We start from the raw sequence: 57,671 nt of genomic DNA, 5'->3' as shown, positions 1-57,671 counted from the left end.
GGCGGGCGGTATCCGGCCTAGGTGTGGCGGATTCGGGGCATTGCAGACATCCAACTGCGTTAGGTGAGGCATCGATCCGGCGAGACCCCGGGTATCGGCCGCGGAATACCGCCGTCGATACCCGGGGTCTTCGCGACGGAGTGCCTCACGTAGTGGAGATGGGTGTCTGCGATGCCCCGAATCCGCTGCACATAATGCAGAAGCCCTATCTGCGCGGTGCCGTCGCCAGCAGCGCGCTGACGCGCTGCGGCGAAATGCCGATGATGCTGGCGACGTCGCGCACGGTCAGCCCCTCGCCGCGCAACGCGGCTATGGCGTTGCGCGTCATGGTCGAGGCGGCGTCCTGCAGTCGCAGCGCGCGTTGCCGCGTCGCGAGCAGTTCGTCGATCATCGCTTGGTCATGCGCGGAGAGCCTGGGCGAGACGGCGATTGCGCCGACGTTGCGCCCCATGGCGGTTGCGGCGTCGCGAACCATGGTGTCGACCTGGTCGAGGCGGCGCACCTGGGTGAACAGCCCGGGCATTTCCGGCACCTCGATGGCCCACCAGTCCCCGCTGCGTTCCGCGATGGCGGTGACGTCGATCGTATTCATCACAGGTTCCCTTCGATCTAACGGATGATGTGCCGTGCGGTGACTTCGTTGATTTCCGAATGTCGTGGCACGGAGGTCTGCGCGGAGCCGATGGTGACGACGGTGTGGCTGCCGCCCTCCCTGATGTGGATCGGCATGTGGCGCGACTTGGCGATGTCGCGTAGTCGGCGTAGGAGTTGCTTGCGTTTCACCAATGTAGTCCTTGCCTGTTGACTTATCAAGTCAATGAATATTGACTTGATAAGGTCCGGTGTGGCCGAACCGGTCGCCTGTCCTCCTGCGCCTCGCCGCCAAACGACAGTGAGTCACCACACTGGCGGATTGCGCGCCGCGCTTCGCGTGGCTGCGGGGAATTGTGGATAACCGCTTGTCCCATCGCGCGAATACCTTGGGACGCATGAGTTCCAAAGCACTTCGTATGTCCACGCTGTTCCTGCGCACCCTGCGCGAGGACCCCGCCGATGCCGACGTCGATTCGGCCAAACTGCTGCAGCGCGCCGGGTTCGTGCGCAAGGCGGCTCCGGGCATCTGGACGTGGCTGCCCCTGGGCCTGCGCGTCCTGAACAAGATCGAGAACGTCGTCCGCGAGGAGATGGACGGCATCGGCGCGCAGGAGGTGCACTTCCCTGCGCTGCTGCCGCGTGAGCCGTACGAGGCCACCCACCGCTGGGAGGAGTACGGCGAGAACCTGTTCCGCCTCAAGGACCGCCACCGGGCCGACTACCTGCTGGCCCCGACCCACGAGGAGATGTTCACGCTGCTGGTCAAGGACCTGTACTCCTCGTACAAGGACCTGCCGGTCACGCTCTACCAGATCCAGACCAAGTACCGCGACGAGTTCCGCCCGCGCGCCGGCCTGATCCGCGGCCGCGAGTTCGTGATGAAGGACGCCTACTCGTTCACGATCGACGAGGAGGGCATGAAGCAGGCGTACCAGGACGAGCGCGGCGCCTACGAGCGCGTGTTCACCCGTCTGGACCTCAAGTACGTGCCCGTGTTCGCGATGTCCGGCCCGATGGGCGGCTCCGCGTCCGAGGAGTTCCTGGCCCCGATGCCGATCGGCGAGGACACCTTCGCGCTCGCCCCCTCCGGCAAGGCGTGGAACGTCGAGGCGCTGACCACCCCCGAGGTGCCCGCCGTCGACTGCTCCGCCACCCCGGCCATGCAGAAGCGCGACACCCCGGACTCCAAGACCATCGACGCGCTGGTCGAGACCGCCAACCGGCTGTACCCGCGCGAGGACGGCCGCGCATGGACCGCCGCCGACGCGCTGAAGACGGTCGCCGTGACCGTGCTGCACGCCGAGGACGAGGACCATGACAAGCCGTGGCGCGAGGTGATCGCCGTGGCCGTGCCGGGCGACCGCCAGGTGGACATGAAGCGCCTCGAGGCGCAGTTCGCCCCCTCGGAGCTCGAGGAGTCGACCGAGGACGACCTCAAGGCGCATCCCGAGATGGTCGCCGGCTACATGGGCCCGATGGTGTTCGGCAAGCAGGGCGAGGCCGCCGGCGTGGCCGACCCGGTGCGGTTCTTCGTCGACGCGCACGTCGCGCAGGGCTCCGAGTGGATCATCGGCGGCGACGAGCCGGGCAAGCACGCCTTCCACGCCGTGTACGGCCGCGACTTCGAGGCCGACGGCACGGTCGAGGCGGTGGAGGTGCGCCACGGCGACATGAGCCCCGACGGCTCCGGCCCGCTGAGCTTCGAGCGCGGCGTCGAGATCGGCCAGGTGTTCCAGCTGGGCCTGAAGTACTCGAAGGCCCTCGACCTCAAGGTGCTCGACCAGAACGGCAAGACCGTGCCGGTGTGGATGGGCTGCTACGGCATCGGCGTGAGCCGTGTGCTCGCCTGCATCGCGGAGACCCACCACGACGAGAAGGGCCTGGTCTGGCCGGCGGTCGTCGCCCCCGCGCAGGTGCATGTCATGGCCACCGGCAAGGACGCGGCCGCGTTCGACGCCGCCGAGAAGCTGGTCGCCGAGCTCGAGGAGCGCGGCATCGAGGTGCTGTACGACGACCGCCGGAAGGTCTCGCCGGGCGTCAAGTTCAAGGACGCCGAGCTGATCGGCGTGCCGCTGATCGCCGTGGCCGGCCGCGACACCGTGAACAACGGCACGATCGAGATCCGCGGCCGCGCCGCCGGCGATTCGGTGGCCGTGCCGGCCGCCGACGCCGCGCAGACGCTCGCCGATCGTCTCGCCGAGCTGCTGTAGATCGACGGACGCCGGGGCAGTCCCGGCGTGTGAACGAACGGACCGCCGGTCCGCTGGCCTGTGCGCCGGCGGCCGGCGGTTTTGCATGGTGCGGCGGTTGCGCATGACGCGGCGGTTTTGCATGGTGCAGCGGTTGCGCATGACGCGACGGTTTCGCGCGGCGGGGTGGTTCGCGCGGCGGGGTGGTTCGTATGGCGGGGCGGTTTCGCGCGGCGTGGGCGCATCCGCCGAGGGGGGCAACGCCGCATGGCGTGGCGCATATGCCCGGCGCGAGGGGCGCCGCATGGCGGCGGATGCGCGCCGGGCGCGGTCGGCGGCTCGTCCGCGGGATGTCCGGGTTATCCACAACACGCCGAAAAACGTTTCTCTGCGTCCACAACGCCGCCGCCGGTGGCATGGGGCGCCTCGGCCGCGCGATAGTGGTGTCACCGGCGGACGCGGCACGGATGCGCTGGAACGCAGCATCCTCTCCAACCTCGCTCCACCTAAGGCGCCACGCATGCGCGCCGCGTCCTCCGGCCTTTCGCAGGCGCGTTCGATCAAGGGGGACATCATGGCGCAGCAGGGTATGGTCACGATCACCGGGTACGCGGGCAACAACCCGGTCGAGTTCGGCAGGCAGGGCGGCCCGGCCGCCTGCACGTTCCGGCTCGGGTGCACGCGGGGGTACTACGACGCCAACCGCGTGTGGCATAACCATCCGACGACGTGGATCACGGTCAAGGCGTTCCGGCGCCTGGCCGAGCATGTGGGGCTGTCGATCCGCAAGGGCGACGCGGTCATCGTCGTAGGGCTGCTCAACACCGAGACGTGGACGCAGCAGGGCGAGGAGCGCAGCCGCATCGTCATCGACGCGACCAGCGTCGGCCCCGACCTCAACGGCGGCGTCGCCACGCTGCGCAAACTGCAGAAGCCGGCGGGCGACGTTCGTTCCGCAACGGGCGCGGGCCCGGACCCGTTCGCCGCCGACGGGCCCGTCGGGCGGCTGTCCGATGCGTTCGGTGACTCGGGCGGTCCGCCGGCGGGGCCGGTCGAGGTGATCGGTGCGGTTGGAGGGGCCGTCGGCCGATCGGGCGTCGACGATGGATCGGGTGGTTCGGCGGGGCGGCCGGATGGCGGGATCGGTGATGTGGCCGGATTCGCGGCGCGGCCGGTCGGCGTGAGCGGCGGCGCGGAACCGGACGATGGTTCCGCGCAGGGCGGCATTGGTGCCGGCGAGGGATTCGGCATGGGAGACGTTGGCGTCGGCGGCATCGCAGTGGGCGGCGGCGTCGCATCGAGCGTCGCTGGTGGATCGGGTGGCACGGGCGGATCGGGCGCCGCGGCCGGACTGGGCAGCGCGGCTGGACTGGGCGGTGCGGCCGGACTGGGCGGTGCAAATGAATCGGATGTCGCTGACGGACCGGGCGGTGCAGGCGGACCGGGCGGTGCAGGCGGACCGGGCGTCGCGGCCGGGCTGGGCGGTGCCGACGGGGCCGCAACGCAACGGGCCGGCGAACCCGCCCGGGGCGATGACCCGGATGAGTTCGCCGGCCCGGAGTTCTAGGCCTGGCGGGGCGTCACCAGATGCGCACGCGCTGGTCGGGGTCGAGCCACAGCGGGTCGCCCGGCCGCACGTCGAAGGCGCTCGAGAACAGGTCGACGTTGCGCACGATGCCGTTGGTGCGGAACTCGGCGGGGGAGTGCGGGTCGATCTGCAGGTACTGCTCGGTCAGCTCGTCGCGCTGCTTGGTGCGCCAGATCGAGGCGTAGCTCAGGAAGAAGCGCTGCAGGCCGGTGAAGCCGTCCATCTCCGGGGCGTCCTGCAGCGAGGCGGCGATGGCCTGGGCCGAGCCGTCGGTCTCGCGGCCGGCCGCCTTGTCGAGGGCGAAGGCGTAGGCCTTGAGCGCGATGTTCACGCCGCCGAGGTCGCCGATGTTCTCGCCGATGGTCAGCGCGCCGTTGACGTGCGGGGCCTTGTCGGGCTCGTCGGCGTACTTGTCCTGCAGCTGGGAGGGCACGAACGCGTTGTACTGCTCGATCAGCGCCTTGGTGCGCGCCTCGAAGTTCGCGCGGTCCTCGTCCGTCCACCAGTTGTTGAGCTTGCCGTCGCCGTCGAACTGGCTGCCCTGGTCGTCGAAGCCGTGGCCGATCTCGTGGCCGATCACCGCGCCGATGCCGCCGTAGTTGGCGGCGTCCTCGGCCTCGGGGTTGAAGAACGGCGGCTGCAGGATCGCGGCGGGGAAGACGATGACGTTCATCGTCGGCTCGTAGTAGGCGTTGACCGTCTGCGGGTTCATCAGCCATTCCTCGCGGTCGACCGGCTTGCCGGCCTTGGCCAGCTGGTAGCCCGTCTCGTACAGGTTGGCCGCGCGCATGTTCTCGACCAGCCCGGCGTCGGCGCGCACGTCGAGCGCCGCGTAGTCGCGCCAGTGGTTCGTGTAGCCGATCATCGGCTTGAACTTGGAGAGCTTCTCCAGCGCCTTGGCCTTGGTCCGCTCGCCCAGCCAGTCGCTGTTGGAGATCGAGACGCGGTACGCGTCGATCAGGTTGGCGACCAGCTCCTCCATGCGGCGCTTCGAGCTTTCGGGGAAGTGCCGGCGCACGTACTCGCGGCCGACGTCCTCGCCGCTGATGCCGTTGACCAGCGAGACGGCGCGCTTCCAGCGGTCGCGCTGCTTCTTGGCGCCCGACAGGGTCCTGCCGTAGAACTCGAAGTTGGCCTCGTCGAAGTCGTGGCCGAGCATGCCGGCCCAGCCGCTGATCACGTGGACGCGGGCCCACAGCTTCAGGTCGTCGAGCTCGGCGTCGTCCCACAGGGCGTCCAGGCCGGTGAAGAAGCTCGGCTCGCACACGTTCACGCGGGCGAGGGCGTCGGACAGGCGCACCGGCTGGGCCGCGGCCGCCGGGGTCGCGTCGTAGGCGGCCTGCCAGGCCTCGGCCCAGGCGCGCACGTCGAAGCGGGCGAGCATGCCGCACAGCTCGTCGAAGGAGGTCATGTTGTAGGTCTTCTGCGGGTCGCGCACGGCCACGTTGTCCCAGTGGTTCGCGGCGATGCGGGTCTCGACCCCGAGGAACCGGCGGGCCATGGCGTCGGCGTCGTCGTGGTGCTCGGCGTAGCCGGCCAGGCGCAGCAGCCTGGAGACCATCGCCACGTAGGCCTCGCGGATCGGCTCGTAGCGGTCCTCACGGTAGTAGGCCTCGTCGGGCAGGCCCAGGCCGCCCTGGCCCAGGTGCACGATGTTGTTGTCCGGGTCGCCGGGGTCGCCGAACACCTCGCAGGCGAACAGGTCGGGGCCGCCGGCGGGGTTGAGCGCGCCGAGCGCGCGCGTCAGCGCGGCCTTGTCGGCGGCGCCGTCGATCGCGGCGAGGTCGCCGCGGATGGGGTCCATGCCGGCGGCCTCGATGGCGTCGGTGTCGAGGAAGGAGCGGTAGATCGCCTGGGACTTGGCGGCCGGGCAGTCCTCGTCCTCGAGGATGTCGCGGACCTGGCGCTCGGCGTCCTCGGCGAGCTTGTCGAACGAGCCGTAGCGCGAGCGGTCGTCGGGCAGGCGGTAGGTGTCGATCCACGGCCCGTTGACGTAGCGGAACAGGTCGTGGGACGGTTTGATGACGGAGGAGAACGATGCCGGATCGATGCCGGACTTCAGTGCTGTGGTCATGGCTCCACCCTAACGGCGCAAGATGACATTTCCGCGTCGGTCCGCCCCGACACACCCGCTTCGCCCACGGGCGTAAAAATTAGGCAACGTGCCTAAAATGGTGGATGTGCGCGGGACTCCGCGCACCGATATCTCACGAAGGAGCAATCATGACGGATCCGAACACCAACGGCCAGGATCCGTACGGGCAGAACCCGTACGGCCAGCGTCCCGAGGGGCAGCCGCAGTACGGGGCGTACGGCCCCTACGCCGGGAATCCGCAATCCGATCCGCAGCCCGGCCAGCGGCCCGGCGGCGACCCGTACGGCGCGAACGCCGGCGGCCAGAACGGACCGCAGGGCGGCGGCCAGTATTACGCGTACACCCAATACACCCGGTACACGGCGCCGGGCGCGCCCGGCGGCCAGCCGGACCCCAGGCACCCGTACGACCCGTTCAAGCTGTTCGAGGAGATGTTGCCGCAGCCGGCGAAGAAGGCCATCCGCGGCCTGTACGGCATCATCGGCGTGGTCGCGGTGGTCCTCGGCCTGGCGCTGCTGTTCTGGCCCGGCCGCACGCTGGCGGTCGCGGCGGTGCTGCTCGGCGTCTACTTCGTGGTCTCGGGCGTCATCCGCGTCGTCTCCGCGATCGTCGAGGTCGGCCTGCCCGCGGGCTGGCGCGTCCTGGACGTGTTCGTCGGCATCCTGCTGGCGATCGGCGGCGTGGCCGTCGTGAAGAACGCCTCGCTGTCCGGCACCACGCTGCTGGTCATGGTCACGATGGTCGTCGGCATCGGCTGGATCATGGAGGGCGTCATGGCGCTGCTGGAGTCCTGGAAGCTGCCGAAGTCCGGCTGGGCCATCGCCTACGCGGTCATCTCGGTCATCGCGGGCCTCATCGTGCTGTTCTCCCCGCTCAGCTCGGCGTTCTGGCTGATGGTGGTCGCCGGCGTCGCCCTGATCGTGATGGGCGTCTCCGCGGTCGTGCGCGCATTCACCTTCGGCCGCGGCTCCGGCGCGAAGTGACGTGACCGGCGGGCGGCCGCCGACGAAGGCCGCGGCCCCGGTGCGCGGCGCGGGCGGGAGACCGGCCGTCGGCCGGTCTCCCGCCCGCGCGATCCTTCGCCCCAATGTTTGGCGCAGGAAGTAGGGTAGAAGCCATGATCGAACTGAAAACCCCATCGGAAATCGAAGCAATGAAGCCGGCCGGCCGCTTCGTCGCCGGCATCCTGTCCGACCTCAGGGCGCAGACCAAGGTCGGCACCAACCTGCTGGAGATCGACGATTTCGTGCGTCGCCGCATCGAGAGCCGCAAGGGGGCGGAATCCTGCTACGTGGACTACGCGCCCGACTTCGGCACCGGTCCGTTCGCGCACTACATCTGCACCTCGGTCAACGACGCGGTGCTGCACGGCGTGCCGTTCGATTACGCGCTCAAGGACGGCGACCTGCTCAGCCTCGATCTGGCGATCAGCGTGGACGGCTGGGTCGCCGACTCGGCGATCAGCTTCGTCGTGGGCGAGCACCAGGACCCCGAGGACCTGCGGCTGATCCGTTGCACCGAGGAGGCGCTCGCCGCCGCCATCGACGCGGCGCAGTCCGGCAACCGCCTGGGCGACGTCTCCGGCGCGGTCGGCGACGTGGCCCGCTCCTACGGCTATCCGATCAACCTGGAGTTCGGCGGGCACGGCGTCGGCCACATCATGCACGGCGACCCGCATGTGCCCAACGACGGCAAGGCCCACCACGGCTACAAGCTGCGCCCGGGCCTGGTCATCGCCATCGAGCCGTGGTTCCTCAAGAGCACCGACGAGATCTACCAGGACCCCAAGGACGGCTGGACGCTCAGGTCCTCCGACGGCTCGCGCGGCGCCCACAGCGAGCACACCATCGCCATCACCGACAACGGTCCGGTCATCCTGACCGCCCGCGACGAGTAAGGCCACCTATCAAGACGTCGCAAGCCGGGGCGCGCCCGGGTCTGTTACCATGGGCGCACTCCGGCTTTCGCATATCGAGCACGACCCCGGACGGGCGGGCATCGGCTGGCGGGGCCGGAACGGACCCGGCGTACAGGGACAGGCGCGCGGCGGCCGGGGCCGCGACCCGATGGACGAGAGCGGGTGGGAACGCGACGGGCGGCTGCGACCCGTCGGATGCGACGGACGATCACGGAAAGGCGAGCACATGGCAACAGCACAGCTTGAGGTGGATGCGAACAGGTTCACGCTGCCGGTCGTGAAGGCCACGGCCGGCCCCGACGGCATCGTGGTCTCGAAACTGCGCAACGACGGCTGGGTGACGCTCGACCCGGGGTTCCTGACCACCGCGCAGTGCGAGTCGAGGATCACGTTCATCGACGGCAACAACTCGATCCTGCGTTACCGCGGCTACCCGATCGAGCAGCTGTGCGAGAGCTCCGACTTCCTGGAGGTCGCGTGGCTGCTGGAGAAGGGCGAGCTGCCGAGCCGCGCGGAGTACGACCGCTTCTGCGCCAAGATCAACCACCGCACGATGGTCGGCGAGGACTTCCGCACCTTCATGGGATCGTTCCCGCGCTCGGCGCACCCGATGAGCGTGCTCGCCTCCGCGATCAACGCGCTGGCGACGTTCCACCCCGAGACCTGCGACATCGCCGACCCCGAGCAGCTCGGCGAGGCGGCCGTCAACATCATGGCCAAGGCCCGCACGATCGTCAGCTACATCTTCCGGCGCCGCCACGACGAGCCGATGCTGTACCCCGACTACGCGCGCGGCTACGTCGACGACTTCCTGCGCATGTGCTTCGCCGTGCCGTACGAGCCGTTCGAGTCCGACCCGCTGTACGTGCACGCGCTCGGCCGCCTGCTCATCATCCACGCCGACCACGAGCAGAACTGCTCGACGTCGGTGGTGCGCATCGCCGGCTCCGCGCACGCGAACCTGTACTCCGCCGTGGCAGCCGGCATCAACGCGCTGTCCGGGCCGCTGCACGGCGGCGCGAACGAGGCGGTGCTGCGCCAGCTGGAGGCGATCCGCGACTCGGGCAAGACGGTCCGCGAGTTCGTGGAGTGGAGCAAGCAGAGCGGGCACCGCATCTCCGGTCTGGGGCACCGCGTGTACAAGTCGTACGACCCGCGCGCGGCCATCGCCCGCGAGTATCTGGAGAAGATCATGGCGCGCGAGGACACGCTGGACCTGCCGGCGGGCGAGCGCGCGCTGTTCGACGTGGCCACCGAGCTGGAGGAGATCGCGCTGAGCGACGAGTATTTCGTCTCGCGCCACCTGTACCCGAACGTCGACTTCTACACCGGGCTGATCTACCGGGCGATCGGCTTCGACCCGGCCATGTTCACCACGCTGTTCGCGCTCGGGCGCATCCCCGGGTGGATCGCCCAGTACCGCGAGATGCTCGCCGACCCGAACACGAAGATCGGCCGGCCGCGCCAGGTGTACACCGGCGAGGCGCAGCGCGACTATGTGCCGATGGGCGAGCGCTGATGGCCGGGGCGTCGGAGGCCGGCGGGAGGCCCCGCGCCCGGGTACACAAAAGAGGCATGCCCGGCGTCGCGCGCCCGCCGCGCGGCGTCTACCATGGCCGGTACCGAGGCGACGGGGCCTCGGCATCGCATCGGGAAGGGGCCGGTTATGGTGGCGGGATCGAAGGGCGATGTTCGGCGCGGGCATCTGGCGCGTCTATGGTGCGGGACGGTCTGCGCGGTCGTGCTGGTGCTGTCCGGGTGCGCTTCATCGGTTGATCCGTCCGATGAGGCGGCCAACGCACCGTCTGAGGCCACGGGGCAGCCGTCGAAGGCTAACCGATTGGCCGACTCGCTGCAGGCGTACATCGACCAAACCTTGGAACGTGAAGAAAAGGGGGCTGCGCAAGGAGACCCCTTTGCTTCGTCACCGGAGGCATTGGAGATGTTGCGTCAGGCCCAAGCTGAAGGGGCAGTATCGTTGACGAACTACGAGCGCGCATGGTCGAACTACCGTCAATGCGTGGTCGATAAGGGGCAACCCGAACCCATGCTGATCCGCTATGCCAACGGCCTGTACACCAAGGCCGGTATCGGCGGCGGGACACGGGAACAGATCGATGCGTTCCTGCAGGCCACTGATGAATGCGAGTACCGTGAGGTGTTGTCGGTACAGCATATCTATGCCGTGCAGACCGATAACCCGAATCTGTACTCCGACCCCAGCGTAGGTATTGTGGACTGCCTGCACCGCTACGGGGTCGTGCCGGACGACTACACGGCCGTCCAGTTCATGAAGGAGGATTCGGCGTTCGAATACTCGTTCGACGATTCCGATCCGGACGTGCGGTCGTGTTATGCGGCGAACAACCGGTTGCAAGTGAATTGCAATGAGCCCGGTGACTGCCAGGATCTGAGTCAGTAACCGGTAAACCCTCCGGGTTGTGCCGACTGCCATGCACAAGCGGTCGGCACATGCCGGCGCTGTTCACGGTGCGCGGCTGGCTGCGGCCGCTATGCACAGGCGGCCGGCACACCCACGTCATGCCGCGACCGGAACGACGGCGTACACCGTCCAGTCCTCGCCGTCGCGGCGCGCGGTCATGGACCCGTGCGCCTGCTCGATGCGCCGGCGCAGCATCGTCAGGCCGTGGCCCGATCGCAGGGTCGTGTCATCGTCGCCGATCCGGTTGATCTGCGTGATCTGCACGCCGTCGCCGTCGATCATGACCGACAGGCTGTACGGGGCGTCCGGGCATGCGTGGCGCAGGATGTTGGCGTACAGCTCGCGTACGGTGTCGGTGACGAGCGTCTGCGCCGCGTCGTCCAGCGGCGCATGGGCCAGGACCTGGATCGTACCGTGCCCGCGCAGCCCCAAGGCCTGCGCGCTCTGGTCGCCCCTGGCGACGGCGGCGTGCAGCGACCCGACGAACCCGTCCTGTGTCGGGTCGCCGCGTTGCGGTTGCTCGGACTCGTCAAGCGAATCGATGACCCGATAGGTGCGCTGCAGCGCCGTCGTCGCGGCCGCGTTGACGCTCGACCACGCCTCGGCGTCGGACGGCGTGCCCGACGCCGCCAGGCGCTGACGCGACAGTCGCGCGATGAACGACAGGTCCCCGGTCACCGAATCGTGGATGGACTGGGCCAGACGCGTGTTGCGCCGCAGCGCCTCGAGCTGCGCGCGGGTGCGTTCGGCGCGCAGACGCTCCCGCATCAGCCGGTCATGCGTGCGCAGCGAGCCGCCGATCAGCGCGGCGGCGAGAAACATGGCCGCGAACGACGGGACGTCGAGCAAGGACAGGTCGTGTTCGCCGGGCGCCAGCGCGGCGCATACCTGCAATGCCGTGGAGGCCAGCACGTACCCGGTGGCGACCGGCAGCGGATGGCGGTACGCGATGAGGCCCAGCGCGAACAGCATCGGGACGAGGGTCGAGGGGACGGGACCGCAGTGCTGCGCCGCGCACACCGCGACGGCATCACTGACCTGGAATACCAGCCACGCCGCCCGCGGGGCCGGCGGCACCAGCAGCGTCGCCACCACGCCGGTTGCGGCCACGGCGGCGCCCAGGCCGGTCGTCGGCGTCCGGTAGGGCAGCTCCCACAGGTACACCAGCAGCGTCAGCACGCCGCCCGTGATCAGGAAGACGTTGCGCGCGCATAGGCGGGCCGCGGCCGTGGCCCGCGTGGCGAACAGGCGCGGCGGTCTCATTGTTCGCCGTGCCTCGTGAGCCACAGCGACACGGCCTGCCGCGAGGTCCGTGCGCCGAGTTTGGCGAGGATGTGCTGCATGTGCTTGCGCACGGTCGCCGCGGAGATCCCCAGATGGCCGGCAATGTCGTCGTCGAGCAGCCCCTCCGTGGCGCACAGGCTGATGATCTCGTGCTCACGTGGGCTGAGCGCGGCGCCGTTCGCGTCCGCCCGGTTCAGCCGGATGTAGGCGGTCTTCGGGTCGTCGAAGCCCGGAACCGCCCGGTCGGCCATGATGGCGCGGATCGCCGCGGCGAGGTCGTCGTCGCTGCTCTTGTCCGCCAGGCCCTGCGCCCCGGCCCTGACCGCCGTGTTGCGGTAGTGGTTGAGGGAGAAGCTGGTCATCGCGAGTATGCGGATGTCGCAGTCGGCCATCCTGATGCGCCGGCACGTCTCCGCCCCCTGCATCCCCTCCATGGACATGTCGAGCAGCAACAGGTCGGGTTTCGGCCCGTCCCCTTCGCAGCGCAGCACGGCCTCGTACCCGCTGGAGCAACGCCACAGCAGCCGGGACGACGGGAAGCACTCGGTGAGGAACACGGCAAGCGAATCCGCGGCGCGCCGGTCGTTGTCGACGACGGCGACGTGCATGCGCGGATGCGGACCCTCCCAAACCCCCTGGAAGGTCGCGGATGACGTTGCAGACCCCATGGCATCAGAATGTAGCGCGTTCCGGGCCGTGTCGCAAAGCCGGCGCGACACCGACATACACAAATCGGGTAGCGGTGCGCTGTCGCCTCCGGCCGTCCGCCCGTATCGTTGGCGTATGGCGCGGGGGCCGTGCCGCCTGCGCTCGTGGCGGCATGGCCGCCATGCAACGGTGCGTGGCGAAACGGGGGGATAATGAGGCGTTCATACCATGGCATGGTGCGTATCGCCGCCGTCCTCGTGGCGGCGTGGTTGCTGGTCTGGTGCGTCGCGGCGTGTGCGCCGGGTTCGCCGGGCGAGACTCCGTCCGGCGGCGCGGAGGGCGAGGCCGCCCAGTCGGTCGGCGACGGGCAGAAGATCGCCGGCTCGATGGGCGAGTACATCGACCAGGTGCTGTCCTGGGGAGATCTGACGGACAAGGAACGGACCATGCTGGAACGTGCGCGGCAGGACGGGGCGCTGTCGGTGTCGGACTACGAGCAGGCCTGGTCGGACTTCAGAGCCTGCATGACCGACCGCGGCTACCCGCCCTTCGAGCTGGCGAACTACAACGGTGTCTACGCGATGCCGCCGCTGGACTTCACCGGCACGCCGGATGAGTGGGACCGGTACAAGAACGACTACGACGCCTGCTACGGCCAGATCGACGCCATCGACGTCGTCTACGCCATGCAGGTCGGCAATCCCGGCCTGTATACGGACATGTACGAGGCGGTGGCCGACTGCCTGCGCCGCGAGGAGGCGGTGCCCGCGGACTACACGGCCGACGACCTGCGCCGGGAGTCCGGCGACGACAGTGGGTCGGGCGACGATCCGTACGCGTACTTCGACCGGCAGGATCCTGTGTTCCGCGGCTGCAAGGCGGCCAACGGATGGACGTCCGCCTATGCGGACGACCAGCGGGTGGACCTGTGGCACGGCACCGGCGGGGCCTCGCCGGGGCAGTGACGCCGGCACGGCCTGGCCGCGGAATCGGCGGCCGAATGATCGGTGAGACGACGACGGACATCGGGAAGGGGAATCCATGAACGGAACACCGCAGGCGGCGGGCACCGGCCCGCAGCGGCGGCGCGGCGCGCGCGACCGCCGCCGCGTGTCTCTCACCTGGCTGCTGCTGGCGGTGGTGACGGCGGTCGCGCTCGCCGTGGGCGCCTGCGCGCTGCTGCTGCCGGACAGGCCGCCGGAGCTGCTGTCGCCGGCGCGGCAGGTGACCGGCGCGCCGGTCGGCACCCAGGAATACACGGGCTCGCAGCAGGTCACGGTCGTGCCCACGGTCTCGGACTCGCGCCGGCTGCTGGGCAACGCGTCCGGCACCGTGACCGCGGACTGGTCCGGCTCCGGTCTGGTCTCGGGCCGCGCCGCCTACCGGGTCAACGAGCGCGCGGTCGTGGCGCTGAACACCGCGACCCCGCTGTACCGCGACCTGCATCCGGGTGACGTGGGGCAGGACGCGCTGGCGGTCAACAACGAGCTCAACCGCCTGGGCTATTCCTCGTCGCCGGATTCGACCACGTTCACCTGGTACACGCAGATGGGCTGGCGGCAGCTGATGATCGACCGGGGCAACGAGTCGGACGGCACGCTGCTGCTCGCGGACACGCTGTGGATCCCCGCCGGGTCGGTCACGGTCTCGAACTGGGAGGCGGTCGTCGGCGCCGTGGTCGCGGCCGGCTCGCCGGTCGGCGAGGTCCCGGGCGCGATCACCCGGCTCGACATCAAGAACGGGCAGCCGGCGGCGCAGGACCGCACGCTCACCGTGTTCGGCCAGAGCGTCACGCTGCCGGCGGGTACGACCGGCGTGGACGACGCCGCGTTTTGCGCGCAGGTCACCGCCACCTCCGAGTTCCAGACGATGCTGCAGGGCAGCGTGAGCGGCACCGTCGACCTGACCGCGGGCCTGGACGCCTCGCTGGCGCTGGTCACGCCGATCACCGCGCTGCGCGTGCCCGCCGCGGCCGTGGTCGGGGCCGGTGACGGCGCCGGGGGCTGCATCGTGGCGCAGGACGGGCGCGTCGTGCCCGTCGCCATTGTGGGCGCCGAGCTCGGCGTCAGCCTGGTCCGGCCGACCGACGGCACCGACCCCGCCGCGATCGGCACGGTGGCGCTGGGCCCGGCGATCGCGGGGGCGTCATGTTCGTGAGCGTGCACGGGCTGGCCCACCGCTTCCCGGGCACCGACACCCTGTTCGAGGGCCTCGACTTCACGATCGGGCCGGGGCATACGGTCGCGATCTGCGGGCCGTCGGGGTGCGGCAAGTCCACGCTGCTGTCGATCCTGGCCGGCTGGGAGCGGCCCGCCGAGGGCGGTGTCGAGCGCGAGGGGGTCGAGCGGATCGGCTGGGTGTTCCAGAACCCGTACGGCGTGCCGGAGCGCACGGCCCTCGACCACGTCGTCTTCCCGCTGCTGGCCAAGGGGCTGCGGCGGCGGGACGCCGAACCCGAGGCGCTGGAGGCGATGGGCCTGTTCGACCTTAAGTACGCGGCGGGCCGCAGGTTCGCGGACCTGTCCGGCGGCGAGGCGCAGCGGCTCATGCTCGCCCGCGCCGTGTGCTCGAAACCCGACCTGCTGCTGGTGGACGAGCCGACCGCCCAGCTGGACACGCGCACCGCGCATTCGGTCAGCCATGTGCTGGGCAACCTGGCCGGCCAGGGCATGATCGTGGTCGTCGCCACGCACGACCCGGACACGCGCGACGCGTGCGAGCGGGTCGTCGACTTGGCCGACTACGCGCCCCAGAGCCGCGGGAACACGCCCGATGATGGGCGGGAGGCGTCGTGATGCGGCTGGGATCGGTGCTTTCGGAGGCGATGCGCAACATCGGCGCGGGCACGGCGCGCGCGTTCCTCATGTTCCTGGCCGTGCTGCTGACCGGCGGACTGATGGGCGGATACGAGGCGCTGACCGTCGTCGCGCTGGAGGGCGAGGCCGCGACCCGTATCCGCGCGGACGCCGACGTCAGGGGCATGGTCGGCGGCCCGGTCGACGGGCTGGCCTGCGACCGGTTGGTCGAGGCCGACGGCGGGCCCACGGCGTCCGGGGCGCTGCGGGCCGGGCCGCAGATCACCCCGGCGGCCACGCCCGGCAGGAGCCTGTCCTCGTACGAGGTCACGCCCGGCATGCTGGCGCTGATCGTCGCGGGGGAGGGCCGGTCCGCGCCCGCGGCCGATCCGACCGGCGTATGGGTGCCCGCCACGCTGGCCGACGACTTCGGGCTGTCCGTGGGCAGCCGGCTCGACACCGACCAGGGGCCGAGCACGGTGGCCGGCGTCTTCGAATGGCCCAACGACGGGCGCGACACCCGCTTCGCCTACGCCGTGCTCGTTCCGGTCGCCGCCGACGGCCGCGTGTTCGAGGAGTGCTGGGCCAAGCAGTGGCCGCCGAGCGAGGAGACCGACGGCCTGCTGTACTCCACGGCGGTCGTCGCCGACCGGACCGGGCAGGGCGGCGTCGGCGCGGCGCCGATCAACAAGGGCTTCGACTCGCATTACGACGCGACCGGCGCGTACCGCACGCGCATGACCCGGTGGATGCCCTTGCTCGGCCTGCTGGTCGGGCTGCTGCTGGGCGCGCTGTCGGTGCGCCGGCGCCGGCTCGAATACGCGGGCGCGCTGCACTCCGGGCAGTCCAAGGGCGCGCAGCTGTGCGGCATCGCGGCGGAGACGGCGCTCTGGGCGGGGCTGGGCACGCTCGCCTCGTGCGGGCTGCTCGTGGCGCTGTGCATGCGCCTGGCCGCCTCCGACCCGTGGACGGTGCTGGCGGCCGCCGTGCGCACGCCGCTGGCGCTGGCGTCCGGCGCGGTGCTCGCCGCGCTGCTGGCCGGTCTGGCGATCCGCGAGTCGCAGCTGTTCCGCTACTTCAAGAACCGGTGACGCCGCCTGCGGGCGGGAGACGGCTCCGGCTATGCTGGGTAGCGACAACGACTGGTCCATGATGAAGGAGTGACGATGAGCGAATCGCGTACGGCATGGGGCTGGGGACTGGCCAGCGTGGACGAGGCCGGCGCCGTCCTGGACGTCTGGTATCCGAAGCTGACGGTCGGCGAGGCGCCGGCCGAGGGCTCGCGGCCGAACCACGGCTTCGACGCGATGGCGCATGCGGAGGCCGACGCGCGCGGCGTGCGCCGCCTGCCGGTGTTCACGGTGAGCCGGCTGGACGACCCCATCGAGGACGCCGCCGACGCCTACCTGCGCCTGCACCTGATGAGCATGCGCCTGGCCAAGCCGAACACGCTGAACCTGGACGGCATCTTCGCCAAGCTCGCCACCGTGGTGTGGACCAACTACGGCCCGTTCGCCACCGAGACCTTCGCGCTGCGCAAGATGGACGTGGAGGCCGAGCGCATGCGCACCACGCCGGGCATGCCCCACGCCGGCGTGACCGTGATCTCGCTGGACAAGATCCCGCGCATGCTCGACTACGTGATCCCCTCCGGCGTGCGCGTGGCCGACGGCGGCCGCGCCCGCCTGGGCGCCTACCTGAGCGAGGGCACGACCGTCATGCACGCGGGCTTCGTGAACTTCAACGCCGGCACGCTCGGCGTCTCGATGGTCGAGGGGCGCATCTCGCAGGGCGTGGTCGTGGGCGACGGCTCCGACATCGGCGGCGGCGCCTCGATCATGGGCACGCTGTCGGGCGGCGGCAAGCACCGCGTCTCGATCGGCGAGCACAGCCTGCTCGGCGCGAACGCGGGCATCGGCATCTCGCTGGGCGACAACTGCGTGGTCGAGGCGGGCCTGTACGTCACGGCTGGCACCAAGGTCACCGTCATCGACAAGGCCCGGCAGGCCGCCGGCGAGCCGTTCGAGGTGGTCAAGGGCGCCGACCTGAGCGGCCGGGACAACATCCTGTTCCTGCGCAACTCGCTGACCGGCGCCATCGAGGCGCGCTACCGCAGGACCGGCATCGAGCTGAACGCCGACCTGCACAAGCACAACTGAGCCCTTCCGGCTGCGAGGCGGCCCTTTCCGGACACCGGGAAGGGCCGTTTTGCGCTCTGGGGGCAACGCGGCAGACAAGGGGTCGGGGTACCATGGCGTGGTTATCCCGATAGGCCGCGGACAGACATTCCAAGGGTTTTCACAACTTGACATGTATGGTGGTGAACGATGGCAGAATTTGATTTCTCACAGGCGATAGGCGAGGCGCGCGCCAAGTACGGGTCGATCGCGGCGGCGCTGGACATCGACCGGCTCAAGGCCCAGATCGCCGACCTCGAGGTCCAGGCCTCCGCGCCCGGACTCTGGGACGATCCGGAGAACGCGCAGAAGGTGACGAGCCGCCTGTCGGCCGCCCAGTCGCAGCTCAAGCGCCTGGACTCCGCGAACCAGCGCATCGACGACGTCGAGACGCTCGTCGAGCTGGGCCGCGAGGAGGACGACGCCGACACGCTCGCCGAGGCGCAGGCCGAGATCGGCGCGATCCAGAAGGATCTGGACGACATGGAGATCCAGACCCTGCTCGACGGCGAATACGACGAGCGCTCCGCCGTCGTGACGATCCGCTCCGGCGCCGGCGGCGTCGACGCGGCCGACTTCGCGCAGATGCTGCTGCGCATGTACCTGCGCTGGGCCGAGCGCAACGGCTTCAAGGCCAAGGTGATGGACACCTCGTACGCCGAGGAGGCGGGCATCAAGTCCGCGACCTTCCAGATCGACGCGCCGTACGCCTACGGCCGCCTGTCGGTCGAGGGCGGCACCCACCGCCTGGTGCGCATCTCGCCGTTCGACAACCAGGGCCGCCGCCAGACCAGCTTCGCCGCCGTCGAGGTGGTGCCGCTCGTCGAGGCGACCGACCACATCGACATCCCCGACACCGACATCCGCGTCGACACGTACTGCTCGTCCGGCCCCGGCGGCCAGGGCGTGAACACCACGTACTCCGCGGTGCGCATCACCCACCTGCCCACCGGCATCGTCGTGACGATGCAGGACGAGCGCTCGCAGATCCAGAACCGCGCCGCCGCCATGGCCGTGCTGCAGTCGCGACTGCTCGTGCTGCGCCACGAGGAGGAGGCGAAGAAGAAGAAGGAGCTCGCCGGCGACATCAAGGCCAGCTGGGGCGACCAGATGCGCTCCTACGTGCTGCACCCGTACCAGATGGTCAAGGACCTGCGCACCGGCTACGAGACCTCGCAGACCCAGGCCGTGTTCGACGGCGACATCAACGCGTTCATCGACGCCGGCATCCGCTGGCGCCACGAGCAGCGCCGCGCCGCCGCCGAGGAGGCGCAGGACTAAGGCGGGCGCGTCGGTCGGCCGGCCGGCGCGCCGGCCGGCCCCGCCCGCCCGGTCGGCCGGACCCGCCGCCAGGGCGCGCCGCACAAGGTCCCGGAAGGGACGCCAGACAAGACAAGGATCGGACATGGCACTCATCTCGTTGGAACATGTCAGCAAAATCTATCCGAAGGGCACCAGGCCGGCGCTGGACGACGTCAGCCTCGGCATCGAGCGCGGCGACTTCGTGTTCCTGGTCGGCGCCTCGGGCTCGGGCAAGACCACGCTGCTCAGCCTGCTGCTGCGCGAGGAGGAGGCGACGGACGGCGAGATCCGCGTGGCCGGCAACGACCTGCGCCGCCTGACGAACCGCCAGGTGCCGCAGTACCGCCGTTCGATCGGCTTCGTGTTCCAGGACTACAAGCTGCTCAACAACAAGACCGTATGGCAGAACGTCGCGTTCGCGCTCGAGGTGATCGGCACCAGCCGCTCGGCCATCAGGTCGATGGTCCCGAAGGTGCTGGAGACCGTGGGCCTGACCGGCAAGGAGCGCAACTACCCGCACGAGCTGTCCGGCGGCGAGCAGCAGCGCGTGGCGATCGCCCGCGCGTACGTGAACCATCCGCAGATCCTGCTGGCCGACGAGCCCACCGGCAACTTGGACCCGACCACCTCGCTGGGCATCATGGAGGTGCTCGACGCGATCAACCGCACCGGCACCACGATCGTGATGGCCACGCACAACGAGGAGATCGTCAACTCGATGCGCAAGCGCGTCGTCGAGCTGCACAACGGCAAGATCGTGCGCGACGAGGCGCAGGGGTCGTACGACTCCGCGCTGTACTTCCCCGACGCCGAGGTCGAGTCCAAGGCCCACCGTTCGATCGGCGCGGCGGACGCCGACGCGCGCTTCCGCCCGGAGCACGCCGCCGAAGTCGCGGCCCCGGCGCCGACCGGCGACCGCGGCGAGGACGCGGCGCAGGCCGTCGACATGGTCGCGCAGGCGATGACCAACGGTTCCGGCGACGAGGGCATCGCCCGGCTGGCGCAGTCCGTGCACTCGGGCCGCACCGGGCGGTACGGCGAGGCGTTCGTGCCGGTGGAGGACACGCTGACCTGGGGCCGGGGGCTGAGCCTGGAGGAGATGGCCCGCCGCGAGCGGGACGAGGAGGCCGACGGCGGGCAGTCCGATGCGGCGGCCGGGCAGGAGCCCGAGGCAGGGTCGGACGCCGCCGGGTCGGGCGTTTCCGATCACGTTGCCGCCGATCGCGCCGCCGCGGATCACGACTCCGCCGGGGCCGATGCCGCCGGGCGGGACGCGGCCGGTTCCGGCGCAGAGTCCCACGCCGCCGGGGATGCGGGCGACCGCGCCGCCGGGCTTGCCGCCGTCGATACGGCGCCGTCCATGCTCTCCGCCGTGCCCGCGCCTTCCGTGCCCTCGCTGTTCCATGCCTCCGCAACCGATGCCGCGGCCTCCGGCGCATCCCATGACGCCGTGTCCTCCGGCGCCGCTTCCGGAGCCGCCGCTTCCGGAGCCGCCGTCGACGCGACGGCCGACGCGCCGAGCGGCGTCATCGACGCCGTCGCGACGCCAGTCGACGCCGTGACGCCCGGGGCCACGCTCGCGCCGCCCGCGCCGCCGGCGCCCCCCGCCCCGCCGGCCTTCCGCCGCCGCGGCGACCACACGAACGACGACCACGCCAACGAAGGGGAGAACCGATGAGACCGGGATTCATACTGTCCGAGACCTGGACGAGCCTGCGCCGCAACGTCTCGATGATCCTGTCGGTGATGCTGGTCACCTTCATCTCGTTCCTGTTCATCGGCGCGTCGGTGCTGCTGCAGGCGCAGATCACCCGCGCGAAGGGCGACTGGTACGACCAGGTCGAGGTCGTGGTGTGGCTGTGCCCGGACGGCACCAGCCAGGCCGCCTCCTGCGCGGCCGGCGTGGCGCCCACCGACGACGAGATCGTGCAGATCGAGGACCTGATCACCGAGGAGCTCGGCGACGACGTGGCCAACATCACCTACGTGAGCCGCGAGGACTTCTACAACGACACCTTCCTGCAGCAGTACCCGGACGGCGTGTACCAGGGGCGCACCCTGACCGCCGCCGACATGCAGGACTCGCTGCGGCTCAAGCTCAACGACCCGACGAAGTACCAGGTCGTCTCCGAGGTGCTCACCGGGCGGACCGGCGTCGAGGAGGTCGTCGACCAGCGGCAGATCTTCGACCCGATCTTCTCGGTGCTCAACCGCGCGACGGTGGTCACGCTCGTGCTCGCCGCGGTGATGGTCGTGGTGGCCATCCTGCTCACCGGCACGACGATCCGCATGAGCGCGGCCTCGCGCAAGAACGAGACCGAGATCATGCGCCTGGTCGGCGCCTCGAACTGGACGATCCGGCTGCCGTTCATCCTGGAGGGCGTGTTCGCCTCGTTCCTCGGCTCGCTGCTGGCGGCGGGCGCGCTGAGCGCGGTGGTCAAGGTGTTCATCACCGACTGGCTGGCGCAGAGCGTGCAGTGGATGCCGTTCATCGACCAGGGCACCGTGTGGCTGACGGCGCCGCTGCTGATCGTGGGCGCGATGCTGCTGTCGGTCGTCGCGTCGGCGGTCTCGCTGCACCGCTACCTCAAGGCGTGACGCCTCGGGGCGGGCGTTCCGGGTGGCCGGGGCCGCGGCGCCGCGCACCATGCAGGACGTGGCCGAAGTTCTGACGTCTCGGGCGGCCGGGGCATGGCGTTCCGGGCGGAGTCCCGGCTGACCGGATGCCGCGCTCGACGCGGCCGGGGCGTGATCGGGAACCGGGCCGTCCGGCGAAGGCCCAGGCCGTTCCCCGACGACGTCCGGTGGTCGTTCCCAGAAATATTCTGTACAATCCTTCACAGTCCCGTGATGCAGTTGGGAGGTCGCATTCGATGAGTCTGGTACGACGGGCCAAGGCGCTGTCCGGTCTGATGGTGTCGGCGGCCACGCTGCTGGCGTTCTGCGCGGTCGGCGCCACGGCGCCGCAGGCCGAGGCCGTGACCGTGGGGGAGTACCAGCAGGCGGTGCAGGAGCACGCCGACCTCAAGGAGCAGCTCGCCGGCGTGAACTCCCAGCTCGCCGACCTCATCGTGCAGCTCGACGACCTGACCTCGAACCAGATCCCCGCGGCCCAGGAGGCCGCGAACTCGGCGAACGACGCGGCCGAGCAGGCGCAGAGCCTGGCCGACGCGACGGCCGAACGCCTGTCCGCCGCGCAGAAGGACCTCGCCGACCTGCAGGCCAGCATCGAGCAGACCGGCGCCGACTACGACGACGCGCAGGCCGCGGTGGCCCAGCTGGCGCGCCAGAGCTTCCACGGCTCCGAGGCCTCCGACCTGATGGACGTGGTCACGAACGCCACGACGACCGAGGAGTTCGTCGACCGCATGCAGTCCGAGGCCGCCGTCACCCGCAGCGAGGCGAACGCCGCGGCCGACGCGGCGGGGCAGCTGGGCGTCTCGATGACCCGCCAGGAACGCCTGGAGGCCATCGAGGACCAGATCGCCCAGCTCAAGACCCAGGCCGACGAGCAGGCCGCCGCCGCGGTGCAGGCCGCCGCCGACGCGCAGTCGGCCGCCGACGACCTGCAGGCGCTGCGCGACCAGGGCACGGCGATGCGCGAGCAGCTGGAGGCGCAATCCAGCCAGCTGACCACGCAGGAGGCCCAGGAGGCCGCGCAGATCGTGGCGATGAAGTCGGAGATCGACTCGTGGTCGCAGAACACGGGCAACAGCGGCGCCTCGAATCCGAGCTCCGGCGGCTCCCAGCAGATCGGCGGCGGTTCGTCCGGCTCGACCGGCGGTTCGGGCTCGTCGGGCGGATCGGGGTCGGGCGGCTCCGGTTCCTCGGGCGGCTCGTCCGGTTCGTCCGGCGGCGCCAGCGGCATGGACTACGCGGTGCCGGGCAGCTGCGCCGAGGGGTCCTCGTACTGTTACGGGCACCCGACCGGCAATTCGGTCGGCGGGTCCGCGTACCCGGCGCGCCAGTGCACCCTGTGGGCGTACATCCGCCGTTCGCAGCTGAGCCTGCCGGTCGGCTCCTACATGGGCAACGGCGAGCAGTGGGACAACACCGCGCGCAGCCTGGGCTACCTGGTCAACAACACGCCGCATGTGGGCGCGGTCATGGTGTTCGAGCGCGGCCAGTACGTCAACGGCTGGTACGCCAGCTCCGCCTACGGCCACGTGGCGGTCGTCGAGCGCGTGAACGCCGACGGCTCGGTGCTGATCTCCGAGGGCGGCACCGGCTTCGCCACGTTCCCCGCGTGGGAGACCGTGTACAACGCCGGCAACTACACGTACATCCACTACTGAGACCGCGGTTGGGCGGCGCGGGCCCAATGGCCGCGCGCTCATATATGAGGTTTCCCTGCATCCCATATGCGTTCCCCGCGCCCGTTGCTGTTCCCGCGCGCCATATAATTCCGCGCGCGCCTTATTGCATTTCCCTGTGTGCCTTATCGCTTTTCTCCCCGTGCGTCTTATTGTTTCCCGTGCGCCTCATCGCTTTTCCCACGCGCACAATGTGCAGAATGTTACGCTCAGAGCCCCGTACACCCCCTGTTTTGGGCACCCCAATGCACACATTGTGCGCAGGGATGAAGGGTCTCGCCCTGGTCGCATTCCGGACGAACGGGCGCACATTGTGCGCGTCGGGATGATCCGGCATCGGTCTTTCGCCGCGGTCGAACCACGGGGTCCGAACACCGCCCGCCGAGGCGATTCGGCGTATGCGGCCGGCGTTTCCATCCGCCGTCCGGTCGGCGTCCCCATCCGCCGCCCGGCCGGCGTGTGATATCCTCATATGTTGCGACAATCGGGAGCATATGAGGAAAGGAGGTCCCGATGGCCAAGAAGCAGGAGAAGGCGTCGCCGGTCGTGCAGAACCGCCGCGCGCGGCATGACTACGCCATCGAGGACCGGTACGAGGCCGGCCTCGTGCTCACCGGCACCGAAGTCAAGTCGCTGCGCGAGGGGCGCGCCTCGCTCGCCGAGTCGTTCGTGTCGATCGACCGCCGCGGCGAGATCTGGCTGGAGGGCGCGAACATCCCCGAGTATCTCAACGGCACGTGGAACAACCATGCGCCCAAGCGCAAGCGCAAGCTGCTGCTGCACGCCGCGCAGATCGCCAAGCTCAGCCGCCAGATCGAGGCCAAGGGGTACACGATCGTGCCGCTGAGCCTGTACTTCAACGATGACGGCCGGGTCAAGGCGGAGATCGCGCTGGCCCGGGGCAAGAAGGAATACGACAAGCGCCAGGCCCTGCGCGAGGAGCAGGACAAGCGCGAGGCGCTGCGCATCATGCGCTACCGCAACATGCGCCAGCACCAGTAGCGACTCCGGACGCGGCTGACCGCGCTCGCCCGAGAGCGGCAGTGCGACGGGGCCTAGAACAGCGAGACGGATGGAACCGGGGGCAGCCCGCCCACTCGGAACGCTGCAATCGGGGATGTCCGCGCGGCGCCCGCGGAGGCCTTCCACCCGTGTCGCGCATTACCGACGTAACCAACCTATCGGCACACGACGGCCAGCGCCTTCATGCTTGTTGCACCAGGCGGGGTGCCGGATGCGATCGGGGATGCAACGCCAATGGCGACCTCATTCATGGTCCCGGCATCGGATCATTCCAGGGTGCGCCGTACCGTGCCCCGTAGTGTGAGGCATTCTCTCGGACCATCCCAGGACACACCGTACCGTCCCTCGTGGTACGGTGCTTTCCCGAGCCGTTCTGGATCGCACAGTACCGTACCGTGGTACGGTACGGAATCCAAACCCTTGGAATTCCGCCGTTTTCACAGGTCTACCGTACCGTACCATGGTACGGTGCCCTATGGGGGCATCCTGGGGCGCACAGTACCGTACCACGCGGCGTGTGGCCTTTCGAATCATTGCGGATCGTTTCGGAGTGCAGCGGAGCGTCGTCGTCCCTCGCGGTACGGTGCCTTCCCGGGGTATCCAGGACGCACCATGGTCGGCGATATCGCATCCGGTGGGTATCAGTGTCCTCCGAGCCGTTCCGGATCGCACAGTACCGTACCGTGGTACGGTACGGAATCCAAACCCTTGGAATTCCGCCGTTTTCACAGGTCTACCGTACCGTACCATGGTACGGTGCCCTATGGGGGCATCCTGGGGCGCACGGTACCGTACCCCATCCCATGCCGCCACGCGGCCATGGCCCAGCCTCCCGGGGCGGGGTTCGTGGAGACGGCGGTTCGCGCGGGGCGTTCGTGACATCCACCCCGTAGACTGGAGAACCATGTGTGGAATTGTTGGATATGTCGGATCGTCGACCGCGTGCGGCAAGCCGCTTGAGGTGTGCCTGCAGGGACTGCGTCGACTGGAATACCGCGGATACGACTCCGCCGGCGTGGCGCTGGCCGCCCCCGGCATGGACCATGTGGCCGTGCGCAAGAAGGCCGGCCGCCTGGCCAATCTCGAGGACGACCTGGCCCGCCGCCCGCTGCCGGACGCCACGGTGGGCATCGGGCACACCCGCTGGGCCACGAACGGCGCGCCGAGCGACGCCAACGCCCACCCGCACCTCAGCGGCGACGGCAACGTCGCGCTGATCCACAACGGCATCATCGAGAACGCCGCCGCGCTGAAGTCCGGCCTGCGCGCGGAGGGCTACTCGTTCTCCTCCGGCACCGACACCGAGGTGGCCGCCAAGCTGCTCGGCAAGATCGCCAACCAGGTCATCGAGGAGCAGGGCGCCCCGGACCTGTTCGAGGCGCTGCGCCGGACGGCACGCATGCTGACCGGCGCGTTCACGCTGCTGGCGGTGGACTGCCGCCAACCGGACATCGTGGTCGGCGCGCGCCACGATTCGCCGCTGGTCGTCGGCCTGGGCGAGGGCGAGAACTTCCTCGGCTCCGACGTGGCCGCGTTCGTCGCCTACACCAAGGAGGCCATGGAGCTCGGGCAGGACGAGGCCGTGTGCATCGGCGCCGACTCGGTGACGGTCACCGACTTCGACGGCGTCGTGGTCGAGGAGCCGAACCGGTTCACCGTCGACTGGGACGCCTCCGCCGCGGAGAAGGGCGGCTGGCCGTCGTTCATGGACAAGGAGATCCACGAGGACCCCGACGCCGTGGCGAACACGCTGCTCGGCCGCTTCGACGAGCGTGGCGACATCGTGCTCGACGAGGTCCACATCGACGTCGAGGACTTCCGCTCCATCGACAAGATCATCGTGGTCGCCTGCGGCACCGCCTCGTACGCCGGCATGGTCGCCAAGTACGCGATCGAGCACTGGGTGCGCATCCCCGTCGAGGTCGAGCTGGCCCACGAGTTCCGCTACCGCGACCCGATCCTGACGCCGCGCACGCTGGTCGTCGCGATCTCGCAGTCCGGCGAGACGATGGACACGCTGATGGCGCTGCGCCACGCCCGCGAGCAGGGCTCGCGCGTGCTGGCGATCTGCAACACGCAGGGCTCCACGATCCCGCGCGAATCCGACGCGGTGCTGTACACGCACGCCGGCCCGGAGATTGCCGTGGCCTCCACCAAGGCGTTCGTCGCGCAGATCACCGCCGCCTACCTGCTCGGCCTGTACCTGGCGCAGGTCAAGGGCACGATGTTCCGCGACGAGATCCACCAGAACCTGGACAACCTCAAGGCGATGCCGGGCAAGATCCAGTGGGTGCTCGACACGCAGACCGACGCGATCGAGCACGCCGCCGAGCGGATGCTCAACGCCCACTCGTTCCTGTTCCTCGGCCGCCACGTCGGCTATCCGGTGGCGCTCGAGGGCGCGCTCAAGCTCAAGGAGATCGCCTACACGTTCACCGAGGGCTTCGCCGCGGGCGAGCTCAAGCACGGCCCGATCGCGCTGGTCGACGAGGGCGAGCCGGTCGTGGTGATCGTGCCCTCCGCGCGCGGCCGCGACACCCTGCACAACAAGGTGATCTCCGGCATCGAGGAGGTGCGCGCCCGCGGCGCGTACACCATCGCCGTGGCCGAGGAGGGCGACCCTGACGCCGAACGCTACGCCGACATCGTGTTCTGGCGGCCGGCCTGCCCGACGCTGCTCAGCCCGCTGCTCGACGTCGTGCCGCTGCAGCTGTTCGCGATGGACATGGCCAACCTCAAGGGCTACGACGTCGACAAGCCGCGCAACCTCGCCAAGTCCGTGACCGTCGAGTGACGCCCCGCATGACCGATGAGCCGACGGGCGGCGGCCACGCCCGTCCGGCGGTCCCGCCCGCGCCGACCGCGGCCGCCCGGCCCGCGTCCGGCGCCGCGCGCCACCGGTGGGTCGTCGACGAGCCGGAGATCCCGTTCGAGCTCGACGTGCTGTACGAGGACGACGCGATCGTTGTCGTCGACAAGCCGCATTTCCTGGCGACGACCCCGCGCGGCATGTGGTACCGGCAGACCGCGCTGATCCGCCTGCGCGAGCGCTACGGCGAGCCGGACATCACGCCCGCGCACCGCCTCGACCGGTTGACCGCGGGCGTCGTCGTCTTCGTGCGCGATCCGGCGTGCCGTCGCGCCTACCAGATGCTGTTCCAGGAGCGGCGGGCGGAGAAGACCTACGAGTGCCTGGCGCCGTGCGCGCCGGTCGTGCGGCCGCGCACCGGCACGGTGGCGCGGCTCGACCCGCCGCGGCCGTTCCCGCTGCTGCGGCGCTCGCATATCGTCAAGGAGCGCGGGCGGCTGCAGGCCTACGAGGCGCCGGGCGAGGCCAACGCGCAGACGTACATCGAACGGTGCGAGGCGGCGGGCGCCGCGGGGTCGCCGGGCCGCCCGGTCTGCCGCTACGTGCTGCACCCGCGCACCGGCAAGACCCACCAGCTGCGCGTGCACATGGCCTCGCTGGGCCTGCCGATCCTCGGCGACGACCTGTACCCGCGCGTGGCGACGCGCGCCTACGACGACTTCGGCGAGCCGCTGGAGCTGGTCGCCCGCAGCCTGTCGTTCGTCGACCCGTTGAGCGGCGAGCCGCGCCTTTTCGTCTCGCGCGTGCCGCTCGGCCGCGGGCTGCCGTCTGCGGCCGCCGCGCCGCGGTCCTAGTCGAGGGTGAGGTCGCGCACGGAGCCGCGCTCGACCAGCTCGGTCGGGATCACGGTCTTCACGCCGACCGGCACGCGCTCGCCGTCGCACAGCCGGCGCACCATCGAGAACGCCTCGCGCCCGATGACGTCGAACTTCATGCGCATCGTCGTGAGGCTGAGCCGCGGCACGGTGTCCACCAGCGAGTCGTCGACCCCGATGACGCTGACGTCCTCGGGCACGCGCTTGCCGGCGGCCTGCAGCCCCAGGATCGCGCCGTAGGCCATCTGGTCGTTCGCCGCGTACACCGCGGTGCAGTCCGCCTCGTGCGCCAGCGCGATGCCCGCCTGGTAGCCGCTGTCCGCCGCCCAGTCGCCCACGTAGGTCGGCGGGATCGGCACGCCGAACTGCTCCAGCGCCTCGCGCCATCCGCGGGCGCGGCTCTGCGCGGCCTGCGAGGACGACGGGCCGGTGATGTGGTAGACGGTGCGGTGCCCCTTGCTCAGCAGGTAGTCGACGATGGCCGTCGAGCAGCCGTACTGGTCGGCGTCGATGGTGGGGCAGTGGTTCGCGGCGCTTTCGTTGATGAGCACGACCGGCAGCTCCTTCGGCGGCACGAACTCGTCGAAGTCGACGATGCGCTCCTCCAACACGACGATGACGCCGTCCACCGGCAGCTGCTTCATCCGCTCGACGACGGCCTGCAGCGTGCGGGCCTGGCCCCGCCCGATGGTGACGACGGTGGTTGCGTAACCATTGTCGTCCGCCGCACCGACGATGCCGTCGAGGATGCGCGCGTTGCCGAACGAGGTCATGTGGAACAGCACCACGCCGATGTTCTTGAACTGGCCGTGCTTGAGCGCGCGGGCGGCGTAGTTCGGGCGGTAGCCGAGCTTCTCCATGGCCGCCTCGACCTTCTGCCGGGTCTCGGGGCGCACGGCGTTGCTGCCGTTGGCCACCCTGGACACGGTCTGCGGGGAGACGCCCGCCTCCCTCGCGACGTCCTGCATGGATGCGGCCGAACGTTCCACGGTTGCCCCCTTCTTCTGAGAACCACGTTGTTTTCGTCACCATTATAAGCCACACGTAAGTGGCTTGTCAGGTTCCCGGAGTGGACAACTGAGCCAATGGTGATACTATGGTAACGCAAACATTTGTTGTCGACGGTTGTTGCGGGACGAGCCACGGCGGCCGGCGGCGTGTTCCTTCGAAGGAGAGGGTCACCTATGGTAGCAGCAGAGGCATCCGCCACGTCGTCCTCGGGGGCGGCGCTGATGGTCCAGGCCCCACCTGGACGGGCGGTCCGGCGGCCGCACGCGCCTGGCCGCCGATCGGCCACGCACGGCGTGGCGGACCGATCCACGACCGCAATATAGAGACGACCATCAGAAAAGCATTGGAGAACCAAGACATGAGCAATCGCAGGGCATTCCGCTGGCCCCGGCCGATCGACGACGGACCGTCGCGCATCTGGTACGGCGGCGACTACAACCCCGAGCAGTGGCCCGAGGAGGTGTGGGACGAGGACATCCGGCTGATGCGCGAGGCCGGCGTCAACATCGTATCCGTGGGCATCTTCTCCTGGGCCCGCATCGAGCCGCAGGAGGGCGTGTACGACTTCGACTGGCTCGACCGCGTCATCGACAAGCTGGGCGGGGCCGGCATCGCCGTCGACCTCGCGTCGGCCACCGCGTCGCCGCCGATGTGGCTGACGCAGAAGCACCCCGAGGTGCTGTGGCGCGACGAGCGCGGCGACGTGTGCTGGCCGGGCGCGCGGCAGCACTGGCGGCCGACCAGCCCGATCTTCCGCGAATACGCGCTGAACCTGTGCCGCCGCATGGCCGAGCACTACAAGGACAACCCCTACGTCGTGGCCTGGCACGTCGGCAACGAGTACGGCTGCCACAACCGCTTCGACTACTCGGACGACGCGATGCGCGCGTTCCGGCGCTGGTGCGAGCGCCGCTACGGCACGATCGAGGCGCTGAACGAGGCGTGGGGCACCGACTTCTGGGCGCAGCGGATGAACGACTTCTCCGAGGTCATCCCGCCGCGCTTCATCGGCGAGGGCAACTTCATCAACCCCGGCAAGCTGCTGGACTTCAAGCGCTTCAGCTCGGACGCGCTCAAGGAGTTCTACGAGGCCGAGCGCGACGCGCTGGCCGAGATCACCCCGGACCGCCCGCTGACCACGAACTTCATGGTCTCCATCGGCGGCACCGGCATCGACTACGACGACTGGGGCGGCGAGGTCGACTTCGTCTCGAACGACCACTACTTCACCCCGGGCGAGGCCCATCTCGACGAACTGGCGTACTCGTCCTCGCTGGTCGACGGCATCGCGCGCAAGAACCCGTGGTGGCTGATGGAGCAGTCCACCGGCGCGGTGAACTGGCGGCCGATCAACTACCGCAAGGAGCCCGGCCAGCTGGTGCGCGACTCGCTGGCGCACCTGGCCATGGGCGCCGACGCGATCTGCTACTTCCAGTGGCGGCAGTCCAGGGCCGGCGCGGAGAAGTACCACACCGCGATGGTGCCGCACGCGGGGGAGGACAGCCAGTGCTTCCGCGACGTGTGCGAGCTCGGCGCCGACCTGAGGCTGCTGTCGGAGCGCGGCCTGACCGGCACCCGGCTGGCGAAGTCCAGCGTCGCCGTCGTGTTCGACTACGAGAGCGGCTGGGCCACCGAGCACACGGCCACGCCCTCGCAGCGGGTGCGGCACTGGACCGAGCCGCTGACCTGGTTCCGGGCCTTCGCCGACTGCGGCGTGACCGCCGACGTCGTGCCGATGCGCGGCGACTGGAACTCGTACGACGCCGTGGTGCTGCCGAGCGTGTACCTGCTCGACGAGGCGAACTCGAAGCGCGTGCGCGACTACGTGGCCCGGGGCGGTCGGCTCATCGCGACGTACTACACCGGCATCGCCGACGAGCGCGACCACATCTGGCTGGGCGGCTACCCCGGTTCGATCCGCGACGTCGTCGGCGTGCGCGTCGAGGAGTTCGCGCCGCTGGGCGACGACTTCGCCGGCGCGCCGGACCGCCTGCACCTCGACAACGGCGCGGTGGCCCGCGACTTCGCCGACTGCATCGCCTCGGTGGCGGACACGGCGCAGGTGATCGCCTCGTTCCGGGCGGACCCGTGGACCGGCATGGACGGCGCGCCCGCGATCGTGGCGAACCGGTACGGCGAGGGTCGGACCGTGTACATCGGCTGCCGCCTGGACCACGCGGACATCGCGGCGAGCATGCCGGCGATCTGCGAGGCGCTGGAAGTCAAGCTGCCCGCCGGCGAGACCTCCGGCGACATCCTGCGCGTCGAGCGCGTCGGCGATGACGGCCGCCGCTTCGTGTTCCTGTTCAACCGCACGCACCATGCGGTCGGCGCGGACGTGGATGGCGAGCCGCTGGTGGCGTCGCTGGCCCGCTACGACGACGGCCGCGTGACGCTCGCCCCCAACGGCGTCGTGGTCCTGGCCCGCTGAAGCCCGCCCCATACATCAAAGCGCGCACCCCGACCGGTCGGGGTGCGCGCTTTGACGTCGCCGCATCGCCGCGGGCGCGCTCAGGCGCGGAAGCGGACGGCGGACCAGGCCACCGCGGGCAGCGAGAAGGTCAGCGTGCCGGCGTTCAGGCCCACCTCGAGCCCGGTCGGGACGACGGCGTCCGGCTGCTCGGCGGTGTTCCGGCGGTGCGGGTCGTCGTCGTGCAGCATCATCGCGTGCTCGATGCGCAGCCCGGCCGGGTCGAGGCCGGGCAGGCCGGCCAGGTCGACGGCCAGGGCGTGCGCGTCGACGGCGGCGCCTTCCCGGCCGACAACGACACCCTGGCGTCCGAGGACTTCCTGGGCATGACCGCGCTGACCGACTCCGATGGCAACGAGCACGAGTACTTCGGCGGCCAGGAGTTCAACCGCGCGCTCGCCGAGGCCGCGGCCAACGTCTCCACCGGCTACCAGTTCCTGCCCTTCGAGGTCAACGCCCGCAACACCTTCGGCGACTACATCGGCTCCGCCTACTCGGACAAGAGCATCACGCTCGCCGAGGGCGTGGCCGACTGGGAGACCAGCCTGAAGGACTACGCCGAGCAGCAGGGCTACACGGTCGAGTAGCCTCACGCCCATCCATCCGCCCACCCAAGCGCGCACACCGGTCCGCCGGCGTGCGCGCTTTCCTGTGTGTGGTGTGTAGGGAGGAGCAGGATGGTGCGGGCGGTGTGGGGCCGGTGTGTGTGGGCGTGGGCGACACGCCGGCCCCATCCGCGGGAATCGGGGGATAGTCTGCGGACAATCGCGGATTGTCGCGATCGTCCGCAGACTAATGCCGTAACCTTGCGGAAGGAGTCGGCGTGTCGCGGGCCGCCCGACGCCGGGAGACCGGTCGGCAGCCCGCGACCGGCACCGACGGGACGAAAGGAACAGCCATGGCACGCATGCGGACCATCCCCGCGGCGATCGCGGCCGCGACCCTGCTGACGGTCGCCTCCGGATGCGCGGGCGCCGTCGATACGCGCACCGTCATCACCGTGTGGTCGTGGGAACCGAGCATGGGGGCCGTGATCGACGGCTTCGAGGCGGACAACCCCGACATCCGCGTCGACTGGCTGAACACCAGCGGCTACGACAACCTCAACCGCGCCATCCAGGACGGCTACGGCCTGCCCGACGTGGTGCAGCTCGAATACTTCGCGCTCGGCCAGTACGCGGTGAGCGGACAGCTGCTCGACATCACCGACCGTACCGGGGGCTACGGCGACTTCTACACGCCGGGCACCTGGTCGTCGGTGCGGCTCAACGGCACGGTCTACGGCCTGCCGATGGACTCCGGCCCGATGGCGTTCTTCTACAACGCCGACGTGTTCGAGCAGGCCGGCGTGGACGCCACGCGGATCCGCACGTGGGACGACTACTACGAGGCGGCCAAGAAGCTCAAGCAGATCGGCGTGTACATCACGGCCGACGCCGGCGACGCCAGCTTCTTCAACGCGATGGTCTGGCTCGCCGGCGGCCGCCCGTTCCTCACCTCGCAGGACGGCAAGTCCGTGACCGTGTGCCTGGACACCGACGACGGCGTGGCGCGATTCGCCGAGTTCTGGCAGCGGATGATCGACGAGGGGCTGGTCGACACGCATCTGACCACCTGGTCCGACGAATGGGAGCGGGCGCTCGGCGACGGCACGGTCGCCTCCGTGTTCTCGGGCGCGTGGATGCCCTCGCTGCTGCTCGCCGACGTGCCGGGCGGCTCGGGGCTGTGGCGCGTCACCTACATGCCGACCGCGGACGGCTCGCGGACGAACGCGGAGAACGGCGGCTCGGCGCTGGCCGTGCTGCAGTCCACCCGCAAGCCGGACGCGGCGTGGCGGTTCATCGAATACGTCTGCCACGACGCCGACGGTATCGCCACGCGCGTCGCGGGCGGCGCGTTCCCGGCCGACAACGCCACGCTGGACAGCGAGGAGTTCCTGAACCGGACCACCGTCACCGATGCGCGCGGCATCGACATCCCGTACTTCGGCGGTCAGGAGTACAACAAGGTGCTCGCCGACGCCGCGCAGGACGTGTCTGTAGGCTACCAGTACCTGCCGTTCGAGGTGTACGCGCGCAGCGACTTCCGGTCCACGGTCGGCGACGCCTACCGGTGGTCGAAGGCCGCGCAGCGCTACTATGACGCGCTGGCGCGGCGCGAGGCCGGCGAGACCGACGCCGACGGCGACGAGATCGAGCTGCCCGAGCATCCGGGCAAGCGCATCACGCTGATGGACGGCGTCGAGGCATGGCAGAGCGACCTGCTCGAATACGGCACCAACCAGGGATTCGAGATGAGCGCCGCCTCCTGAGCGCCGCCCGCCCACCCATCTCCGGACCATTCCCTCCGAATTTATCTCCTCCGGATTCATCCCCTCAGAAGAGTTCCCGGCCATATATACAATGTGCCTCCGTACTGGTGGCACAATGTGCAGTTTCTCACGCTGAGACCAAGAAAATGGCCACTCAGCGTGAGAAACTGCACATTGTGCGCGTAGGGTTAGAGGCGAGGGCGCGTAGGGGCAGGAGCATGCCGTCCTTGCGGGCGGACCGTCGCCGGCCGCCCGCCGCGTGGATCACGCGTTGCGCGCGTGGATCAGGGCCATGCCCTTGAAGATCAGATCCGGGTCGTACACGTCGATCAGGTCGGTGTCGTCCATGAACACGCGGCCCAGGCCGCCGGTGGCCACGACCTTGAAGTCCTCGCCGATCTCCGCGTGGAACTGCTCGATCGTGCGTTCGATGCTGCCCAGGAACCCGTAGTACAGCCCCGCCTGCATCGCGGTCTGCGTGCCCTTGGCGAGGATCGAGTCGGGGCGCGTGATCTCCACCTCCGGCAGCTGCGCGGTGCCGGACCACAACGCGGCCGCCGCCGTGCGGATGCCCGGCTCGATCAGTCCGCAGGTGATCGTGCCGCGCGCGTCGACGTAGTTGAACGTCGTCGCCGTGCCGAAGTCGGCGACCAGCACCGGGCCGCCGTACACGTAGTAGGCGCCGGCGCAGTCGGCCAGGCAGTCGGCGCCCAGCGACTTGGGGTCGTCCAGCCGGATGTTGATGCCCGAACGCACGCCCGGCCCGACGATCATCGGGTCGATGCCGAGGAACTTGACGATGCTGGCGCGGAAGGAGTGCATCACCTTCGGCACCACCGAGGCGATGATCACGTCCTCGACGTCGTCGGGACGGAAGCCGCTCAGCCGCAGGAAGTCGGTGATCATCAGCCCGTACTCGTCGGAGGTGTGGTCCGCCTTCGTGGTGATGCGGTACGTCCCGGCGATGTCGTCGCCGTCGAGGAAGCCGAGCACGATGTTGGTGTTGCCGATGTCTACCGCTACTAGCATGCCTCCATCATAATGCGCCCGTGATGCGCCCGGCGTTCCTGTTGGCGCCCGGCGGTACAATGAACCCCGGTGGTCGACCCTCGACGGGCGGCCAACCGGACCGCCGGACCGGCGGGCCGCCGCGCCCATGCGCCGGCCGGCGCGCGGGCCGCGGCGCATATGGATACAACGCATAACGACATAAGGGACAACCATGTCTGATACCAATGGTGCGCACGGCGACGCCGGCGCAACCGCAGCAAGCACCGACGCGTCGCTGAACGCGCGCGTCAAGACCCCGCATCGGCGCCCGTGGGGCTGGATCGTCCTGGCGGCGGTGGCCGCCGTGGCCATCGTGGTCGGCGTCGTGGTCGGCGTGACCCGCTCCGGCGGCGACCGGGCCGCCGGCGCCTCCGACACCGTGACCATCGGCCTCAAGCTCGCCCCGACCAACCTCGACATCCGCAACCAGTCCGGCAGCGCGCTCGACCAGATCCTCATCGGCAACGTCTACGAGGGCCTCGTGGCGCGCGACGAGAACAACCAGGTCGTGCCGGCGCTCGCCAGCAGCTGGGAGGAGAGCGCGGACGGCCTGACCTACACCTTCCACCTCAACGAGAACATGACCTTCTCCAACGGCGACGTGCTCGACGCCGAGGACGTGGTCTGGTCCATCCGGGACCTGGTCGACAACCAGTACCACGACGCCTCGTCGCTGGCCAACTTCGAGTCCATCGCCGCGACCGACGCGAACACCGTGGAGCTGCGGCTCAGCGCGCCGAACTCGAACCTGCTGTGGGCCCTCACCGGCCGCTGCGGCCTGGTGCTCGACCGCGACGCCGACTACGACGCGCAGACCGAGGCCGTCGGCTCCGGTCCGTATCTGGTCAGCGACTTCCGCGCCAACGACTCGATCACGCTGACCGCCAACCCCGACTACTGGGGCGGGCACCAGGCGAAGACCCCCACCGTCGTCGTGCGCTACTTCGCCGACGACAACGCGGCGGTGAACGCCCTCGCCTCCGGCGACGTGCAGGTGCTCGCGCCGATCAGCGACAGCCTGGCCGACCAGTTCCGCGAGAACGAGGAGCGCTACACCGTCAAGGCCGGCGACGGCACCGACAAGTACGTGCTCGCGTTCAACTCCGCCGGCGAGCACACCGCCGACATCCGCATCCGCCAGGCCATCCGCTGCGCCATCAACCACGACGAGATCATCGCCTCGCGCGGCGGCACTGACGCGGCGCTCGGCGGCCCGATCCCCTCGCTCGACCCCGGGTACGAGGACCTGACCGACGTGTACCCCTACGATCTGGACCGGGCCCGCGCGCTGATGGCCGAGGCCGGCTACAGCCAGGACAACCCGCTGACGCTCCGGCTGGAGTACGCCAACACCTACGGCACCGAGCTGGGCGACCAGCTGCGCTCGCAGCTGCGCGAGATCGGCATCGACCTGGACGTCGAGGTCGTGGAGTTCTCCACCTGGCTGCAGGACGTGTACACCAACAGGGACTACGACCTCTCGCTGGTGGACCACAACGAGAGCCACGACTTCTACCAGTGGGCCGACCCGGACTACTACTACAACTACGACAGCCCCGAGGTGCAGGACCTGTACGCGCGGGCGCTCGCCGCCACCGACGACGCGGAGCGCGACGCGCTGCTGGCCCGGGCCGCGCGCATCGTGTCCCAGGACGCGGCCGCCGACTGGCTGTTCAACTACCGCGTGACCTCGGCGTGGGACAACGGCGTCGAAGGCTTCCCGGTGAACCTCAATCAGACGCAGCTGCCGCTGTGGGACGTGACCTACACGGCCTGACGCCGCTGTCGGACGCCCCGATTCGCGGCACGGCGACGTGGAACCCGTTCGATGCGGCTCCGACGGACATTCGGTAGGCACATGAGGGCTTCCGTAGGCACCGCACTTCGGACACCCCGGATAAAAAACGGCGGAATGCCGCCATCCGTCCTGGCGTGATGCGCGGCCGGGGTGCCTACGGAAGCCCATAAGTGCCCACCGAAGGCGTCCGCCGGGGCGGCACGGCCGCGACACGGAGGCTGCCGCCGCCCCGCCCCCGACGGCATGGCCGCGGGAGGGCGGAAGGCGGATACATACGAGAAAGGAGCGTCGATGCGATTCATCGTGCGTCGCCTGGCGCTGTTCGTCGTGGCGCTGCTGGCGATCTCGGTCGTCGTGTTCGCGGCGCTGCGCGTCCTGCCCGGCGACATGGCCTCGGTCATGGCCGGGCTGAACTCGCCGCCCGAGCGCGTCGAGCAGCTGCGCGAGCAGCTCGGGCTGAACCGCCCGCTCGCCGTGCAGTACCTCGACTGGCTGGGCGCGCTGCTGCGCGGCGACTTCGGCACCTCGATGCTGACCGGCCGCTCGATCAGCGGCCAGGTGGCGCAACGCGCCTCGGTCACCTTCCCGCTGATCGTGATGGGACTGGCGATCGCGATGGCGCTCGGCATCCCGCTGGGCTGCGCGGCCGCGCTGGCCCGCGGTCGCCGGGCGCGCGGCGCGTTCCAGCTGGCGGCCGTCATCGGCGGCGCGATCCCCGCGCTGTGGGGCGGCCTGCTGCTGATCCTGCTGTTCGGCCGCGGCGTGGGGCTGATCGGCGTGCTGCCCTCGCAGGGGTTCCCCGCCGACGGCTGGGACGCCCCCGGCGAGGCGCTGGTCTCGCTGACCCTGCCGGCGCTGGCCGTCGGCGTCATCGTCGGCGCGAGCCTGATGCGCTACACGCGTTCCGCGCTGGGCGAGCTGGCGTCGTCGGGATACGTCGAGATGGCGATGTCCTGCGGCATGACGCGCACGCAGGCCGTCCTGCGGGTCGGGCTGCGCCTGGCGACGCCGCAGCTGGTGTCGGTCGTCGGCCTGACCTTCGCCGAGATGATCACCGGCGTCATGGTCATCGAGAACCTGTTCGCGCTGCCCGGCCTGGGCACCGGGCTGGTCACCGACGTCGGCAACCGCGACCTGATCGCCGTGCAGAGCGAGCTGTTCATGCTGGCGGCGTTCTTCCTGCTCATCGGCCTGGCGGTCGACCTGGCGCACCGCGCGCTCGACCCCAGGCTGAAGACGGCCGCCGGGGAAGGAGGACGATGATGGCCCGATTCGGTGCGATCGTCTCGTCGCTGTGGCGGCGGGCCGGCGGACGCTTCTCCCTGGTCGTGCTGGGGCTGTGGGTCCTGGTCTCGCTGGTCTCGCTGGTATGGACGCCGCAGCCGCTGTGGCGGACCGACGGCTATGACGTGTGGGCCGCGCCGTCCGCCGAGCACTGGCTGGGCACGGACGGCACGGGCGCCGACATCGTCAGCTGGCTGATGGCCGGCTCGCGCACCGACCTGCTCATCGTGATCCTGACCGTGCTGTTCGCCGGGGCGCTCGGCCTGCTGCTGATCGCGGCGATGACGGCGCGCAATTCGGTGCTGGCGAACACCTCGGTGGTGGCGGTGGACGCGCTGATCTCCGTGCCGACGATCCTGATCGCGCTGATCCTGGCGGTGCCGCTCGGCGCGTCGGTGGCGGTGATCGTCGTCGCCTGCGGGTTCGGGTACGGGCTGAACCTCGCGCGCGTGGCCAGGCCCCAGGCGCTGCTCGTCGCGCGGTCGGCGTATGTGGAGTCGGCGGTCTCGAACGGCGCCTCCGGCGTCCGCGTGCTGTTCGGGCACATCGTGCCCAACATCCTGCCGGTGCTGCTGGTGCAGCTGTCGCTGTCGGCCGGCACCGCGGTGCTCGCCGAATCCGGCCTGACCTACCTGGGCGTCGGCGTGCCCTCCGGCACCCCGAGCTGGGGGCATTCGCTGGCCACCACGGTGCGGTTCATCACCGTGTATCCGCTGACCGTGCTGTGGCCCGGCCTGGTGGTCACCGTCGTGGTGGTCGCCCTGAACCTGTTCGGCGACGCGCTGCGCGACGCCGTCGACCCGGTGGGCAACCCGGCGCTGCGGCGGGTCGCCGTCGAGGAAACGGAGGCATGATGGCCGTGGAGATCTCGGGACTGCGCATCGCGATCGGCGGGCGCGACATCGTGCACGGCGTCGACCTGTCGATCGGCGACGGCGAACGCGTCGGCCTGATCGGCTCCTCCGGCTCCGGCAAGTCGATGATCGCGCGCGCGATGCTGGGACTGCTGCCGGTGCAGGCCGAGGCGAGCGGGTCGATCCGCCTGGACGGCACGCAGGTCGTCGGCGCGCCGGACCGGGCGCTCGCCGACCTGCGCGGCCGCTATACGGGCATGGTGTTCCAGAATCCGGCCGCCACACTCAACCCGGTGCTCACCGTGGGCCGGCAGGTCGCGCTGCCGCTGCGCCTGCACTACGACCTGAGCCGAGCCGAACGCGCCGAACGCGTCGCCGCGATGCTCGAGCGGGTCGGGCTGCCCGCCGACGTGGCGTCGAAGTACCCGCACGAGCTGTCCGGCGGGCAGCGGCAGCGCGTCGGCATCGCCGCCGCGCTGGTGACCTCGCCGCGGCTGATCGTCGCCGACGAGCCGACCACGGCCCTCGACTCGATCACCCAGCGGCAGATCGTGGACCTGCTGGTCTCGCTGGTCGACGACGCCGGCGCCTCGATGCTGTTCATCACGCATGACTTCTCGGTGCTGGCCCGCGCGACGACCCGCTGCGCGGTGCTCGACGCCGGGCGGATCGTGGAGACCGGCGCCACGGCGGACCTGCTGGAGCATCCGGCCGACGCGCGCACCGCCCGTCTGGTCGACGCGGCCCGCGCGCTGGCGCTGCGGCCCGGCGGCGGTGACGATGGCGGTAGTGGCGGTGGCGATACGGCCGGCGATGCGGCCGTGGAAGAAAAGGACATGGCATGAAGAACGGATTGACGGGGACGGCGCAGCGCACGGAAGCCCCGACGGGTGAGGGCGCGGAGGCGCCCGGCGCGCCGATGCTGCGCGGCGCCCACATCGACAAGTCCTTCGGCCGCGGCGCCGCCCGGCGGCAGGTGCTGTTCGACGTGTCGGTCGACGTGCGCGAGGGGGAGTGCCTGGCCGTCATCGGCGGCTCGGGTTCGGGCAAGTCGACGCTGACCCGCATCCTGCTGGGGCTGGAGACGGCCGACGCCGGAACGGTCGCCTACCGCGGGGCCGCGGTGACGGGCGGCAGGAGGGCTCCCGGCCGGCAGGCGCTGCGCCGCGGGTCGGGGCTGGTGTTCCAGGATCCGTTCTCGTCGCTGGACCCGCGCTGGACCGTGGCGCGTTCGGTGGCCGAGCCGCTGCGGCTGCGGCACCGCGGCATGCCCGCCGACGAGGTGGGCCGGCGCGTCGCGCAGGCGCTGCGCACCGTCGGATTGGAGCCGGCGACGTTCCTCGGGCGGTATCCGGTCGATCTGTCCGGCGGGCAGGCGCAGCGCGTCGCCATCGCGCGGGCGATCGTCAACGAGCCGAAGGTGGTGCTGGCCGACGAGCCGATGAGCGCCATCGACGTGGCCGCGCGCGTGCAGATCCTCGACGCGTTCGCCGCGATCCGCGACCGCCGGCCCGACATGGCACTGATCATGGTCTCGCACGACCTCGGCGTGGTGCAGCACATCGCCGACCGCGTCGTGGTGCTGCACGACGGCCGCGTCGTCGAGCAGGGGCCGACCGGCCGGCTGCTGGCCGCGCCGTCGGATCCGTACACGCGCGAGCTGATCCGCGCGGCCACGCCGTTCGTCGGACGGCCGTAGGCGGCGGCGCGGCCGGCCGCATCCGTCACGGCAGCTCGTGCCAGACGGGCAGGCGGTGCAGGGCGAGCACGACGTTGCATCGGTCGAGCGTGCCGCCCGTCGCGTCGCACATCGTCGCGTACCACCGCCGGTCGCGCAGCGTGCGGGTTTCGGGGGCGACCAGCGCGTCCAGGCGCGACGCGTACTGGAAATGCAGGTGGCTGAGCAGCCCGCCGACGCGGTGGGCGCCACGCGACGGCATCGGCGCGATCGCGAGCAGCCAGTCGAACGGCGAGGGCGACGCGGCGGCTCCGTCATTACGGTGCGCGGCGTCGTTCGCGATGCCTTGCACGGCGATGTTTGCGGCGCCGGCCGCATCGGCGCGGAACACCAGCGTCGGCTTGGCTTCCAGAGCGCGCGCCAGCGTGTCGACGAGCCGGTAGGCGGCGGTGTGCAGCGGCGAACCGTCCTCGGCGAGCCATGTGACGACGAGGCCGTCGCCCCCGTCGGCCCGCGGCGAGACCCGCCAGCCGCCGATGCGGACGGGGTTGTCGTCGCTGACGGTGCGGCAGGCCGCCGTCCAGAACGCGCGGATGCCGTGCACGGCCATCGGCGAGCCGGCGACCGCCTGCTCGGCGGCGTCCCACGCGCGGCGCATCGCCGGGTCGTCGCTGCCGATGAATTGTTCGAAGCTCACCCAGTCGCCGGTCCAGTCCGACGGGTCGAACGCGGCATCGGTCCGGCCCGGCGCGGCCGGCTCGCCGCGATGCCCGCCCGGGCCGGCCGCGGGGCGTCCTGCGATGCGCTCCGACGGTTCGACGTGTGGGCGTGCATCATCGTGGCTGTTCATCGCGAGTCTCCTTGTCTGATGGGGGATCGTGGTCGGATCGGGTTGGTTTGGCCGGCCGTCCGACCGGGCGTTCGCTCGGGGCGGCCCGGGACGGCGTCGAGGTCGAGGATGCGGTCGCACCAGGCGGCGGCGAGCTCCTCGTCGTGCGTGACCACCAGCACGGCCTTGCCGCGTTCGGCCAGGCGTCGCAGCAGCATGCCGACCTGGACCATGTGCCGTCGGTCCAGACCGCTCGTCGGTTCGTCGAGCACGATGAGCTCCTTGCCGCACACCAGCGCCGAGGCGATCGCCGTGCGTTGCTTCTGCCCGCCGGACAGGCTCATCGGATGGCGGTCGGCCAGCCCGGTCAGGTCCAGCTCGCGCAGCACCGCGTCGCAGACGGCGCGGATCGCGGCGCGCTCGTCGTCCTCGCCCGTCGTGCCCAGCAGCAGCTCGCCGCGCACGGAGTCGGCGAACAGCTGGTAGTTCACGTCCTGCATCACCAGGAATCCGGCGCGCATCAGCGTGCGCGGCCTCGCCGCGGCGCCGCGGCGGAGCACGTCGCCGGCCAGCGGCCGGGCCAGGCCCACCAGCGTGCGCACCAGCGTGGATTTGCCTGCGCCGTTGTGCCCCATCACGCCGACGATCTCGCCGGGGAACAGGTCGAGGTCGGGGATGGGGCGGCTGAAGCCGCCCGTGTCGGGCGTGCAGCGGCGCCGGAACCATCGGCGGCCGGCGGGCCGATGCCCGACGACCAGACCGCGCGTCGACAGCAGCGCGCCGGGCGTGGCCGGCGCCGCCGTGCCTGCACCGGCCGGTTGCCGCGGCAAGGGTGGCGTGTCGTCGGTCCGGTCGTCCGTCAGGGGCGGCTCCGGTACGGCGTGCGGTCCGGCGGGTGGCGCGGCGGGCGACTCCGGGAGCGGCGTGCCGCGGAGTCGGGCGACTGTGTCGGCGGAGTCGGCTGGCGTGGGGCCGGATGTCGTGGGTCCGGGTGCCGTGGCGGATTCTACCGGCCGCGGCGGTGCCGGCGGTGCGTCGTCGGCCGCTCGGGCGTTTGCGGCGGCATCGGCGCGCTCCGGCCAGCGGGCGGCCAGCGCGTCGACGCGGCGGCGGAAGGGTGCGACGTCCAGCGTGCGCAGCCCCATCGCCTCGCGCCGCGCCTCCGGGATCGCCGCGAACCGCGCGGCCGTATGGTCGCCGACGATACGGCCCGACTCGAACAGCACGTACCGGTCGGCGAGTCCGGCGCACCAGGCCAGCCGGTGCTCGGCCACGACGATCGTGACGCCCATGCGCTTGATGTCGCCCAGCAGCGCCGCCAGGTCGTCCATCGCACGGCGGTCGAGGTTGCTGGTCGGTTCGTCGAGCACCAGCAGACGCGGCCGCAGCATGCAGGCCGAGGCGACCGCGATGCGCTGCTTCTCGCCGCCCGACAGCCGGAAGATGCTGCGGTCCAGCAGATGCGCGATACCGAAGCGTTGCGCGACCTCGTCGACGCGCCCGCGGATGCGCGCGGGCTCCCAACCCGCGTTCTCGCAGGGGAACGCCAGCTCGTCGGCGACGAAGGCGTTGAAATACTGGGTCTTCGGGTTCTGGAACACGCTGCCGACCAGCGCGGCGTACTCCTCGATGGCCGCCTGGCCGCATTCCAGCCCGTAGACGGTGCAGGCGCCGGTCAGATCGCCGGTGTGGAACGAGGGGATCAGGCCGTTGAGCAGCCGGGTGAACGTCGTCTTGCCGCAGCCGCTCTGGCCGCACAGCACGACGAACTCGCCGTCGGCGATGCCGAGCGTGACGTCGGAAAGTGCGGGCGGGGGCTGGGTGGCGTCGTCATCCGGCAGGCCCGGCTCGCCGCGGTACCGGAAGCCCACGCCGTGCGCCTGGACGGCGGGACGGGCCGCGGCCGCGTCGTCGTATGCCACGGTCATCGCCACACCCCCGTCAGGAACAGCGCGAACGGCACCGCGCACAGCGCCATGTACGCCCAGTCGAGCGGCGTCATGCGGATGTCGGCCATGCTGGTGTGCCGCCCGGGGTTGCCGAGCCCCTTGGTCAGCGCGGCGACGGAGAGGTCCTGCGCGACGGTGTTCGCGTTCATCAGCAGCGGCACGATGATGTACTCCAGCGACTGCGCCGGGTGCCGCAGCGGCGACCCGCCGCCCGACGGGATGCCGCGCAGCGCCATCGCGTCGCGGATGTGCCGGTAGTCCTCGCGCAGCGTCGGGAAGAAGCGGATCACCACGATGCAGGGGATGACCACGGCCTCCGGCGCGTGGATGCGGCGCAGCGCCGCCGTGAACTCGCCCGGGCTCGTGGTCGTGAACGCGTACGCGCCGGTGATCAGGCACGGCAGCAGCATGCGGATGCCCACCGCGAGCATCGGCACGATGGCCAGCCACGCCCAACCGCCGGAGGTCGGCGTCTCGATCAGGCTCAGTCCCAGCAGCGCCGCGTAGACGACGGCGAAGCGGACGGCCGAACGCACCCGGCCGGCCAGCAGCAGCGGCACGATGAACAGCGCCGTCAGCACCGCCTCGGTCGGGGTGCCGACATGGAAGAACAGCAGCAGGTTGGCCTCCAGCAGCAGGAACAGCTTCGCCCGCGGGTCGAGGCGCAGGCCGTGCGATCCGCGGGCGGCGTCGGCGGGCGGGGCCGGCGTCGTCACCGTGCTCAAACGATGCCCGCCTTGGCGAAGTGTTTGCGCATCATCCGCTGGCCGAACCAGCCGCCGATGACGGCGCAGACCAGGATCGCGCCCATCGCCAGCCAGAACGACCCGGTGTTGACCTGGGCGAACACGCCGTCGATGTACGCGGCGTCCTTGCCCTTGGCCTCCAGCGCGGCCACATAGGCGTCCTTCATGAACCACAGCGGCAGGATCGGGCCGGTCAGGCCGTAGGAGAAGACCACATAGCTGATCAGGATGCCGATGCGGCTGCGGTACTTGCCGAGCGCGGCGATCAGGTCGGCGGCCACCGCGAACACGATGTTGGCGAGGAACGACAGCAGGAAGTGCCCGGACACCAGGAAGAACAGGCCCATGACCAGGCCCATGACGGTGATGCCGCCGAACTTGCCCAGGCGCGCGACCAGCAGCATGTACACGCAGCCGCTGACCAGCGCGCACAGCGCGGGCAGCAGGATCGAGCCGAACCCGGCGAACGCGATGGCCGAGGCGAACGTGCAGACCGCGACCAGCACGAAGTAGACGGCGGTGAACACGCCGATGGTGATCAGGTCGGGTACGGAGAGTCGGGCGAAGCCGCGGGCGGCGGCCGTCGTGGTCGGTGTCGTGGCGGTCATGGATCGTCCTTTCGTCGCGGGGCCGGACGGGCCGGCGTGCAGGGCCGCCCGGGCGCGCCGGGCGGGGTCACCGCCCAACCTAGCGAAAGAAAAAACGGAATACAAGACTGTTCTTTTGGCGGAAAGTGTGCGATAATCCCGCGCCCTGCGGGGTGGTCGACGGGTGGGCGTCACGCCCGACGGGTCGGTGGCTGGGTCGACGGCGACGGCGGTCGTCCGGACGGGCGGGTTCGGTCGGACGCTCGGGCGACACGCCGGACCGGTTCCGCGGACTTCGGGGGATGGTCCGCGGCCGATCGCATGATTCCGCCATTGCCCGCGGACCATCCCCCGAAGTCCGCGGGTCACCCGCCCATCGCGCAGGTGGTCGGCTCTCTGCTTGATCATTCCCCAAAGCCTGCGGGCACGTCCCCACACCGGAGACGACCGGTCCGGCCCCACACTCGTGGGCGCGTGTCGGACCGACCCTTGGGGCATGCCGGCCTGGCCCATCGGGGCGTGGAAGCCGGGCTTCTCAGGACGCGTCGGCGCGCGCGGTCTTGCCGGGCGTGATCGTCATGCTCTGGAACCGGTGCGCCATGTAGGCGTTGTCGAAGTGGTCGGCGTAGAACACCTCGACCGGCGAGTTCGGCTGCAGCCCGGATTCGCGCTCGTACCAGCACTCCAGCGACTGCAGCGTCATCACGCCGTCGACGAGCATGAGCAGCGCGCACACCACGGTGACGGCGTACCGCCATCGCCACGGGATGAGGTTGATGAGCCTGAGCAGCCACGGCAGGCAGAACCGGATCCAGCAGAACCCGAGCGCGCCCCACATGCACATGAACGGCGTGCTCGTGCGCCCGCCGGTGATCGCGGCGATCGGGTCGGGGAACAGCCCCAGGATCGTCATCCCCGAGTAGTTCCACGCCACCGCGCCGAACGCGACCTCCATGAACCAGCTGGTCGCCGCCTCGAACGCGCCGCCGATGACCGCCGACACCAGGAAGATGACGGCCGGGTTCGCGCGGTAGAACCGGTTGAGCGCGACCGTCATCAGCGTGGCGCCGAAGCCGTAGATCGGCGAGAACGGGCCGAACAGCATGCCCGCGCGGTCCTGGTAGTGCCCAGGATCGACGACGACCATGTGGTAGACCGTCTCGATGACCAGACCGATCACGCAGCAGACCGTGAACACCCAGAACAGGTTGAAGAAGTTGAGCTGGATGAAGCCGCGGCCATCCTTCGCCCGGCCGAGCGTGCCGGCCTCGGCCTCCTGCTCGGTCTGCTCGTAGCGTCGGCGCCGGGCGGCGCGCCGCTCCGCGTTCAGCGCGGGGTCGACGGTCGTGGCGATGACCAGCAGGATCGCGATGCGGATCAGCGGATCGATGACGTGCCCGTGGAAGCCGAGCAGCATGATCGTGATGATGCCGATGACGATGTTCAGCAGCACCAGCAGGTAGGCATAGAGCGCCGCGTGCCGCCGCCGGTTGCGCAGCAGCGAGACGCCGAACGCCACGTCGGCGGCGCTGTGGACCGCGATCAGCGCCAGTTGGATGATCGTCAGGATAAGCGTGAGCGTGACGTGCTGCGAGCCGGTGATGCCGGCGCCTCCGGTCGTGATCAGGCGGACGACGATGGCGATGCCGATTGCGAGCACGCTGGCGCCGCTGACCAGGCAGACGACGCCGTAGACGCGCATGAGCAGCGGGATGCGCGCGCCGGCGCCGGAGGGCGCGGGCTCCAGCCCGGATGCGGCGGGGGAGGTCGGGGAGGTGGGGATGGAGGATGCGGCGGACATTGGCGCTCCTTGGTCGGCGACGCGTGGCGCCGGTGGTCGGGTGGGATATGCCTCCATCGTAGCCGCATCGGGGAGGAAGCGCGAGGCGGCCAGGGGGGGGCGTCGCCGGCGCGTACGGCCGGCCGGCGGCGTCGGTCGGGGCGTGCGTGGGGCGGCGATAGTATGGCGGAGGAACGGGAACGGTCAAAACGGTCAAGGAGGGCGCCATGGAACGGCCGGATGCGATACGGGTGCGCGGCGCGCGCGTCAACAACCTCAGGAACGTCGACGTGGACGTGCCGCTCGACGAGCTGGTGGGCGTCGCCGGCGTGTCCGGCTCGGGCAAGTCCTCGCTGGCGCTCGACGTGCTGTACGCCGAGGGGTCGCGCCGCTACCTCGACGCGCTGTCCACCTACACGCGCCGGCGGATGACGCAGGCGAGGCGCCCGCAGGTCGACTCGGTCAGCTACCTGCCGCCGGCCCTGGCGCTGCACCAGCGGCCCGGCGCGGGCGGCATGCGCTCGACGTTCGGCACGATGACCGAACTGCTCAACGTGCTGCGTCTGATGTTCTCGCGACTGGCGAGCCACCGCTGCCCGAACGGCCACCGCTGCCCGCCGTCGCTCGCCGTCGCGGCCGGGCTCGACATCGTGTGCCCGACGTGCGGGGCCGCGTTCATGGGACCGGGCGCGGAGGACCTGGCGTTCAACTCGACCGGCGCGTGCCCGCGCTGCCAGGGCACCGGCATCGTGCGCGAGGTGGACGATTCCACGCTGGTTCCGGACGAATCGCTGAGCATCGACCAGGGCGCGGTGGTGCCGTGGCGCACGTTCGGCTTCAACGTGCAGCCCGACATCGTGCGCGAGTTCGGCGTGCGCACCGACGTGCCGTTCCGCGAACTGACCGAGGCCGAGCGCGACATCGTGTTCAACGGGCCGGAGGAGAAGAAGCACATCGTCATCCCGTCGGTCAAGGGCATCCACGACCTGGACTTCACGTTCCGCAACGCGCGGCTCACCGTGCTCAAGGAGCTCGACCGCGCCACCGACGAGAAGCGCTTCGCCAAGGTCGCCAAGTTCCTGGTCGAACGCACCTGCCCGGACTGCGGCGGCACGCGGCTGGGCGACGCCGCCCGCGCCCCGCGCATCGGGGAGGCCGGACTGGCCGACGTGACCGCGTGGCCGCTGCGCGACGTGCTGGACTGGGCCGACGGCGTGCCGGACGCGCTGCCCGCCGAGATGCACGACATGGCGGCGACGCTGGTGGCGACGCTGCGGGAGATGGGCTCGCGGCTGATGCAGCTGGGGCTGGGCTACCTCACGCTCGACCGGTCGTCGGCCTCGCTGTCGACGGGAGAGCGCCAGCGGGCGCAGCTGTCGCGCGCGGTGCGCAACGAGACCACCGGCGTGCTGTACGTGCTCGACGAGCCGAGCACCGGCCTGCATCCGGCGAACATCGAGGGACTGATCGGCGTGATGCGCGACCTGATCGACGCCGGCAACTCGGTGCTGTTCGTCGACCACGACGTGCGCGTGCTGCGCGCCGCCGACCATTTCATCGAGATGGGGCCGGGCGCCGGCACCCAGGGCGGGCGCGTCGTCGCGCAGGGCACGCCCGAGCAGATCGCGGCGAATCCGGACTCGCGCATCGCCGGGTTCCTGACGGGGGCCGAGCCGTCGGTGGTGCGCGGGCGGCGGGAGGTGCCGCCGCTGCCGGCCGACTGGGAGGTTCCCGGGGCGGGCGGGTCCGAATCGGCCGGATTGGGCGTGGCCGTGTCGGGGACGGAGGACGATTCCGCGGACGCCCGCGGTGTCGCTGATGGCGCGGGTGGCGCGGACTACGCGGACGGCATGGGCGAAGGCGCATGGCCCGTCGACGGCGAATCGGCGGGTGACGGCGCGTGGATCCGCATGGCCACCTCCGCGATCCACACGGTCAAGCCGCTGGACGTCGCGGTCCCGCGCGGCCGGCTGACGGCGGTCACCGGCGTGTCCGGCTCGGGCAAGACCACGATGGTGCTCGAATCGCTGGTGCCGGCGTTGGAGGCCTGCGCCGGCGACGGGCCGCTGCCCGAGCACGTCACCTCGATCGACCCGGCCGGCATCGAACGCGTGCGCATCGTCGACTCGACGCCGATCGGCATCAACGTGCGTTCGACGCTGGCGACGTACTCCGGCGTCATGGACATGCTCAGGCGCGCGTTCGCCGGCACCGCGACCGCGAAGGCGCTCGGCTACAAGCTCGCGGACTTCTCGTACAACACCGGCTCGCTGCGATGCCCGCAGTGCGACGGCACCGGGCAGGTCAACCTCGACGTGCAGTTCCTGCCGGACGTGACGATCCCGTGCCCGAGCTGCGAGGGGCGGCGCTTCAGGCCCGAGGCCGACGCCGTGCGCATCGCGACCCCCGGCCGGCCGGACGGGCTGACGATGCCGCAGGTGCTGGCCCTGAGCGTCGACGAGGCGCTGGACGTGTTCGCGCCGGCGCCCCACGGGCGGCGCGGGGGCGCGGCTGGCGAGGGAGGCACGTCCCCGGTTGACGGCAACACCGGGGTCGCGTCGGCCCCGGCGGCGGGTGACAATGATGATGCCGGAAACGCAGCGGTTCCGCAGGCAGGCGGGCGCGGGCGACAGGGGGCATCGGGCACGGCGGTTCCGCTGGCGGGCGATTGCGTCGCCGACGCGCTGCTCAAGCGCATCCGCAAGGCGCTGGCGACGCTGTCGGACCTCGGTCTGGGCTATCTGACGCTCGGCGAGGACACGCCCTCGCTGTCGGGCGGCGAGGCGCAGCGGCTCAAGCTGTCGAACGAGCTGGGCCGCAAGCAGGGCACGTCGATGTTCGTGCTCGACGAGCCGACCACCGGCCTGCATCCGCTGGACGTGCGCACGCTGATCGGCGTGCTGCAGCGGCTGCTCGACGGCGGCGCGACGATCGTCGTCATCGAGCACGACCTCGATATGATCGCCAACGCGGACTTCGTCATCGACATGGGGCCCGGCGGCGGCGAGGAGGGCGGGCGGATCGTGGCCGTCGGCACGCCGGAGCGGATCGCAGTGAACCCCGCGTCGCTCACCGGCCGCTACCTGGGCCCGGTCCTGCGCCAGGGGAGGTGATGCGCCCTGGGCCTGTGTCGGTGTCCGTCTCCTGATGCATAGCCATAACGGTGTCTGGTTCGAATCGGTCGGACGCGGTCCTTGGCTGAACGAGGTCGACGGCCTCCTGCGCCGGAACCTTGGATTGCGGTGTGCGGGTTTCGGCGTTGCTTGTGGGCCCTGCTGCGTGGTGGGCCGGAGCTCAGGCCAAACGGATGCGTCCGGCCTTGACGCCGTCCTCGATGCAGCGTTTGAGCTCCTCCGGCATGGGCCTGTCCTTCGGCCAATGGGATGGGTAGAACGTCGCGATGCCTGGCGTGCCCCGATAGATTCCCTGTTCCGCTTCCTGGGCGAGGCGATCGAAATCCACGTATGTCGGTTTGCCGTCGCCGGCCGTATTATCCGTGCCGCACATCGTCGTATCCTTTCCGTCGTGCTGTATGGGCCGGCGTCATTGCTCGGCCATGGATGTCGGTAATCCTATTTCCTGAACGAATTTTCTCGTTGCCCAATTGGCATGGTAGATGACTCTCAGTGGGTTGCCAAGTCGGTCCCTATGCTCACCGGCGTCCAGCGCGATCATCTCCACCAGCCTTCCGGTATGCCCATATTCCGCGGCCAACAGGCGGTTGCCGTCGAAATACGTCCTGGCGCGGTGATGCAGCTGATTGCGCCATGCCGACTTGACGTCGGCCGGCGGTACATGACAGCTTTTGCCGCTGATGATGCGTTGATGCAACGCGAAGTTCGGGCTGGAAGTCGGTTCGTCGAACATTGTGGTTCCTTACGTCTGGTATCACGGTGTCCCGTCGGGAAGTGGTCCGGACAACGATAGGCGCGAGCGTCGCCGGCGTCCAGCGCGGGGAGGCGTTGTGGTCGAAGGGTTGCGGTTATCCACAATGATGTCCGGTGTGTGTCCGCGTTTGCGGGATGACGGGCGGGAATCGCGGGCGTCGACGGGCGGCTGCGACGCCGCCTCGGAAACGGCGGGGAGTCGGGAGTAGGGTGGGCGGTATGGACCGGGGACAATGGATTGCGCAGACGTTGGAACGGTTGTCGCACTCGGCGTTCCGGGCGCGGTTCGAATTGAGCGGCAAGGATCGGGCCTACGCGCGCGCCAAGGGGCGCGACGCGATCGACCGGCATACGCATGAGATGCTGCGCTCGCGGGTCGGCGCGGCCGTTCCCCGCAACGACGGCAGGCAGACGCCGTGGCGTGGCCATCCGGTGTTCACCGCGCAGCACGCCACGGCCACCTGCTGCCGCGGCTGCATCGCCAAATGGCATGGCATCCCGCAGGGACGCGGCCTGACCGACGACGAGGTCGACCGGCTCGCCGCGCTGGTGATGGCATGGATCGAACGCGACCTGGCCCGCTATCCGTCGGCTGCGGCGCCGGTGGGCGGAACGACGATGGCGAATGCGGCGACATCGCCGTCAGGCGGTCCGCCGGCGGATGGTCCGGCATCGTCGGCGGGCAACCCGGCGTCTTCCTCGGCGGACGAGTCGACGTCGTCGGCTGCAGGCAGCCCTCCGTTATCGGAGGCGGGCGGGGGCGCCTTCGTTGCCGGCGCGTTGTTCTGAGCGCCGACGTATCGGCTCCGCTATGTCCGTCCATTATGCCGGTTCTGCCGCGTCCACCGGCGTGTCGGTTCCATTGTGCCGACTCCGATGCGTCTCGTCCGGCATGCCGGTTCCGTGGCGTCTTTCGAGGCGCCCGTCTCCGTGGTCGGGCCAGGTTCGCTGCGGCGGCTCCCGCATGGCTTTCGGCGTGCCGTTTGAGATGCGTGCCAATCCGTTGATTCTGCTTCCGTTTCCCATGTTTTCGTACGCTGCCGGCGTGTCTCTCCGATGGGCGCGATACATTGGTCACATGGTTAGTTACTCAACTAATTAACCGGATAACCGTGATCGTGGCTATGCCGTCGGGCGGTGGCTCGTCGCCGAAGCGCGGCGGACCGGCATCGAGGGGAGGTGCGCATGGATTTCGACTATTCCGGTGCGGAGCCGCTGTTCCGGCAGGTCGCCGACCAACTGCGCGCCGGCATCGCCTCGGGGGAGTTCCCCGAGGGAGGGCCGGTGCCGAGCACCACCGAGATCTCTCGCACCTACGCCATCAATCCGGCCACCGTGCTCAAAGGCATGAACCTGCTGGTCGGCGAAGGGCTGCTGGAGAAGCGCCGCGGACTGGGCATGTTCGTCGTCCCCGGTGCGCGGGACGCGCTGCGCGAGAGGGAACGGGAGCGGTTCGTCGGCGAGGGGATCGCCGCGTTCGTCGCCGAGGCGCGGCGGCTCGGCATCGGCCGCGACGAGCTGACGGTACTAATTGAAGGGGGGTATTCCGATGGGATTGAGGGTCACTGACCTCGCGAAACGCTACGGCCGCACGACCGCATTGGACGGCATGTCGCTCGACCTGCGGCCGGGGGTGGTCTACGGTCTGTTCGGACGCAACGGCGCCGGCAAATCGACGCTGCTCGGCTGTCTGGGCAACCGTCTGATCCCCGATTCGGGGAGCCTCGAACTGGACGGCGAACCGCTTGCGGAGAACGAGCCGGCGATGGAACGCACCTATCTGGCCGACGAGCGCCTGCCCTGGTGGCCCGGCCGGTCGTTGGAGTCGATCCTGCGCGACTGCGGGAGGATATACGGCGGTTTCGACCGCGAATTCGCCGACACGTTGGCCGAGCGGTTCGGCATCGACGTGGAGTGTCCGTACAATCGCCTGTCACTGGGGCGGCGCACGGCGTCACGCATGGCGATCGGCCTGTGCCTGCCGGTCGACTACCTGTTCCTCGACGAGCCGACGCTGGGGCTCGATCCGGTCGCCCGTACGCTGATGGCGCGTTCCGTCATCGAGGCATGCGCCCGCCGGTCGCGCACCGTCGTCATCTCGACACATGACGTCGCCGAATTCGCCGGCGTTATCGAGGCGGCCGTCGTCATCGACCACGGCCGCCGTCTTGACCGCTTCGACGTGCAGGATCTGTACCGACACGCGGCGGTGCTGTCCGGGCCGGCGTCGGCGGTGGACGCGGCGGTGGGGCGGCTCGGCCTGACAGTGCTCGACAGGGAGTGCCACGGGATGTCGGCCAACGTGATGGTCGCCCTCGACTCCGGCGCCGACGTATGGGAAGGCGTCCCGGACGGCACCGACGACGGTGCGGATGATGGCTCCGACGTCGGGTGCGACGATCCCGCCGCGGCGCTCGCCGCACGGGTGGGCGGCGGCGTTCATGTCCGCACGCCCGATTTGAGAACCTACGTCATTCGACTGATTCAGGAGAGGAACTGACATGGGCGACCTGACACGATTGAAGGGAATCTGGACGACGGCCGAAACCAAATCCGCAACCGGGACCGGCTTCGCGGGCCGGCGGGCCGGCGTAGCCGCGTGGCCGTCGGCGGACGGTCGGCGCCGCACGGTCGTCTCGCGGCGCGGATGGCGCGTCGCCTGGCGGTACGAGATGAGGTTCGTGATTTTCATCATCGCGTTCTGTGCGGTCATGATGGCGGCTGTCACGTTCTGCTGCGCCGTGTTGGGCATGTGGTCCAACGGCGGTCTCAAACCGTTGTGCCTGTGGTGCGCCGCCGTCTCCGCGGCCGCCGCGTACCTGGTGCCCCGGTATGCGATATGCCACGGCGTATCCCGGCGCACCGGCGTGACCGCACAGTATTTCGGCAATGTCGTCGTCTCCGCCGTGGTGACCGTCCTGCTCGCCGTCGTTGAACGGGTGAACAGGGCCATAGATGCCATGCTGGCGTCTTATGACGGCTTCTGCGCGGTACGGGTGCAGGAGCTGGCCACCTACCCGGATGCGCTGGCGCTCGCCCCTCGTTACCTCGACGATCTGTCCGCCGCCGAGCAGGGATGGCGGCGGAACGAACCGAATTGGATCATCTTCCTCGTCGCGGCGTTCGCCTTCGTCTTCACCGCGACGATGGTCGGTCAGCTGGTCGGGGAGGCCTGCTCCCGACTCGGGGCGAAGCGCACCGTCATCGTGCTGCTCGTCTTCGTCGTAGGGGTCCCGCTGTTGGCGTCGGTCCTGATGTACGCCAATCCCTACACCATCCGTCCCGTCGCCATGCGGGCGTTCGATGCGGTCGACACGGCGCTCGCGTTCACGATGGGCATCCTGCAGCACGGCTCGCTGGAAGGAGGGGACTGGGACTGCGCCTTCAGTCTGTGGCCATTGCTCGCCTCCGCGGCCGTCGTCAGCGCGCTGTGCGCCATCGGGTCGATGCTGCTCGACCGGCGCCGCGAACTGCGTCCGGCCGTGGCCGTCGGCTGATCCCGGCCGCTCGTCCCCGCGGCCGCCGTTTGATTTCGCGACCATCCGACGCTGCAGCCGTCGGATGGCCGTTCTTCCTCTCCTGTCTCTCCGCCGTCTGCATAGTGGGACGGCGGCGGGGGCGCCGATGCCGCCATGCTAGGCTCGCAGCCATGACGTACCTGTTCTGTTGTTGTCGCTGAATCCCGACCGCCGTGGCGCGGCCCGCACGTCCGCATCCCCGCATCGTCGTTCCGACCCCAGACTCCAGCGCATCGCACAGCAACAGACAGAAGGCATCGCATCATGACCATCCACAACGGCATCACCGCACTCATCGGCGACACCCCGCTCGTCCGCCTCAACCACGTCACCGACGGCATCCGCGCCACCATCGCGGTGAAGGTCGAATACCTCAACCCCGGCGGTTCGTCGAAGGACCGCATCGCCGAACGCATCATCGACGCGGCCGAACGTTCGGGCGAACTCGGGCCCGGCGGCGTGATCGTCGAGCCGACCAGCGGCAACACCGGCGTCGGGCTGGCGCTGGTCGCCCAGCAGCGCGGCTACCGCATGATCGCCGTCGTGCAGGACAAGGTCTCGCAGGACAAACGCGACGTGCTCGCCGCCTATGGCGCCGAGGTCGTCGTCGCCCCCGGCGGCGTCGCGCCCGACGACCCTCGCTCGTACTATTCGGTCGCCCGCCGTCTCGCCGCGACCATTCCCGGCGGCTACATGCCCAACCAGTACGCCAACCCGAACGGGCCGGAAAGCCACTACCTGACCACGGGCCCGGAGATCTGGCGGGCCACGGACGGGCATGTCACGCACTTCGTCGCCGGCATCGGCACCGGCGGCACGATCACCGGCGCCGGGCGCTACCTGCATGAGGCGTCCGGCGGCCGGGTCACGGTGATCGGCGCCGATCCGGAGGGTTCGGTGTTCTCCGACCCCGACCACACGCACCCGTTCCTCGTCGAGGGCGCCGGCAAGGAGGACGTCCCCGCCATCTACGATCCGTCGGTGGTCGATGCGATCGAGGCGGTGCCGGACGCGGAATCCTTCGAGATGACCCGTCGGCTGGCCCGTGAGGAGGGGCTGCTTGTCGGCGGCTCGTCCGGCATGGCCGTGGCCGCCGCGTTGCGGTACGCCCGCGCCCGTGACCTCGGCCCCGATGCGCTGATGGTCGTGCTGCTGCCCGATTCGGGCCGCGGCTACATGTCGAAGATCTTCAACGACGATTGGATGCGCGAGCACGGATTCGCCGACGTCGTCGCTCGCACCTCGGCGCCCTCGCTGGCCGCCGGTGCCGCGGACGTGCTGCGTCGGGATCGAAAGTCCTGATCGCATGGTCTCGTCGGTCGCCGGTCGCCGGATCGACGGGCGTGCGTCGAACCGGTCGACGTGATCCGTTTGGGGGTCTCGCAGGGGCGCAGCCGGGGCCGGTCGGCGGTATCTGGCTTATGTGTGGCGGATTTGGGCTTCTGCGGACATCCAACTGGATTACGTGGGGCACCGGAATCCGGAAACCCGGAGTATGAACGGCGTCATACCGCCATCGCTACTCGGGGTATCGCCGGCGGGCCGCCTCACGTAGTCCAGTTGGGTGTCTGCAATGGCCTCAATCCGCTACATCTAATCGAGTTTGAGGCATATGGGCCGTTCCGAGTATCTGCCGAACCGGTTCGCCATCCCCGTTTCGCCGATTCGGGAGGGCGCGCCCCGCCCCGCCGGTGTGCCGCGGGCGGATACGTCGAACCCGGCCCCGGAAAGCAAGGCTCACGGCGGGATTCGAGACAATCGTGGGGTGGGGCATCTGCCTACTTCTGGGGAATTTGCTGTCCGGCATGCTTACGCTCCTGTTCCGCGCAGGGTGTCTACCCACTTCCGGGGAGTTTGCTTTCGCTCGCCGGCGCGCCATGGACTCTTGGAGGGCGGGTAGCCCCGGAGCCGCGGTCGCTTCCGCCCGCCGTCGCGCCATGAGCGGATTCACCGGGCCGACCCGGAGGGGCGCGGCGCCGGGACTCGGGTACACTGGGGCGGTATGACAGGGGATAGCACGGCACAGGCGCTTGCGGCGCTGAAACGGTACTTCGGCTACGATTCGTTCCGTCCCGGCCAGGAGGGGCTGGTCGAGGCGATTCTCGCGGGCCGCGACGCGCTCGGCGTCATGCCGACCGGCGCCGGCAAGTCGATCTGCTACCAGGTGCCCGCCGCGCTGATGCCCGGCGTGACCGTGGTCGTCTCGCCGCTGATCTCGCTGATGCGCGACCAGGTCGACGCGCTCAACGACGCCGGCTTGCCCGCCGCGTTCATCAACACCACGCAGTCGCCCGACGAGCAGGGCATGGTGCTGGCGCAGGCGGCCCGGGGCGAGGTGCGCCTGCTCTACGTGGCGCCCGAACGGCTGGAGACCGAGCGGTTCCGCCGCTTCGCCGCGCAGGTGCCCATCGCGCTGGTCGCCGTCGACGAGGCGCACTGCGTGTCGCAATGGGGGCAGGACTTCCGCTCGTCGTACCTCGGCATCGGCGAGTTCATCGCCGCGCTGCCGAAGCGTCCGGTGGTCGCGGCGTTCACGGCGACCGCCACCGAGCGCGTGCGGCGCGACATCGTCGAGCTGCTGGAGCTGCGCGATCCGCGGGTCACCGTCACCGGCTTCGACCGCCCGAACCTGTACTTCGACGTCATCAGGCTGGAATCGAAGCGCAAGGCCGCCTGGGTGGCGAACTACATCGCCGCCCGGCCCGAGGAGTCGGGCATCGTGTACTGCGCCACGCGCAAGGAGACCGAGGCGCTCGCCGCGGCGATCAACCGGACGGTCGCCCAGCTGCGCCGGGCGGCGGGCGATTCGCCTCGTTCCGCGGCGGCCGGCGATTCCGCGGCGACTTCGGTAAACGTCGGACCGGACGGCGGTTTCGGCGGCGATCCGGGGAACGGCGGCGGTCGTTCCGATGGCGGTCTATCCGGCGGCGGTCATTCCGGCGCCGCGATGACCGACGGCTTCGACGACGATCGCATGGACGGCGGGCGCCCGGTGGCCGTCGCCTACCATGGCGGCATGTCCGCCGAGGTGCGCAACCGCGCGCAGCGGGACTTCGTGACCGACCGCGTGCCGGTCGTCGTCGCCACGAACGCGTTCGGCATGGGCATCGACAAGTCGAACGTGCGCTACGTGATCCACCACAACATGCCCGAAAGCATCGAGGCCTACTACCAGGAGGCCGGGCGCGCCGGCCGCGACGGCGAGCCGAGCCGCTGCACGCTGCTGTGGAACGAGGGCGACATCGTCACCCGCCGCCGTCTGCTCGACACCGACAGCGAGAACGACCGGCTGACCCCCGAGGAGCGGGAGACCGTGCGGATGAGCAAGCGGCACCTGCTCGACGGCATGGTCGGGTACTGCCGGACCACCGAATGCCTGCACCGGTACCTGACCCGCTACTTCGGCGAGCCGGACGACGGCTCTGCGCAACGGTGCGGCAACTGCTCGAACTGCGAGAGCACGTTCGAGACCATCGACGTGACGCAGATCGCCCGGGCGGTCAGCCGGTGCGTGCACGACGTCAACCAGTCGTTCGGCTCGGGCAAGATCGTGGCGGTGCTGCGCGGCTCGCAGGCGCAGGACGTGCTCGCCCGCGGGCTCGACCGCTGCCCCAGCTACGGCATGCTGTGCGAGGTGCCGGAGGCGCGGGTGCGCGACGTGCTCAACCAGATGGCGACCGACGGGTACCTGACGATCACCGAGGGGCGCCTGCCGATCGTGCGCTTCGGCGTGCGCGCGGCGGAGACGGTCGCGCCGGACTTCCACTACGAGATCAAGCGGCTGGAGCGCCGCACGGACCGGGGGCCGGCGCGCTTGGGCGGGCGGGGGTACGCCGGCCCCCGGTCCGTGCGGCGCTCCAGCCGCT

General features: G+C 70.2%; 47 protein-coding genes and 1 pseudogene. 33 read left to right on the top strand and 15 right to left on the bottom strand.

Translation table 11 applies throughout. From position 1 onward, the window contains the following. Positions 1-205: 205 nt before the first annotated feature. Together KIH73_RS07215 and KIH73_RS07210 are read right to left on the bottom strand one after the other, a co-directional pair. Positions 206-592: a sigma-70 RNA polymerase sigma factor region 4 domain-containing protein gene (locus tag KIH73_RS07215; RefSeq protein ID WP_219082007.1), complete on the bottom strand. Its 387-nt coding sequence runs from the start codon at positions 590-592 to the stop codon at positions 206-208. Positions 593-609: 17 nt separating this feature from the next. Further along, a complete protein-coding gene (locus tag KIH73_RS07210) occupies positions 610-783 on the bottom strand; it encodes a hypothetical protein (protein ID WP_219082005.1) in 174 nt (57 codons plus the stop codon). Between the two features lie 206 nt (positions 784-989). Here KIH73_RS07210 and KIH73_RS07205 point away from each other — a divergent pair, with 206 nt between their 5' ends. Further along, positions 990-2,804, top strand: coding sequence for a proline--tRNA ligase (locus KIH73_RS07205; RefSeq protein WP_219082003.1), 1,815 nt, complete (start codon positions 990-992; stop codon positions 2,802-2,804). A 121-nt stretch (positions 2,805-2,925) separates the two neighbouring features. Next, entirely contained in the window at positions 2,926-4,350 is a 1,425-nt protein-coding gene (locus tag KIH73_RS07200) for a single-stranded DNA-binding protein (RefSeq protein WP_219082001.1), read from the top strand. Between the two features lie 13 nt (positions 4,351-4,363). Here the strand turns inward: KIH73_RS07200 and KIH73_RS07195 are convergent, their stop codons facing one another. Continuing rightward, positions 4,364-6,445 (bottom strand): M13 family metallopeptidase, encoded by a 2,082-nt coding sequence (locus KIH73_RS07195; protein ID WP_219081999.1) that lies wholly within the window; start codon positions 6,443-6,445, stop codon positions 4,364-4,366. Between the two features lie 149 nt (positions 6,446-6,594). On the opposite strand from KIH73_RS07195, the gene KIH73_RS07190 reads away from it, so the two are divergent. From KIH73_RS07190 to KIH73_RS07175, 4 genes are all read left to right on the top strand, one after another. Next, entirely contained in the window at positions 6,595-7,449 is an 855-nt protein-coding gene (locus KIH73_RS07190; protein ID WP_219081997.1) for an HdeD family acid-resistance protein, read from the top strand. Between the two features lie 134 nt (positions 7,450-7,583). Further along, positions 7,584-8,363: a type I methionyl aminopeptidase gene (gene map, locus KIH73_RS07185; RefSeq protein WP_219081995.1), complete on the top strand. Its 780-nt coding sequence runs from the start codon at positions 7,584-7,586 to the stop codon at positions 8,361-8,363. Positions 8,364-8,610: 247 nt separating this feature from the next. After that, positions 8,611-9,903 carry a citrate synthase gene (locus KIH73_RS07180; protein WP_219081993.1) on the top strand — a complete coding sequence of 431 codons (1,293 nt, stop codon included), beginning with the start codon at positions 8,611-8,613 and terminating at the stop codon, positions 9,901-9,903. 147 nt (positions 9,904-10,050) lie between these two features. Beyond that, on the top strand, positions 10,051-10,806 hold the full coding sequence (locus KIH73_RS07175; RefSeq protein ID WP_219081992.1) for a hypothetical protein: 756 nt from the start codon (positions 10,051-10,053) through the stop codon (positions 10,804-10,806). A gap of 117 nt (positions 10,807-10,923) precedes the next feature. Here the strand turns inward: KIH73_RS07175 and KIH73_RS07170 are convergent, their stop codons facing one another. Then, the gene (locus KIH73_RS07170; RefSeq protein ID WP_219081990.1) at positions 10,924-12,090 is read right to left on the bottom strand and encodes a sensor histidine kinase; all 1,167 of its coding nucleotides are present in this window, start codon (positions 12,088-12,090) and stop codon (positions 10,924-10,926) included. Beyond that, entirely contained in the window at positions 12,087-12,779 is a 693-nt protein-coding gene (locus KIH73_RS07165; RefSeq protein ID WP_219081988.1) for a response regulator transcription factor, read from the bottom strand. Before KIH73_RS07165 ends, KIH73_RS07170 begins: the two co-directional genes overlap by 4 nt. 213 nt (positions 12,780-12,992) lie before the next feature. Here KIH73_RS07165 and KIH73_RS07160 point away from each other — a divergent pair, with 213 nt between their 5' ends. From KIH73_RS07160 to KIH73_RS07105, 12 genes are all read left to right on the top strand, one after another. Next, positions 12,993-13,724 (top strand): hypothetical protein, encoded by a 732-nt coding sequence (locus KIH73_RS07160; RefSeq protein WP_219081986.1) that lies wholly within the window; start codon positions 12,993-12,995, stop codon positions 13,722-13,724. A gap of 76 nt (positions 13,725-13,800) precedes the next feature. After that, positions 13,801-14,916, top strand: a complete 1,116-nt coding sequence (locus tag KIH73_RS07155; RefSeq protein WP_219081984.1) for a hypothetical protein — start codon at positions 13,801-13,803, stop codon at positions 14,914-14,916. Next, positions 14,907-15,554: an ABC transporter ATP-binding protein gene (locus KIH73_RS07150; protein ID WP_219081982.1), complete on the top strand. Its 648-nt coding sequence runs from the start codon at positions 14,907-14,909 to the stop codon at positions 15,552-15,554. Before KIH73_RS07155 ends, KIH73_RS07150 begins: the two co-directional genes overlap by 10 nt. Beyond that, positions 15,554-16,645, top strand: coding sequence for a hypothetical protein (locus KIH73_RS07145; RefSeq protein ID WP_219082042.1), 1,092 nt, complete (start codon positions 15,554-15,556; stop codon positions 16,643-16,645). Before KIH73_RS07150 ends, KIH73_RS07145 begins: the two co-directional genes overlap by 1 nt. 75 nt (positions 16,646-16,720) lie before the next feature. Continuing rightward, on the top strand, positions 16,721-17,713 hold the full coding sequence (dapD, locus tag KIH73_RS07140; protein ID WP_219081980.1) for a 2,3,4,5-tetrahydropyridine-2,6-dicarboxylate N-succinyltransferase: 993 nt from the start codon (positions 16,721-16,723) through the stop codon (positions 17,711-17,713). Between the two features lie 168 nt (positions 17,714-17,881). Continuing rightward, positions 17,882-19,012 carry a peptide chain release factor 2 gene (gene prfB, locus KIH73_RS07135; RefSeq protein ID WP_219081978.1) on the top strand — a complete coding sequence of 377 codons (1,131 nt, stop codon included), beginning with the start codon at positions 17,882-17,884 and terminating at the stop codon, positions 19,010-19,012. 124 nt (positions 19,013-19,136) lie between these two features. Next, a complete protein-coding gene (ftsE, locus tag KIH73_RS11215; protein ID WP_420830223.1) occupies positions 19,137-20,711 on the top strand; it encodes a cell division ATP-binding protein FtsE in 1,575 nt (524 codons plus the stop codon). Continuing rightward, on the top strand, positions 20,708-21,631 hold the full coding sequence (ftsX, locus tag KIH73_RS07125; RefSeq protein ID WP_219081976.1) for a permease-like cell division protein FtsX: 924 nt from the start codon (positions 20,708-20,710) through the stop codon (positions 21,629-21,631). The genes ftsE and ftsX overlap by 4 nt, the downstream gene beginning before the upstream one ends. A gap of 275 nt (positions 21,632-21,906) precedes the next feature. Beyond that, a complete protein-coding gene (locus tag KIH73_RS07120; protein ID WP_219081974.1) occupies positions 21,907-23,328 on the top strand; it encodes a CHAP domain-containing protein in 1,422 nt (473 codons plus the stop codon). Between the two features lie 531 nt (positions 23,329-23,859). Continuing rightward, the gene (gene smpB / locus KIH73_RS07115; protein ID WP_219081972.1) at positions 23,860-24,348 is read left to right on the top strand and encodes an SsrA-binding protein SmpB; all 489 of its coding nucleotides are present in this window, start codon (positions 23,860-23,862) and stop codon (positions 24,346-24,348) included. Between the two features lie 925 nt (positions 24,349-25,273). Then, positions 25,274-27,163 (top strand): glutamine--fructose-6-phosphate transaminase (isomerizing), encoded by a 1,890-nt coding sequence (glmS, locus tag KIH73_RS07110; RefSeq protein ID WP_219081970.1) that lies wholly within the window; start codon positions 25,274-25,276, stop codon positions 27,161-27,163. 8 nt (positions 27,164-27,171) lie between these two features. Beyond that, positions 27,172-28,032 carry a pseudouridine synthase gene (locus KIH73_RS07105; protein WP_219081968.1) on the top strand — a complete coding sequence of 287 codons (861 nt, stop codon included), beginning with the start codon at positions 27,172-27,174 and terminating at the stop codon, positions 28,030-28,032. Here KIH73_RS07105 and KIH73_RS07100 read toward each other — a convergent pair. After that, positions 28,029-29,021: a LacI family DNA-binding transcriptional regulator gene (locus KIH73_RS07100; protein WP_219082040.1), complete on the bottom strand. Its 993-nt coding sequence runs from the start codon at positions 29,019-29,021 to the stop codon at positions 28,029-28,031. The two genes, KIH73_RS07105 and KIH73_RS07100, sit on opposite strands and share 4 nt — an antisense overlap. 401 nt (positions 29,022-29,422) lie before the next feature. Between KIH73_RS07100 and KIH73_RS07095 the strand changes: the two genes are divergently transcribed. Next, positions 29,423-31,495, top strand: a complete 2,073-nt coding sequence (locus KIH73_RS07095) for a beta-galactosidase (protein WP_219081966.1) — start codon at positions 29,423-29,425, stop codon at positions 31,493-31,495. Positions 31,496-31,575: 80 nt separating this feature from the next. Here the strand turns inward: KIH73_RS07095 and KIH73_RS07090 are convergent, their stop codons facing one another. Beyond that, positions 31,576-31,728, bottom strand: a complete 153-nt coding sequence (locus tag KIH73_RS07090; protein ID WP_219081964.1) for a hypothetical protein — start codon at positions 31,726-31,728, stop codon at positions 31,576-31,578. 3 nt (positions 31,729-31,731) lie between these two features. Between KIH73_RS07090 and KIH73_RS07085 the strand changes: the two genes are divergently transcribed. Together KIH73_RS07085 and KIH73_RS07080 are read left to right on the top strand one after the other, a co-directional pair. Next, positions 31,732-32,121, top strand: coding sequence for a hypothetical protein (locus KIH73_RS07085; RefSeq protein ID WP_236022649.1), 390 nt, complete (start codon positions 31,732-31,734; stop codon positions 32,119-32,121). Between the two features lie 311 nt (positions 32,122-32,432). Continuing rightward, entirely contained in the window at positions 32,433-33,845 is a 1,413-nt protein-coding gene (locus KIH73_RS07080; RefSeq protein ID WP_219081962.1) for an ABC transporter substrate-binding protein, read from the top strand. 264 nt (positions 33,846-34,109) lie between these two features. Here the strand turns inward: KIH73_RS07080 and KIH73_RS07075 are convergent, their stop codons facing one another. Beyond that, positions 34,110-34,874: a type III pantothenate kinase gene (locus tag KIH73_RS07075; protein WP_219081960.1), complete on the bottom strand. Its 765-nt coding sequence runs from the start codon at positions 34,872-34,874 to the stop codon at positions 34,110-34,112. A gap of 193 nt (positions 34,875-35,067) precedes the next feature. On the opposite strand from KIH73_RS07075, the gene KIH73_RS07070 reads away from it, so the two are divergent. The 5 genes from KIH73_RS07070 (at position 35,068) to KIH73_RS07050 (ending at position 40,530) form a co-directional block, all read left to right on the top strand. Then, entirely contained in the window at positions 35,068-36,672 is a 1,605-nt protein-coding gene (locus KIH73_RS07070; protein WP_219081958.1) for an ABC transporter substrate-binding protein, read from the top strand. Positions 36,673-36,984: 312 nt separating this feature from the next. Next, a complete protein-coding gene (locus tag KIH73_RS07065) occupies positions 36,985-37,956 on the top strand; it encodes an ABC transporter permease (RefSeq protein ID WP_219081956.1) in 972 nt (323 codons plus the stop codon). Next, on the top strand, positions 37,956-38,831 hold the full coding sequence (locus tag KIH73_RS07060; protein ID WP_219082038.1) for an ABC transporter permease: 876 nt from the start codon (positions 37,956-37,958) through the stop codon (positions 38,829-38,831). Before KIH73_RS07065 ends, KIH73_RS07060 begins: the two co-directional genes overlap by 1 nt. After that, on the top strand, positions 38,831-39,676 hold the full coding sequence (locus KIH73_RS07055; protein WP_219082036.1) for an ABC transporter ATP-binding protein: 846 nt from the start codon (positions 38,831-38,833) through the stop codon (positions 39,674-39,676). The genes KIH73_RS07060 and KIH73_RS07055 overlap by 1 nt, the downstream gene beginning before the upstream one ends. Before the next feature lie 74 nt (positions 39,677-39,750). Next, positions 39,751-40,530 carry an ABC transporter ATP-binding protein gene (locus KIH73_RS07050; RefSeq protein ID WP_219082034.1) on the top strand — a complete coding sequence of 260 codons (780 nt, stop codon included), beginning with the start codon at positions 39,751-39,753 and terminating at the stop codon, positions 40,528-40,530. Between the two features lie 25 nt (positions 40,531-40,555). On the opposite strand, the gene KIH73_RS07045 is transcribed toward KIH73_RS07050, so the two are convergent. From KIH73_RS07045 to KIH73_RS07025, 5 genes are all read right to left on the bottom strand, one after another. Beyond that, entirely contained in the window at positions 40,556-41,359 is an 804-nt protein-coding gene (locus tag KIH73_RS07045) for a hypothetical protein (RefSeq protein ID WP_236022648.1), read from the bottom strand. Then, positions 41,356-43,266: an ABC transporter ATP-binding protein gene (locus KIH73_RS07040; RefSeq protein ID WP_236022647.1), complete on the bottom strand. Its 1,911-nt coding sequence runs from the start codon at positions 43,264-43,266 to the stop codon at positions 41,356-41,358. The genes KIH73_RS07045 and KIH73_RS07040 overlap by 4 nt, the downstream gene beginning before the upstream one ends. Next, positions 43,263-44,003: an energy-coupling factor transporter transmembrane component T gene (locus tag KIH73_RS07035; RefSeq protein WP_338023975.1), complete on the bottom strand. Its 741-nt coding sequence runs from the start codon at positions 44,001-44,003 to the stop codon at positions 43,263-43,265. The genes KIH73_RS07040 and KIH73_RS07035 overlap by 4 nt, the downstream gene beginning before the upstream one ends. Positions 44,004-44,008: 5 nt before the next feature. Then, positions 44,009-44,641: an MptD family putative ECF transporter S component gene (locus KIH73_RS07030; RefSeq protein ID WP_219081954.1), complete on the bottom strand. Its 633-nt coding sequence runs from the start codon at positions 44,639-44,641 to the stop codon at positions 44,009-44,011. A gap of 514 nt (positions 44,642-45,155) precedes the next feature. Continuing rightward, entirely contained in the window at positions 45,156-46,421 is a 1,266-nt protein-coding gene (locus tag KIH73_RS07025) for a putative ABC transporter permease (RefSeq protein ID WP_219081952.1), read from the bottom strand. Between the two features lie 206 nt (positions 46,422-46,627). Between KIH73_RS07025 and KIH73_RS10940 the strand changes: the two genes are divergently transcribed. Then, positions 46,628-49,513: an excinuclease ABC subunit UvrA gene (locus KIH73_RS10940; protein ID WP_236022645.1), complete on the top strand. Its 2,886-nt coding sequence runs from the start codon at positions 46,628-46,630 to the stop codon at positions 49,511-49,513. Between the two features lie 181 nt (positions 49,514-49,694). On the opposite strand, the gene KIH73_RS07010 is transcribed toward KIH73_RS10940, so the two are convergent. Further along, on the bottom strand, positions 49,695-49,907 hold the full coding sequence (locus KIH73_RS07010) for a hypothetical protein (protein ID WP_219081950.1): 213 nt from the start codon (positions 49,905-49,907) through the stop codon (positions 49,695-49,697). 36 nt (positions 49,908-49,943) lie between these two features. Further along, the gene (locus tag KIH73_RS07005; RefSeq protein WP_219081947.1) at positions 49,944-50,267 is read right to left on the bottom strand and encodes a hypothetical protein; all 324 of its coding nucleotides are present in this window, start codon (positions 50,265-50,267) and stop codon (positions 49,944-49,946) included. 239 nt (positions 50,268-50,506) lie between these two features. Here KIH73_RS07005 and KIH73_RS10935 point away from each other — a divergent pair. The 6 genes and pseudogenes from KIH73_RS10935 to KIH73_RS10930 all read left to right on the top strand — a co-directional run. Further along, a pseudogene (locus KIH73_RS10935) lies at positions 50,507-50,878 on the top strand (DUF4186 domain-containing protein); the annotation flags it as partial. Positions 50,879-51,472: 594 nt separating this feature from the next. Next, the gene (locus KIH73_RS06995) at positions 51,473-51,856 is read left to right on the top strand and encodes a GntR family transcriptional regulator (RefSeq protein WP_219081943.1); all 384 of its coding nucleotides are present in this window, start codon (positions 51,473-51,475) and stop codon (positions 51,854-51,856) included. Further along, entirely contained in the window at positions 51,837-52,787 is a 951-nt protein-coding gene (locus KIH73_RS06990) for an ATP-binding cassette domain-containing protein (RefSeq protein WP_219081941.1), read from the top strand. The genes KIH73_RS06995 and KIH73_RS06990 overlap by 20 nt, the downstream gene beginning before the upstream one ends. Before the next feature lie 172 nt (positions 52,788-52,959). Further along, positions 52,960-53,784: a hypothetical protein gene (locus KIH73_RS06985; RefSeq protein WP_219081939.1), complete on the top strand. Its 825-nt coding sequence runs from the start codon at positions 52,960-52,962 to the stop codon at positions 53,782-53,784. Positions 53,785-54,069: 285 nt separating this feature from the next. Then, a complete protein-coding gene (locus KIH73_RS06980; RefSeq protein WP_219081937.1) occupies positions 54,070-55,107 on the top strand; it encodes a pyridoxal-phosphate dependent enzyme in 1,038 nt (345 codons plus the stop codon). Positions 55,108-55,807: 700 nt separating this feature from the next. Further along, positions 55,808-57,671: RecQ family ATP-dependent DNA helicase (locus KIH73_RS10930; protein WP_236022644.1), on the top strand; the 1,864-nt coding region annotated here is incomplete at its 3' end.

Source organism: Bifidobacterium phasiani (genome assembly GCF_019331775.1).
GTDB lineage: Bacteria > Actinomycetota > Actinomycetes > Actinomycetales > Bifidobacteriaceae > Bifidobacterium > Bifidobacterium phasiani.
Note: the sequence above shows the minus strand (reverse complement) of the source record. Positions and strands in the feature narration are given on the sequence as shown.

Coding starts and splice junctions, on each gene's coding strand:
- KIH73_RS07215 (WP_219082007.1), bottom strand. CDS start 592: ATGAATACGATCGACGTCACCGCCATCGCGGAACGCAGCGGGGACTGG.
- KIH73_RS07205 (WP_219082003.1), top strand. CDS start 990: ATGAGTTCCAAAGCACTTCGTATGTCCACGCTGTTCCTGCGCACCCTG.
- KIH73_RS07200 (WP_219082001.1), top strand. CDS start 2,926: ATGGTGCAGCGGTTGCGCATGACGCGACGGTTTCGCGCGGCGGGGTGG.
- KIH73_RS07195 (WP_219081999.1), bottom strand. CDS start 6,445: ATGACCACAGCACTGAAGTCCGGCATCGATCCGGCATCGTTCTCCTCC.
- KIH73_RS07190 (WP_219081997.1), top strand. CDS start 6,595: ATGACGGATCCGAACACCAACGGCCAGGATCCGTACGGGCAGAACCCG.
- map (WP_219081995.1), top strand. CDS start 7,584: ATGATCGAACTGAAAACCCCATCGGAAATCGAAGCAATGAAGCCGGCC.
- KIH73_RS07180 (WP_219081993.1), top strand. CDS start 8,611: ATGGCAACAGCACAGCTTGAGGTGGATGCGAACAGGTTCACGCTGCCG.
- KIH73_RS07175 (WP_219081992.1), top strand. CDS start 10,051: ATGGTGGCGGGATCGAAGGGCGATGTTCGGCGCGGGCATCTGGCGCGT.
- KIH73_RS07170 (WP_219081990.1), bottom strand. CDS start 12,090: ATGAGACCGCCGCGCCTGTTCGCCACGCGGGCCACGGCCGCGGCCCGC.
- KIH73_RS07165 (WP_219081988.1), bottom strand. CDS start 12,779: ATGGGGTCTGCAACGTCATCCGCGACCTTCCAGGGGGTTTGGGAGGGT.
- KIH73_RS07160 (WP_219081986.1), top strand. CDS start 12,993: ATGGTGCGTATCGCCGCCGTCCTCGTGGCGGCGTGGTTGCTGGTCTGG.
- KIH73_RS07155 (WP_219081984.1), top strand. CDS start 13,801: ATGAACGGAACACCGCAGGCGGCGGGCACCGGCCCGCAGCGGCGGCGC.
- KIH73_RS07150 (WP_219081982.1), top strand. CDS start 14,907: ATGTTCGTGAGCGTGCACGGGCTGGCCCACCGCTTCCCGGGCACCGAC.
- KIH73_RS07145 (WP_219082042.1), top strand. CDS start 15,554: ATGCGGCTGGGATCGGTGCTTTCGGAGGCGATGCGCAACATCGGCGCG.
- dapD (WP_219081980.1), top strand. CDS start 16,721: ATGAGCGAATCGCGTACGGCATGGGGCTGGGGACTGGCCAGCGTGGAC.
- prfB (WP_219081978.1), top strand. CDS start 17,882: ATGGCAGAATTTGATTTCTCACAGGCGATAGGCGAGGCGCGCGCCAAG.
- ftsE (WP_420830223.1), top strand. CDS start 19,137: ATGGCACTCATCTCGTTGGAACATGTCAGCAAAATCTATCCGAAGGGC.
- ftsX (WP_219081976.1), top strand. CDS start 20,708: ATGAGACCGGGATTCATACTGTCCGAGACCTGGACGAGCCTGCGCCGC.
- KIH73_RS07120 (WP_219081974.1), top strand. CDS start 21,907: ATGAGTCTGGTACGACGGGCCAAGGCGCTGTCCGGTCTGATGGTGTCG.
- smpB (WP_219081972.1), top strand. CDS start 23,860: ATGGCCAAGAAGCAGGAGAAGGCGTCGCCGGTCGTGCAGAACCGCCGC.
- glmS (WP_219081970.1), top strand. CDS start 25,274: ATGTGTGGAATTGTTGGATATGTCGGATCGTCGACCGCGTGCGGCAAG.
- KIH73_RS07105 (WP_219081968.1), top strand. CDS start 27,172: ATGACCGATGAGCCGACGGGCGGCGGCCACGCCCGTCCGGCGGTCCCG.
- KIH73_RS07100 (WP_219082040.1), bottom strand. CDS start 29,021: ATGCAGGACGTCGCGAGGGAGGCGGGCGTCTCCCCGCAGACCGTGTCC.
- KIH73_RS07095 (WP_219081966.1), top strand. CDS start 29,423: ATGAGCAATCGCAGGGCATTCCGCTGGCCCCGGCCGATCGACGACGGA.
- KIH73_RS07090 (WP_219081964.1), bottom strand. CDS start 31,728: ATGATGCTGCACGACGACGACCCGCACCGCCGGAACACCGCCGAGCAG.
- KIH73_RS07080 (WP_219081962.1), top strand. CDS start 32,433: ATGGCACGCATGCGGACCATCCCCGCGGCGATCGCGGCCGCGACCCTG.
- KIH73_RS07075 (WP_219081960.1), bottom strand. CDS start 34,874: ATGCTAGTAGCGGTAGACATCGGCAACACCAACATCGTGCTCGGCTTC.
- KIH73_RS07070 (WP_219081958.1), top strand. CDS start 35,068: ATGTCTGATACCAATGGTGCGCACGGCGACGCCGGCGCAACCGCAGCA.
- KIH73_RS07065 (WP_219081956.1), top strand. CDS start 36,985: ATGCGATTCATCGTGCGTCGCCTGGCGCTGTTCGTCGTGGCGCTGCTG.
- KIH73_RS07060 (WP_219082038.1), top strand. CDS start 37,956: ATGGCCCGATTCGGTGCGATCGTCTCGTCGCTGTGGCGGCGGGCCGGC.
- KIH73_RS07055 (WP_219082036.1), top strand. CDS start 38,831: ATGGCCGTGGAGATCTCGGGACTGCGCATCGCGATCGGCGGGCGCGAC.
- KIH73_RS07050 (WP_219082034.1), top strand. CDS start 39,751: ATGCTGCGCGGCGCCCACATCGACAAGTCCTTCGGCCGCGGCGCCGCC.
- KIH73_RS07045 (WP_236022648.1), bottom strand. CDS start 41,359: ATGAACAGCCACGATGATGCACGCCCACACGTCGAACCGTCGGAGCGC.
- KIH73_RS07040 (WP_236022647.1), bottom strand. CDS start 43,266: ATGACCGTGGCATACGACGACGCGGCCGCGGCCCGTCCCGCCGTCCAG.
- KIH73_RS07030 (WP_219081954.1), bottom strand. CDS start 44,641: ATGACCGCCACGACACCGACCACGACGGCCGCCGCCCGCGGCTTCGCC.
- KIH73_RS07025 (WP_219081952.1), bottom strand. CDS start 46,421: ATGTCCGCCGCATCCTCCATCCCCACCTCCCCGACCTCCCCCGCCGCA.
- KIH73_RS10940 (WP_236022645.1), top strand. CDS start 46,628: ATGGAACGGCCGGATGCGATACGGGTGCGCGGCGCGCGCGTCAACAAC.
- KIH73_RS07010 (WP_219081950.1), bottom strand. CDS start 49,907: ATGTGCGGCACGGATAATACGGCCGGCGACGGCAAACCGACATACGTG.
- KIH73_RS07005 (WP_219081947.1), bottom strand. CDS start 50,267: ATGTTCGACGAACCGACTTCCAGCCCGAACTTCGCGTTGCATCAACGC.
- KIH73_RS06995 (WP_219081943.1), top strand. CDS start 51,473: ATGGATTTCGACTATTCCGGTGCGGAGCCGCTGTTCCGGCAGGTCGCC.
- KIH73_RS06990 (WP_219081941.1), top strand. CDS start 51,837: ATGGGATTGAGGGTCACTGACCTCGCGAAACGCTACGGCCGCACGACC.
- KIH73_RS06985 (WP_219081939.1), top strand. CDS start 52,960: ATGAGGTTCGTGATTTTCATCATCGCGTTCTGTGCGGTCATGATGGCG.
- KIH73_RS06980 (WP_219081937.1), top strand. CDS start 54,070: ATGACCATCCACAACGGCATCACCGCACTCATCGGCGACACCCCGCTC.